The 57,671-nt window shown below is 40.6% G+C and carries 35 protein-coding genes, 11 rRNA genes, 2 pseudogenes and 2 riboswitches (1 of these 50 cut by a window edge); of the genes and pseudogenes, 33 read left to right on the forward strand and 15 right to left on the reverse strand.

Going from position 1 to position 57,671, the window contains the following annotated elements; genetic code table 11:
- Both NSQ69_RS01590 and rrf (NSQ69_RS01595) read left to right on the forward strand, forming a co-directional pair.
- Nucleotides 1-2,447: ribosomal RNA gene (locus tag NSQ69_RS01590) — 23S ribosomal RNA — on the forward strand; it begins 475 nt to the left of the window's first position.
- 49 nt (nucleotides 2,448-2,496) lie between these two features.
- Nucleotides 2,497-2,612: ribosomal RNA gene (rrf, locus tag NSQ69_RS01595) — 5S ribosomal RNA — on the forward strand.
- Nucleotides 2,613-2,727: 115 nt separating this feature from the next.
- Here the strand turns inward: rrf (NSQ69_RS01595) and NSQ69_RS01600 are convergent.
- Nucleotides 2,728-3,279: a recombinase family protein gene (locus NSQ69_RS01600; RefSeq protein WP_002187500.1), complete on the reverse strand. Its 552-nt coding sequence runs from the start codon at nucleotides 3,277-3,279 to the stop codon at nucleotides 2,728-2,730.
- Nucleotides 3,280-5,499: 2,220 nt separating this feature from the next.
- On the opposite strand from NSQ69_RS01600, the gene NSQ69_RS01605 reads away from it, so the two are divergent.
- The 3 genes from NSQ69_RS01605 (at nucleotide 5,500) to rrf (NSQ69_RS01615) (ending at nucleotide 10,284) form a co-directional block, all read left to right on the forward strand.
- Nucleotides 5,500-7,051, forward strand: a 16S ribosomal RNA gene (locus tag NSQ69_RS01605).
- 146 nt (nucleotides 7,052-7,197) lie between these two features.
- Nucleotides 7,198-10,119, forward strand: a 23S ribosomal RNA gene (locus tag NSQ69_RS01610).
- A 49-nt stretch (nucleotides 10,120-10,168) separates the two neighbouring features.
- Nucleotides 10,169-10,284, forward strand: a 5S ribosomal RNA gene (gene rrf, locus NSQ69_RS01615).
- The 16S, 23S and 5S rRNA genes sit together here, the layout of an rRNA operon.
- 151 nt (nucleotides 10,285-10,435) lie before the next feature.
- Here rrf (NSQ69_RS01615) and NSQ69_RS01620 read toward each other — a convergent pair.
- From NSQ69_RS01620 to NSQ69_RS01650, 7 genes and pseudogenes are all read right to left on the reverse strand, one after another.
- Nucleotides 10,436-10,894, reverse strand: a complete 459-nt coding sequence (locus tag NSQ69_RS01620) for an ASCH domain-containing protein (protein ID WP_002124849.1) — start codon at nucleotides 10,892-10,894, stop codon at nucleotides 10,436-10,438.
- Nucleotides 10,895-10,921: 27 nt separating this feature from the next.
- Nucleotides 10,922-11,122: pseudogene (locus NSQ69_RS01625) on the reverse strand (peptidase M20); the annotation flags it as partial.
- Between the two features lie 424 nt (nucleotides 11,123-11,546).
- Nucleotides 11,547-12,344 (reverse strand): undecaprenyl-diphosphate phosphatase, encoded by a 798-nt coding sequence (gene bacA / locus NSQ69_RS01630; RefSeq protein WP_002124850.1) that lies wholly within the window; start codon nucleotides 12,342-12,344, stop codon nucleotides 11,547-11,549.
- A 17-nt stretch (nucleotides 12,345-12,361) separates the two neighbouring features.
- Nucleotides 12,362-13,099, reverse strand: coding sequence for an ABC transporter permease (locus tag NSQ69_RS01635; RefSeq protein WP_341098891.1), 738 nt, complete (start codon nucleotides 13,097-13,099; stop codon nucleotides 12,362-12,364).
- Nucleotides 13,092-14,021, reverse strand: a complete 930-nt coding sequence (locus NSQ69_RS01640; RefSeq protein WP_341098892.1) for an ABC transporter ATP-binding protein — start codon at nucleotides 14,019-14,021, stop codon at nucleotides 13,092-13,094. Before NSQ69_RS01640 ends, NSQ69_RS01635 begins: the two co-directional genes overlap by 8 nt.
- A gap of 68 nt (nucleotides 14,022-14,089) precedes the next feature.
- On the reverse strand, nucleotides 14,090-15,103 hold the full coding sequence (locus NSQ69_RS01645) for a sensor histidine kinase (RefSeq protein ID WP_341058241.1): 1,014 nt from the start codon (nucleotides 15,101-15,103) through the stop codon (nucleotides 14,090-14,092).
- On the reverse strand, nucleotides 15,093-15,806 hold the full coding sequence (locus NSQ69_RS01650; RefSeq protein WP_002170136.1) for a response regulator transcription factor: 714 nt from the start codon (nucleotides 15,804-15,806) through the stop codon (nucleotides 15,093-15,095). Before NSQ69_RS01650 ends, NSQ69_RS01645 begins: the two co-directional genes overlap by 11 nt.
- A gap of 558 nt (nucleotides 15,807-16,364) precedes the next feature.
- On the opposite strand from NSQ69_RS01650, the gene NSQ69_RS01655 reads away from it, so the two are divergent.
- From NSQ69_RS01655 to NSQ69_RS01670, 4 genes are all read left to right on the forward strand, one after another.
- A 16S ribosomal RNA gene (locus tag NSQ69_RS01655) occupies nucleotides 16,365-17,916 on the forward strand.
- A gap of 146 nt (nucleotides 17,917-18,062) precedes the next feature.
- Nucleotides 18,063-20,984 (forward strand): 23S ribosomal RNA (locus NSQ69_RS01660).
- A 49-nt stretch (nucleotides 20,985-21,033) separates the two neighbouring features.
- Nucleotides 21,034-21,149 (forward strand): 5S ribosomal RNA (gene rrf, locus NSQ69_RS01665).
- A 360-nt stretch (nucleotides 21,150-21,509) separates the two neighbouring features.
- On the forward strand, nucleotides 21,510-22,430 hold the full coding sequence (locus NSQ69_RS01670; RefSeq protein ID WP_002124860.1) for a DMT family transporter: 921 nt from the start codon (nucleotides 21,510-21,512) through the stop codon (nucleotides 22,428-22,430).
- 93 nt (nucleotides 22,431-22,523) lie between these two features.
- On the opposite strand, the gene NSQ69_RS01675 is transcribed toward NSQ69_RS01670, so the two are convergent.
- The gene (locus tag NSQ69_RS01675; protein WP_002124863.1) at nucleotides 22,524-23,315 is read right to left on the reverse strand and encodes a sulfotransferase family 2 domain-containing protein; all 792 of its coding nucleotides are present in this window, start codon (nucleotides 23,313-23,315) and stop codon (nucleotides 22,524-22,526) included.
- 318 nt (nucleotides 23,316-23,633) lie between these two features.
- On the opposite strand from NSQ69_RS01675, the gene NSQ69_RS01680 reads away from it, so the two are divergent.
- From NSQ69_RS01680 to rrf (NSQ69_RS01690), 3 genes are all read left to right on the forward strand, one after another.
- A 16S ribosomal RNA gene (locus tag NSQ69_RS01680) occupies nucleotides 23,634-25,185 on the forward strand.
- 146 nt (nucleotides 25,186-25,331) lie between these two features.
- Nucleotides 25,332-28,253: ribosomal RNA gene (locus tag NSQ69_RS01685) — 23S ribosomal RNA — on the forward strand.
- A 49-nt stretch (nucleotides 28,254-28,302) separates the two neighbouring features.
- Nucleotides 28,303-28,418, forward strand: a 5S ribosomal RNA gene (rrf, locus tag NSQ69_RS01690).
- 43 nt (nucleotides 28,419-28,461) lie between these two features.
- On the opposite strand, the pseudogene NSQ69_RS01695 reads toward rrf (NSQ69_RS01690), so the two are convergent.
- Nucleotides 28,462-28,730: pseudogene (locus tag NSQ69_RS01695) on the reverse strand (hypothetical protein).
- A gap of 282 nt (nucleotides 28,731-29,012) precedes the next feature.
- A riboswitch (purine riboswitch) is annotated at nucleotides 29,013-29,114 on the forward strand.
- Nucleotides 29,115-29,224: 110 nt separating this feature from the next.
- Here NSQ69_RS01695 and purE point away from each other — a divergent pair.
- From purE to purD, 12 genes are all read left to right on the forward strand, one after another.
- The gene (purE, locus tag NSQ69_RS01700; RefSeq protein WP_002010008.1) at nucleotides 29,225-29,710 is read left to right on the forward strand and encodes a 5-(carboxyamino)imidazole ribonucleotide mutase; all 486 of its coding nucleotides are present in this window, start codon (nucleotides 29,225-29,227) and stop codon (nucleotides 29,708-29,710) included.
- Nucleotides 29,707-30,858 (forward strand): 5-(carboxyamino)imidazole ribonucleotide synthase, encoded by a 1,152-nt coding sequence (purK, locus tag NSQ69_RS01705; protein ID WP_002124865.1) that lies wholly within the window; start codon nucleotides 29,707-29,709, stop codon nucleotides 30,856-30,858. Before purE ends, purK begins: the two co-directional genes overlap by 4 nt.
- A complete protein-coding gene (gene purB, locus NSQ69_RS01710) occupies nucleotides 30,855-32,162 on the forward strand; it encodes an adenylosuccinate lyase (protein WP_002124866.1) in 1,308 nt (435 codons plus the stop codon). Before purK ends, purB begins: the two co-directional genes overlap by 4 nt.
- Nucleotides 32,163-32,250: 88 nt before the next feature.
- Nucleotides 32,251-32,970 (forward strand): phosphoribosylaminoimidazolesuccinocarboxamide synthase, encoded by a 720-nt coding sequence (purC, locus tag NSQ69_RS01715; protein ID WP_002010014.1) that lies wholly within the window; start codon nucleotides 32,251-32,253, stop codon nucleotides 32,968-32,970.
- Entirely contained in the window at nucleotides 32,963-33,217 is a 255-nt protein-coding gene (purS, locus tag NSQ69_RS01720) for a phosphoribosylformylglycinamidine synthase subunit PurS (protein WP_000278823.1), read from the forward strand. The genes purC and purS overlap by 8 nt, the downstream gene beginning before the upstream one ends.
- Nucleotides 33,214-33,897: a phosphoribosylformylglycinamidine synthase subunit PurQ gene (gene purQ / locus NSQ69_RS01725; protein ID WP_000666771.1), complete on the forward strand. Its 684-nt coding sequence runs from the start codon at nucleotides 33,214-33,216 to the stop codon at nucleotides 33,895-33,897. Before purS ends, purQ begins: the two co-directional genes overlap by 4 nt.
- On the forward strand, nucleotides 33,881-36,100 hold the full coding sequence (purL, locus tag NSQ69_RS01730; protein WP_002124868.1) for a phosphoribosylformylglycinamidine synthase II: 2,220 nt from the start codon (nucleotides 33,881-33,883) through the stop codon (nucleotides 36,098-36,100). The genes purQ and purL overlap by 17 nt, the downstream gene beginning before the upstream one ends.
- Nucleotides 36,085-37,500 (forward strand): amidophosphoribosyltransferase, encoded by a 1,416-nt coding sequence (gene purF, locus NSQ69_RS01735; RefSeq protein WP_002124870.1) that lies wholly within the window; start codon nucleotides 36,085-36,087, stop codon nucleotides 37,498-37,500. Before purL ends, purF begins: the two co-directional genes overlap by 16 nt.
- A gap of 100 nt (nucleotides 37,501-37,600) precedes the next feature.
- Nucleotides 37,601-38,641, forward strand: coding sequence for a phosphoribosylformylglycinamidine cyclo-ligase (gene purM, locus NSQ69_RS01740; RefSeq protein WP_002010019.1), 1,041 nt, complete (start codon nucleotides 37,601-37,603; stop codon nucleotides 38,639-38,641).
- Complete coding sequence (gene purN, locus NSQ69_RS01745) at nucleotides 38,638-39,225, forward strand: phosphoribosylglycinamide formyltransferase (protein WP_002124872.1); 588 nt, start codon at nucleotides 38,638-38,640, stop codon at nucleotides 39,223-39,225. The genes purM and purN overlap by 4 nt, the downstream gene beginning before the upstream one ends.
- Nucleotides 39,226-39,249: 24 nt before the next feature.
- A complete protein-coding gene (gene purH, locus NSQ69_RS01750; RefSeq protein ID WP_002169290.1) occupies nucleotides 39,250-40,785 on the forward strand; it encodes a bifunctional phosphoribosylaminoimidazolecarboxamide formyltransferase/IMP cyclohydrolase in 1,536 nt (511 codons plus the stop codon).
- 378 nt (nucleotides 40,786-41,163) lie between these two features.
- Entirely contained in the window at nucleotides 41,164-42,435 is a 1,272-nt protein-coding gene (gene purD / locus NSQ69_RS01755; RefSeq protein WP_002124874.1) for a phosphoribosylamine--glycine ligase, read from the forward strand.
- 35 nt (nucleotides 42,436-42,470) lie between these two features.
- Here purD and NSQ69_RS01760 read toward each other — a convergent pair whose 3' ends face one another.
- The 3 genes from NSQ69_RS01760 to NSQ69_RS01770 all read right to left on the reverse strand — a co-directional run bounded on the left by NSQ69_RS01760 (nucleotide 42,471) and on the right by NSQ69_RS01770 (nucleotide 44,100).
- Nucleotides 42,471-42,635, reverse strand: a complete 165-nt coding sequence (locus NSQ69_RS01760; protein ID WP_002063556.1) for a toxin-antitoxin system HicB family antitoxin — start codon at nucleotides 42,633-42,635, stop codon at nucleotides 42,471-42,473.
- A 15-nt stretch (nucleotides 42,636-42,650) separates the two neighbouring features.
- Entirely contained in the window at nucleotides 42,651-43,496 is an 846-nt protein-coding gene (locus NSQ69_RS01765; RefSeq protein ID WP_002063557.1) for an SPFH domain-containing protein, read from the reverse strand.
- Between the two features lie 220 nt (nucleotides 43,497-43,716).
- A complete protein-coding gene (locus NSQ69_RS01770) occupies nucleotides 43,717-44,100 on the reverse strand; it encodes a YgaP family membrane protein (protein ID WP_002124877.1) in 384 nt (127 codons plus the stop codon).
- 282 nt (nucleotides 44,101-44,382) lie between these two features.
- On the opposite strand from NSQ69_RS01770, the gene NSQ69_RS01775 reads away from it, so the two are divergent.
- The 6 genes from NSQ69_RS01775 to pruA all read left to right on the forward strand — a co-directional run bounded on the left by NSQ69_RS01775 (nucleotide 44,383) and on the right by pruA (nucleotide 53,120).
- Nucleotides 44,383-45,072, forward strand: coding sequence for a heptaprenylglyceryl phosphate synthase (locus tag NSQ69_RS01775; RefSeq protein ID WP_002124878.1), 690 nt, complete (start codon nucleotides 44,383-44,385; stop codon nucleotides 45,070-45,072).
- A gap of 12 nt (nucleotides 45,073-45,084) precedes the next feature.
- Complete coding sequence (gene pcrA, locus NSQ69_RS01780) at nucleotides 45,085-47,316, forward strand: DNA helicase PcrA (protein ID WP_002169288.1); 2,232 nt, start codon at nucleotides 45,085-45,087, stop codon at nucleotides 47,314-47,316.
- Between the two features lie 15 nt (nucleotides 47,317-47,331).
- Nucleotides 47,332-49,341 (forward strand): NAD-dependent DNA ligase LigA, encoded by a 2,010-nt coding sequence (gene ligA, locus NSQ69_RS01785; protein WP_002010032.1) that lies wholly within the window; start codon nucleotides 47,332-47,334, stop codon nucleotides 49,339-49,341.
- A 16-nt stretch (nucleotides 49,342-49,357) separates the two neighbouring features.
- Nucleotides 49,358-50,554, forward strand: coding sequence for a CamS family sex pheromone protein (locus tag NSQ69_RS01790; protein WP_016121375.1), 1,197 nt, complete (start codon nucleotides 49,358-49,360; stop codon nucleotides 50,552-50,554).
- 94 nt (nucleotides 50,555-50,648) lie between these two features.
- On the forward strand, nucleotides 50,649-51,419 hold the full coding sequence (locus tag NSQ69_RS01795; RefSeq protein ID WP_002029466.1) for a TSUP family transporter: 771 nt from the start codon (nucleotides 50,649-50,651) through the stop codon (nucleotides 51,417-51,419).
- 153 nt (nucleotides 51,420-51,572) lie between these two features.
- Complete coding sequence (gene pruA, locus NSQ69_RS01800) at nucleotides 51,573-53,120, forward strand: L-glutamate gamma-semialdehyde dehydrogenase (RefSeq protein ID WP_002124887.1); 1,548 nt, start codon at nucleotides 51,573-51,575, stop codon at nucleotides 53,118-53,120.
- 312 nt (nucleotides 53,121-53,432) lie between these two features.
- Here the strand turns inward: pruA and NSQ69_RS01805 are convergent, their stop codons facing one another.
- On the reverse strand, nucleotides 53,433-53,978 hold the full coding sequence (locus tag NSQ69_RS01805; RefSeq protein WP_002091344.1) for a cysteine hydrolase family protein: 546 nt from the start codon (nucleotides 53,976-53,978) through the stop codon (nucleotides 53,433-53,435).
- A gap of 241 nt (nucleotides 53,979-54,219) precedes the next feature.
- Nucleotides 54,220-54,325: riboswitch (SAM riboswitch) on the forward strand.
- 125 nt (nucleotides 54,326-54,450) lie between these two features.
- On the opposite strand from NSQ69_RS01805, the gene NSQ69_RS01810 reads away from it, so the two are divergent.
- Genes NSQ69_RS01810 through NSQ69_RS01820 form a run of 3 tightly spaced genes read left to right on the forward strand, consistent with a single transcriptional unit; the run spans nucleotide 54,451 to nucleotide 57,001 of the window.
- On the forward strand, nucleotides 54,451-55,470 hold the full coding sequence (locus tag NSQ69_RS01810; RefSeq protein WP_002010037.1) for a methionine ABC transporter ATP-binding protein: 1,020 nt from the start codon (nucleotides 54,451-54,453) through the stop codon (nucleotides 55,468-55,470).
- On the forward strand, nucleotides 55,460-56,125 hold the full coding sequence (locus tag NSQ69_RS01815) for a methionine ABC transporter permease (protein WP_002091343.1): 666 nt from the start codon (nucleotides 55,460-55,462) through the stop codon (nucleotides 56,123-56,125). The genes NSQ69_RS01810 and NSQ69_RS01815 overlap by 11 nt, the downstream gene beginning before the upstream one ends.
- A 21-nt stretch (nucleotides 56,126-56,146) precedes the next feature.
- The gene (locus NSQ69_RS01820; RefSeq protein WP_002029488.1) at nucleotides 56,147-57,001 is read left to right on the forward strand and encodes a MetQ/NlpA family ABC transporter substrate-binding protein; all 855 of its coding nucleotides are present in this window, start codon (nucleotides 56,147-56,149) and stop codon (nucleotides 56,999-57,001) included.
- Between the two features lie 167 nt (nucleotides 57,002-57,168).
- On the opposite strand, the gene NSQ69_RS01825 is transcribed toward NSQ69_RS01820, so the two are convergent.
- Nucleotides 57,169-57,651 carry an HXXEE domain-containing protein gene (locus tag NSQ69_RS01825; RefSeq protein ID WP_002091337.1) on the reverse strand — a complete coding sequence of 161 codons (483 nt, stop codon included), beginning with the start codon at nucleotides 57,649-57,651 and terminating at the stop codon, nucleotides 57,169-57,171.
- Nucleotides 57,652-57,671: the final 20 nt, after the last annotated feature.

Genomic DNA, 57,671 nt, shown 5'->3' on the forward strand with positions numbered 1-57,671 from the left:
AATACTCCCTAGTGATCGATAGTGAACCAGTACCGTGAGGGAAAGGTGAAAAGCACCCCGGAAGGGGAGTGAAAGAGATCCTGAAACCGTGTGCCTACAAATAGTCAGAGCCCGTTAATGGGTGATGGCGTGCCTTTTGTAGAATGAACCGGCGAGTTACGATCCCGTGCGAGGTTAAGCTGAAGAGGCGGAGCCGCAGCGAAAGCGAGTCTGAATAGGGCGTTTAGTACGTGGTCGTAGACCCGAAACCAGGTGATCTACCCATGTCCAGGGTGAAGTTCAGGTAACACTGAATGGAGGCCCGAACCCACGCACGTTGAAAAGTGCGGGGATGAGGTGTGGGTAGCGGAGAAATTCCAATCGAACCTGGAGATAGCTGGTTCTCCCCGAAATAGCTTTAGGGCTAGCCTTAAGTGTAAGAGTCTTGGAGGTAGAGCACTGATTGAACTAGGGGTCCTCATCGGATTACCGAATTCAGTCAAACTCCGAATGCCAATGACTTATCCTTAGGAGTCAGACTGCGAGTGATAAGATCCGTAGTCAAGAGGGAAACAGCCCAGATCGCCAGCTAAGGTCCCAAAGTGTGTATTAAGTGGAAAAGGATGTGGAGTTGCTTAGACAACTAGGATGTTGGCTCAGAAGCAGCCACCATTTAAAGAGTGCGTAATAGCTCACTAGTCGAGTGACTCTGCGCCGAAAATGTACCGGGGCTAAATACACCACCGAAGCTGCGAATTGATACCAATGGTATCAGTGGTAGGGGAGCGTTCTAAGTGCAGTGAAGTCAGACCGGAAGGACTGGTGGAGCGCTTAGAAGTGAGAATGCCGGTATGAGTAGCGAAAGACGGGTGAGAATCCCGTCCACCGAATGCCTAAGGTTTCCTGAGGAAGGCTCGTCCGCTCAGGGTTAGTCAGGACCTAAGCCGAGGCCGACAGGCGTAGGCGATGGACAACAGGTTGATATTCCTGTACCACCTCTTTATCGTTTGAGCAATGGAGGGACGCAGAAGGATAGAAGAAGCGTGCGATTGGTTGTGCACGTCCAAGCAGTTAGGCTGATAAGTAGGCAAATCCGCTTATCGTGAAGGCTGAGCTGTGATGGGGAAGCTCCTTATGGAGCGAAGTCTTTGATTCCCCGCTGCCAAGAAAAGCTTCTAGCGAGATAAAAGGTGCCTGTACCGCAAACCGACACAGGTAGGCGAGGAGAGAATCCTAAGGTGTGCGAGAGAACTCTGGTTAAGGAACTCGGCAAAATGACCCCGTAACTTCGGGAGAAGGGGTGCTTTCTTAACGGAAAGCCGCAGTGAATAGGCCCAAGCGACTGTTTAGCAAAAACACAGGTCTCTGCGAAGCCGTAAGGCGAAGTATAGGGGCTGACACCTGCCCGGTGCTGGAAGGTTAAGGAGAGGGGTTAGCGTAAGCGAAGCTCTGAACTGAAGCCCCAGTAAACGGCGGCCGTAACTATAACGGTCCTAAGGTAGCGAAATTCCTTGTCGGGTAAGTTCCGACCCGCACGAAAGGTGTAACGATTTGGGCACTGTCTCAACCAGAGACTCGGTGAAATTATAGTACCTGTGAAGATGCAGGTTACCCGCGACAGGACGGAAAGACCCCGTGGAGCTTTACTGTAGCCTGATATTGAATTTTGGTACAGTTTGTACAGGATAGGCGGGAGCCATTGAAACCGGAGCGCTAGCTTCGGTGGAGGCGCTGGTGGGATACCGCCCTGACTGTATTGAAATTCTAACCTACGGGTCTCATCGACCCGGGAGACAGTGTCAGGTGGGCAGTTTGACTGGGGCGGTCGCCTCCTAAAGTGTAACGGAGGCGCCCAAAGGTTCCCTCAGAATGGTTGGAAATCATTCGTAGAGTGCAAAGGCATAAGGGAGCTTGACTGCGAGACCTACAAGTCGAGCAGGGACGAAAGTCGGGCTTAGTGATCCGGTGGTTCCGCATGGAAGGGCCATCGCTCAACGGATAAAAGCTACCCCGGGGATAACAGGCTTATCTCCCCCAAGAGTCCACATCGACGGGGAGGTTTGGCACCTCGATGTCGGCTCATCGCATCCTGGGGCTGTAGTCGGTCCCAAGGGTTGGGCTGTTCGCCCATTAAAGCGGTACGCGAGCTGGGTTCAGAACGTCGTGAGACAGTTCGGTCCCTATCCGTCGTGGGCGCAGGAAATTTGAGAGGAGCTGTCCTTAGTACGAGAGGACCGGGATGGACGCACCGCTGGTGTACCAGTTGTTCTGCCAAGGGCATAGCTGGGTAGCTATGTGCGGAAGGGATAAGTGCTGAAAGCATCTAAGCATGAAGCCCCCCTCAAGATGAGATTTCCCATAGCGTAAGCTAGTAAGATCCCTGAAAGATGATCAGGTTGATAGGTTCGAGGTGGAAGCATGGTGACATGTGGAGCTGACGAATACTAATAGATCGAGGACTTAACCATATAATATGAAGCAATGTTATCTAGTTTTGAAGGAATATACCTTCATCAGTTTGGTGATGATGGCAGAGAGGTCACACCCGTTCCCATACCGAACACGGAAGTTAAGCTCTCTAGCGCCGATGGTAGTTGGGACCTTGTCCCTGTGAGAGTAGGACGTCGCCAAGCAACTTTAAGACGAGTCAGAATGACTCGTCTTTTTTGTGTTTAATGAAATAAGCTTGTTATTAATGGCTCAAGAAATCCATTGATAACAAGCTTATTTGTTTAAAGGTAAGCGTATTTATATAAATGAGGCCCTAGACACATTTGTAATTTCACAAATTTGATTTACAGTCATATCTCCCTCTTTATAAAGCTTTACTGCATAATTCATTCCTGCATGATTTTTATGGTACTTCTTTAACCGACCTTTAAACTTTCCTTCTTTCTTAGCCAGTTCAATTCCTTCACGCTGCCGCATACGGATAAGATCACGTTCTAATTGGTTTACACCCACCATAACCGTAATTAAGAATTGGCTGTAGGGATTATCTTCTGATAAATCTAGCCATGTATCTTTTAAGGATTTTAAATTTGCCTTTTTACTCCGTATGTTATCGATTAATTCAAATAAATCTTGTGTACTACGAGTAATCCGAGTTAAGTCCGTAACATAAATGATGTCACCTTCTTGTATATCCTCTAACATTTTTTGAAGTTGTTCACGATCTTTTGTTGCTCCGGAAACCTTTTCTTCAAAAATAATATCCATTCCGATTTCGTTCAGTTGCTGAAATTGCCTTGAAGGATTCTGGCTTGTTGAACTGACGCGTATATAACCGATTTTTCGCAAAATATCACCTCATTTTTGAGACAAGTCTTATGAGACGCTCTTAACTATGATTTTATCAGTCTCCTACACTCTATTGATATATAATTGAACTAATTAACTGAATAATTATAGAAATGAGATGATACTGTATGATAATGGCTTTAATTCGTGAATAGCAAAGAAGCTACCACATGTTAAATTGAAGTGAACCCGAATAGTGGTACATGAAAAAAGTTCATTGTAACAGGCTATTTGTTTCATTTATCCCGCTATTTGCGGGCAGTAAAACTCCCATCTCAAAATTCAGCTGGAGCAAAGAAGTTAGGTGGGAGCCCTGTTGCCCGTAAACGCCTGATTGGTGAAGGCTAATAATCAGTGGGGGATCAACAATCCCCCCACTGATTAAAGTTTCACTTTATTTGTTTTAAGTAGTTATATGGTGAAAGTGGTGGAGTTAAAAAGATAATAGCGCGTGTTCTTTTTTCTGAATCTGGCTTTTGAAGAGCGGCGATAATTTCAAAATATAGTTCTTGAAAATCTTATGTATTACTTTCGCATATAACATTTTGGATAAAGATGTGTGGATTAATGTTTAGACTCTATAATCTTTTTTATAGTTTGGATAGTTTGTTACACGAAATTCCCAAGAAAATTTTCGAGCAGGAAGATCAGTTATGAGTAGTAATATTGGAACTGCTCTTGTACATAGTGTTCAGCTTCTTTATAAGTTCTACTTGTTTCCTCCAGTAGTTGGATAAGAATCCTTTTTTGTAGCCTTATAAATAAGATAACTAAAGTATAGTTGGCCACTGGTTGCTATTTGAACAGCATATTTGTCTTTATTATCACGTTGATATAAATAAGTTGGAGGAAGAATGGGTTCATCGGGAATAAATGTAGGTAGTTATATACTCTATTTGTAATTTGGTTGGAAATAATGAAACTATATGCTCTTCTAACGGAAAAACTTATAGATATAGGATACAACTCTTTAAATTTTATAATTTTGTAGCTTTTATATAGAAGATAAGTATAAGTGAAAAATTATAGTGTGATTACTTAAATGCAAGGAAGTAGTGGTGTATAACAAGAGAGTAGAACATTTGTTCTCGAATGGTGTAATGGACATACTCAATCAATTGAGGCGCTTATTTTCTATTGGACATATGTGTATAAAGAAGAGCTGCCATACTAGGTTCGGATTTCCAGTATAGCTTGTAACTTTACATGCTTTAGTGAAGTGGTTCTTCAGTAAAGTATATTTCAATTATTAATATTGGATTTATTGACACTCCCACTGCTAAAGGGGCAACCTGATTAACATCAGTGTGATTCTTGCTACCAAAGGCGAAGTCCATTTTTGGTATCGCTGACGTGCAAGATTGTAGTGTGCCATCACCACTCTCACTATAGACCGTATAGGTTCGCGAGCTACGCTGCTATGACCGTTTTGCATGTTCATATGTTTTAGCGTCTTTTTCTTGTCTATAGTTGACGTGTATCAAAACAATAAGTGTTTTCTGTGAAAGTATCGTGAAATCTGTAAACGAACCAATTATTCTATCTCCAACTGGTTTTATGAAATAATCTACGAATGGTCCTTTACTCATCATAATTTTTAATATTAATTGAATCTAGTCTAGTCTATAGTCGGTTCATTCTATTATGAATGGTTCAGGAGAGTGTGTGTACTGTTAGAAAGAGATATTGTAATTAAGATAAGGAGAGTAAATGAAGTTGTTAGAAAAGAATTTCTTGTGGAACCCAGTAATGTACGGGGGATAATCCTCTTGAAATAGAGAGGTTTGTTAGGGGAGATTAGTAGATAGAGGTAGACAATGATTGCTATTTAGTAAAATCTTTGTGGGTTCTTATGTAACCTTTACTAATCGGGAATTTATGATCGTCAGGCTCACTACTAACTTCTTTGCTTCAGCCGAACTTTGAGGTGGGAGTCTTACTGTCCGCAAATAGCGGGATAAAATGGTGTGAACATATTAAATTAAATATCTTTATAAAAAGGTGTTGACGATTAGCTTATAGAGGTGTAATATAGAACAAGTCGCCGATAGCAACAACGCAGAAAGCGACAAAAGAAATAAAAAAACTTGGTTGACATTGGAATATGAAAATGTTAACATAAGGGAGTCGCAAATGAGCGGCAAACAAGTTCTTTGAAAACTGAACGAAACAAACAACGTGAACGTCAATTTTTATTTTTAGATGCTAGACAAACTAACTTTATTGGAGAGTTTGATCCTGGCTCAGGATGAACGCTGGCGGCGTGCCTAATACATGCAAGTCGAGCGAATGGATTAAGAGCTTGCTCTTATGAAGTTAGCGGCGGACGGGTGAGTAACACGTGGGTAACCTACCCATAAGACTGGGATAACTCCGGGAAACCGGGGCTAATACCGGATAATATTTTGAACTGCATAGTTCGAAATTGAAAGGCGGCTTCGGCTGTCACTTATGGATGGACCCGCGTCGCATTAGCTAGTTGGTGAGGTAACGGCTCACCAAGGCGACGATGCGTAGCCGACCTGAGAGGGTGATCGGCCACACTGGGACTGAGACACGGCCCAGACTCCTACGGGAGGCAGCAGTAGGGAATCTTCCGCAATGGACGAAAGTCTGACGGAGCAACGCCGCGTGAGTGATGAAGGCTTTCGGGTCGTAAAACTCTGTTGTTAGGGAAGAACAAGTGCTAGTTGAATAAGCTGGCACCTTGACGGTACCTAACCAGAAAGCCACGGCTAACTACGTGCCAGCAGCCGCGGTAATACGTAGGTGGCAAGCGTTATCCGGAATTATTGGGCGTAAAGCGCGCGCAGGTGGTTTCTTAAGTCTGATGTGAAAGCCCACGGCTCAACCGTGGAGGGTCATTGGAAACTGGGAGACTTGAGTGCAGAAGAGGAAAGTGGAATTCCATGTGTAGCGGTGAAATGCGTAGAGATATGGAGGAACACCAGTGGCGAAGGCGACTTTCTGGTCTGTAACTGACACTGAGGCGCGAAAGCGTGGGGAGCAAACAGGATTAGATACCCTGGTAGTCCACGCCGTAAACGATGAGTGCTAAGTGTTAGAGGGTTTCCGCCCTTTAGTGCTGAAGTTAACGCATTAAGCACTCCGCCTGGGGAGTACGGCCGCAAGGCTGAAACTCAAAGGAATTGACGGGGGCCCGCACAAGCGGTGGAGCATGTGGTTTAATTCGAAGCAACGCGAAGAACCTTACCAGGTCTTGACATCCTCTGAAAACTCTAGAGATAGAGCTTCTCCTTCGGGAGCAGAGTGACAGGTGGTGCATGGTTGTCGTCAGCTCGTGTCGTGAGATGTTGGGTTAAGTCCCGCAACGAGCGCAACCCTTGATCTTAGTTGCCATCATTAAGTTGGGCACTCTAAGGTGACTGCCGGTGACAAACCGGAGGAAGGTGGGGATGACGTCAAATCATCATGCCCCTTATGACCTGGGCTACACACGTGCTACAATGGACGGTACAAAGAGCTGCAAGACCGCGAGGTGGAGCTAATCTCATAAAACCGTTCTCAGTTCGGATTGTAGGCTGCAACTCGCCTACATGAAGCTGGAATCGCTAGTAATCGCGGATCAGCATGCCGCGGTGAATACGTTCCCGGGCCTTGTACACACCGCCCGTCACACCACGAGAGTTTGTAACACCCGAAGTCGGTGGGGTAACCTTTATGGAGCCAGCCGCCTAAGGTGGGACAGATGATTGGGGTGAAGTCGTAACAAGGTAGCCGTATCGGAAGGTGCGGCTGGATCACCTCCTTTCTATGGAGAATTGATGAACGCAGTTCATCAATAAACGTTGACTTGTTTTGTTTCGTTCAGTTTTGAGAGAACTATCTCTCAAGTTTAAATGTATGTTCTTTGAAAACTAGATAACAGTGTAGCTCATATTTTTTTAATTTTAGTTTGGTTAAGTTAGAAAGGGCGCACGGTGGATGCCTTGACACTAGGAGTCGATGAAGGACGGGACTAACGCCGATATGCTTCGGGGAGCTGTAAGTAAGCTTTGATCCGAAGATTTCCGAATGGGGAAACCCACTATACGTAATGGTATGGTATCCTTACCTGAATACATAGGGTATGGAAGACAGACCCAGGGAACTGAAACATCTAAGTACCTGGAGGAAGAGAAAGCAAATGCGATTTCCTGAGTAGCGGCGAGCGAAACGGAATCTAGCCCAAACCAAGAGGCTTGCCTCTTGGGGTTGTAGGACATTCTATACGGAGTTACAAAGGAACGAGGTAGACGAAGCGACCTGGAAAGGTCCGTCACAGAGGGTAACAACCCCGTAGTCGAAACTTCGTTCTCTCTTGAATGTATCCTGAGTACGGCGGAACACGTGAAATTCCGTCGGAATCTGGGAGGACCATCTCCCAAGGCTAAATACTCCCTAGTGATCGATAGTGAACCAGTACCGTGAGGGAAAGGTGAAAAGCACCCCGGAAGGGGAGTGAAAGAGATCCTGAAACCGTGTGCCTACAAATAGTCAGAGCCCGTTAATGGGTGATGGCGTGCCTTTTGTAGAATGAACCGGCGAGTTACGATCCCGTGCGAGGTTAAGCTGAAGAGGCGGAGCCGCAGCGAAAGCGAGTCTGAATAGGGCGTTTAGTACGTGGTCGTAGACCCGAAACCAGGTGATCTACCCATGTCCAGGGTGAAGTTCAGGTAACACTGAATGGAGGCCCGAACCCACGCACGTTGAAAAGTGCGGGGATGAGGTGTGGGTAGCGGAGAAATTCCAATCGAACCTGGAGATAGCTGGTTCTCCCCGAAATAGCTTTAGGGCTAGCCTTAAGTGTAAGAGTCTTGGAGGTAGAGCACTGATTGAACTAGGGGTCCTCATCGGATTACCGAATTCAGTCAAACTCCGAATGCCAATGACTTATCCTTAGGAGTCAGACTGCGAGTGATAAGATCCGTAGTCAAGAGGGAAACAGCCCAGATCGCCAGCTAAGGTCCCAAAGTGTGTATTAAGTGGAAAAGGATGTGGAGTTGCTTAGACAACTAGGATGTTGGCTCAGAAGCAGCCACCATTTAAAGAGTGCGTAATAGCTCACTAGTCGAGTGACTCTGCGCCGAAAATGTACCGGGGCTAAATACACCACCGAAGCTGCGAATTGATACCAATGGTATCAGTGGTAGGGGAGCGTTCTAAGTGCAGTGAAGTCAGACCGGAAGGACTGGTGGAGCGCTTAGAAGTGAGAATGCCGGTATGAGTAGCGAAAGACGGGTGAGAATCCCGTCCACCGAATGCCTAAGGTTTCCTGAGGAAGGCTCGTCCGCTCAGGGTTAGTCAGGACCTAAGCCGAGGCCGACAGGCGTAGGCGATGGACAACAGGTTGATATTCCTGTACCACCTCTTTATCGTTTGAGCAATGGAGGGACGCAGAAGGATAGAAGAAGCGTGCGATTGGTTGTGCACGTCCAAGCAGTTAGGCTGATAAGTAGGCAAATCCGCTTATCGTGAAGGCTGAGCTGTGATGGGGAAGCTCCTTATGGAGCGAAGTCTTTGATTCCCCGCTGCCAAGAAAAGCTTCTAGCGAGATAAAAGGTGCCTGTACCGCAAACCGACACAGGTAGGCGAGGAGAGAATCCTAAGGTGTGCGAGAGAACTCTGGTTAAGGAACTCGGCAAAATGACCCCGTAACTTCGGGAGAAGGGGTGCTTTCTTAACGGAAAGCCGCAGTGAATAGGCCCAAGCGACTGTTTAGCAAAAACACAGGTCTCTGCGAAGCCGTAAGGCGAAGTATAGGGGCTGACACCTGCCCGGTGCTGGAAGGTTAAGGAGAGGGGTTAGCGTAAGCGAAGCTCTGAACTGAAGCCCCAGTAAACGGCGGCCGTAACTATAACGGTCCTAAGGTAGCGAAATTCCTTGTCGGGTAAGTTCCGACCCGCACGAAAGGTGTAACGATTTGGGCACTGTCTCAACCAGAGACTCGGTGAAATTATAGTACCTGTGAAGATGCAGGTTACCCGCGACAGGACGGAAAGACCCCGTGGAGCTTTACTGTAGCCTGATATTGAATTTTGGTACAGTTTGTACAGGATAGGCGGGAGCCATTGAAACCGGAGCGCTAGCTTCGGTGGAGGCGCTGGTGGGATACCGCCCTGACTGTATTGAAATTCTAACCTACGGGTCTTATCGACCCGGGAGACAGTGTCAGGTGGGCAGTTTGACTGGGGCGGTCGCCTCCTAAAGTGTAACGGAGGCGCCCAAAGGTTCCCTCAGAATGGTTGGAAATCATTCGTAGAGTGCAAAGGCATAAGGGAGCTTGACTGCGAGACCTACAAGTCGAGCAGGGACGAAAGTCGGGCTTAGTGATCCGGTGGTTCCGCATGGAAGGGCCATCGCTCAACGGATAAAAGCTACCCCGGGGATAACAGGCTTATCTCCCCCAAGAGTCCACATCGACGGGGAGGTTTGGCACCTCGATGTCGGCTCATCGCATCCTGGGGCTGTAGTCGGTCCCAAGGGTTGGGCTGTTCGCCCATTAAAGCGGTACGCGAGCTGGGTTCAGAACGTCGTGAGACAGTTCGGTCCCTATCCGTCGTGGGCGCAGGAAATTTGAGAGGAGCTGTCCTTAGTACGAGAGGACCGGGATGGACGCACCGCTGGTGTACCAGTTGTTCTGCCAAGGGCATAGCTGGGTAGCTATGTGCGGAAGGGATAAGTGCTGAAAGCATCTAAGCATGAAGCCCCCCTCAAGATGAGATTTCCCATAGCGTAAGCTAGTAAGATCCCTGAAAGATGATCAGGTTGATAGGTTCGAGGTGGAAGCATGGTGACATGTGGAGCTGACGAATACTAATAGATCGAGGACTTAACCATATAATATGAAGCAATGTTATCTAGTTTTGAAGGAATATACCTTCATCAGTTTGGTGATGATGGCAGAGAGGTCACACCCGTTCCCATACCGAACACGGAAGTTAAGCTCTCTAGCGCCGATGGTAGTTGGGACCTTGTCCCTGTGAGAGTAGGACGTCGCCAAGCAACTTTAAGACGAGTCAGAATGACTCGTCTTTTTTGTGTTTAATGAAATAAGCTTGTTATTAATGGCTCAAGAAATCCATTGATAACAAGCTTATTTGTTTAAAAATAAATGTATTTATCTAGTATGGACTTCCGGTAAAATCGTTATTTATCATAGCTTCACTTTGTTTTTTACATCGATAAGCTTAAAACGTTCGCAAACGAGCAGCATATCTTCAGAAAAACTAAGACCAAGTTCGCTTAGTTCCTTTGTAAAGAACTGTATATGGGTGTCTCTCCAGTAATTATAAGTAAGATCGCCTTCACCCTCAGCTACAGCAAATTCTTCAGTCACTTCATTCATTGGCATTATAGTTACTTCTATTGTCTTAATAATAGCTACAGGTTCATCCTGACTATTGAGTACAATACTATAATCGTTAGTTGTTGGTAGTGGTTCATTTTCTAATTCGTAAAAAATATGGCCCGAGCATGTTGCGGTTTTCACACCATCAATGACTAATTGAGCGAGATAATCAGGAGAATCACCAAATTGCCAAGCTGTAACAGATTCTGGTTTTTTATTGTTTCCCCAATAAGTATCCCAATATGATTGTGCTAATGGATTCATTTGTATATTTACCTCGCTTTAATTTTTTTATAAGCCTTGAGCAACTTGCTTATTTGTAATAGTTTTGTAGTCATATAAAATCTGGGTTGTTGTATTACGGATTAATACAAGTAATACGCTGAAGGAATATGGTTTATAAACTTGTTCTGTCCATTTATGACCATTTTCCCCGTAGACGCCCATATTAATAGACGGGATGTTCAATTTTCGAATTGTTTCGTATGGTAATGGATATAGTTGTTATGTAGTCTATTTGTGATTTGGGCTGCAATAAAGTTAGGGTCAATGCCCGATCACCTACACGTACTTCGCTTCCATAAATATAGAAACAAGGAAGAAGTGATGTATAGCAAAGGAGTGAGAACATTAGTTCTATCGTGGTGTAATGGGTAGACTCAATCAATTGAGGTGCTTATTTTTACTTCAGCATATGTGTATAAAGAAGAAATGCTATTACTAGGTTCGGATTTCAAATATAGCTTTTAACGTTACATATTTTAATGAAGTGTTATTTAAAGGTAAAGAATATTCTGGTTATTAATATTGATCTATTATCCACTATGCCATATTGAAGTGAGTAATACTAGAGGTGAAATAGATAAAAACCGATATTCCTTGAATATCGGTTTAATAATATGTGACTTATATGAAGCTATAGCAATACGAAAAGTGTAAATACAATGGCTAACAAAATACGATAATATGCAAAAGGTTTTAAACCTATCTTTTCTAAAAGCTTCAGGAAGGTTACTACCGCTAGCATTGCTACAAGAAAAGAGGTAATGAATCCTACCGCAAACATAGGAATATCATCTACACTTAAATACTTCCAACTTTTTAATAAGTCTAACCCTGTAGCTCCGGCCATTACAGGAATGGCAATGAGAAAAGAGAACTCAGATGCAGCCTTATAATTTACTTTTGCTAATAGCCCTCCAGAAATAGTAGAGCCCGCTCTAGAGAAGCCAGGATATACTGCTAAGCATTGAAATAATCCAATTGTTAATGCTTGACGGTATGTTAAATCATCTAGTGAAAAGGCGGTTGCCTCTGCTTTTTTTGCTTCTGCAAAAATCATAAGAATTGCTCCTGCTACAAGTCCGATTACGACAGTATACGGCTGAAATAAGTATGTTTTAATAACATCATGTAATAATAGGCCAACAACTACTGCTGGGAATACACCGAGAAAAACATGTAATGCATTGAATTTTTTCTCTTTCCGTAGAAGGGGTTTAATATTACATAAAGAAACAAGGCGTTTATGATATAAAATCGCGATAGCTAAAATTGCCCCTAACTGTATGACAATTTCAAACGTTTTTGCCCTTTCTCCTTCAAAACCTAATAAATGTCCGACTAATATAAGATGGCCAGTAGAAGAGATGGGTAAAAATTCAGCTAACCCTTCTACAATACCAAGTATGAAGGCAATGATAAGATCGCTCATAGTTTCACTCCTATAAATTAATGAATATCCACCCTTTTAAAATAGAATAGTGTTGTAATAAATCCGAAAATCGCTGTTACTGCAATGATGATATAAGAATACTCTGATGGATAAGTCGGTTGTAATTCGTTATTTGCTATATCTAGAGTAGCGGTCCATGGGAATAGGTCTTTATGTTTTGAATTTACGATCATAAGGTTAGTCATTGTAATAATGATTGTTAATATAATAGGCGGTACATAGGTCTTCATTACAAGAGTTAGTAGTACAATAGGTGAAGACAAAAGAAAGAGAAGTCCACCACATATTAAAAATTTTATGAGAGAGCCTAAAAGTAAGGTGATACTAAACCCAGGGAAGCTACCTATTAGCCCTAATAATAAAGTTAGCGCCCAAGCAACTAAAGTTAGCATCATGATCCAAAGGAATAGAAGGATAAACTTACTTATAATAAAGCTAATACGTGATACTGGGATAGTTAGCAAATTTTTTAATGTATCTTCCGTGTATTCACGGGTAAATAGATAAGCAATCACAACTCCATATAAGGGGAATCCTATAATTAAAGTAGTGTATAGGTTAACTTCAGTGAACAGTTGACCAAATAAAATAGTTGGAGTAGGTTGCTTTGTCTTCATGTGTATATAAGAAGCTACAACCACTAAAAATGGCGCGACACCTGCTCCGATAATACTAATCAAAAACATATTGGATCGTTTCAATTTTAATAGTTCTGTATAAAGAAGATTAACCAATTGCGCCACCCCCAACTAGTTTGGTGAAATAATCTTCTAGTCTATCTTCGCTCATCACAATTTTTAATACTTCAACATTATTACGAACTAACGTTCTATTAATGTGTCCTTGCTGTCCAAAGTGAGAATAAACGCGAATATTTCCTTCATCATGTACCTCATAATCAAAAATTTGAAAATGCTTTTCTAATAGCATCGCAGCTTTATTATCATTATTTACCTGGAATTCTATGTACTTACGATTGGCTTTACGCAGTGTATCAAGAGAAACTTCTTCTAATAACCTTCCTTCATGAATAATTCCCATACGATCGACTAGTTGTTCCACCTCAGCTAATATATGACTAGAAATGAGTATCGTTATATTTCTGTCTTGAGCTAAAGATTTAATGAGTTTTCGCATTTCTTTAATACCGATTGGATCTAGTCCGTTAGTTGGTTCATCTAGTATGAGTAGTTCAGGATAATGGAGAAGAGCACGTGCAATTCCTAAGCGTTGCTTCATTCCTAAAGAGTATTTTCCTACTAATTTTTTTGTTTCGTGCTGCAAGCCTACAATTTCTAATGCTTCTTCAATTGCATTCCTTTTGTGAACTCCAATTATCTTTGCATTAATTAATAAGTTCTCTCTTGCAGTTAAGTTTTCATAAAATCCTGGGACTTCAACGATAGAACCAATTCTTCTTAAAATTTCTTTTGGATTCCGAAGTAAATCCTCACCGAATATTTCTATATTTCCACTTGTAGGTTTTATAAGACTAAGCAGCATACGGATTGTAGTTGTTTTACCAGCACCGTTACGCCCTATGAATCCATAAATCTCTCCTTGCTGTACATTTATATTTAGATTATCTACTGACTTTTGGTTCCCATAAACTTTAGTAAGGTTTGTCGTTTTTATAATTGTATTTATAGGGGGCACCTACTTTCTATAAGTTCTTAATTACATAATAAAAAGGAAGGTTTAACTGCATATTAATCATTTCTTAACTATTTCTTAAAAGTAGTGTGTTTTGGGATGGAAAAACCAAAAGTAGTTCGTTCCCAGGGAATACTGTCAACCCATATGCGCCCACCATTTTTTTCAACGAGGGCTTTAGAAATAGAAAGTCCGAGGCCACTACCACCGTAAGAAGGATTTCTTGATTGTTCGCTGCGGTACATCCGCTTAAATACGTTTTGTAAATCATGTTTTGGAATACCGGGTCCCTTGTCCCAAATAAGAAGCTCATATTCTGTATTGGTTTCTAGTAGTTCGACTCCTACTATTTTCCCAGCTTTTCCGTGATGGATAGCGTTTTTTATTAGATTACCTATAATTCGTATAAGGCTAAGGTGATCTGCAATAATAGGGGAAGTAGATTCTGGTATGAGAACTTGTAGTTCAATGTTATGTTTTGATAGCTCGGGTAAAAATTCGATTAATACTTCTCTAGTAACTTCAGAAAAATCGAGTTCTTCTTCTTTTAATGGAAATTCATCAGCATCTAGCTTGGCCATATTAAAGATTTCATCGACCAGATGTTTTAAGTCATTCGATTTCTTATAAAGTATTTCAAGATATTCTTGCTTTTCTACTTCAGAAGCAGCGACATCATCTTTTAAAGCATCAATATATCCAATAATAGAAGTAAGTGGTGTTCGGATATCATGTGAGATATTAGATAAAAGTTGTTTTCTAGCTTCTTGGGATTTCCTTGCTTCGATCTGACCCTTTTCTAATGCAGTTATTAAGTCGTTTATTGAAAACACGATACTATTTAGTGAACGGTCGTTATTTGTGAATAGCCTCGTTTGTAAATTCCCTTTAAGTGCAAGGCCTAATTTAGTAACCATCGATTCGTTGCTTTGAATACAGTGAACTCTTGAAAAGAAAAGATATATTGTGATTATGATAAGAGCAATAAATAAAGATATTTTTACATGGTATCCCATATCTATATTTAAAAGTCCGCAAATGATAAGTTGTAATGAAATAAGAATGAGGATCTTATCATTTTTCAACCTTTTCACCTACAAACTTATAACCGATTCCCCATACAGTCTGAATGAATTTTGGATTGGAAGAATCGATTTCTATTTTCTTTCTAAGCTTTCTAATATGCACCATAACTGTATTATCATCTTCTATATAATTATCGTCCCATACATTCCGAAAGAGTTGTGTTTTCGTAAATACTTGCTCTGGGTTTGAAGCGAAGAATTTTAATAGTTCAAGTTCTTTTCCAGTTAAGTTGATTTCTTTTCCGTTCGTATGGACTGTGTATTTTTTAAAATCGATAGTTAGTCCTTTAAATGTTAAAGCTGTTTTCTCTTGTACGTTAGTGTTACTTCCAAGAACTAAAAAACGTCGCATAAGAGCTTTTACTCTTGCAACCACTTCGTGAATACTGAAAGGTTTCGTAATATAATCATCAGCACCTATGCTTAAGCCCAAAATTTTATCAACTTCGTGATCTTTAGCAGTTAGCATTAATATAGGAATGTTGGTTGTATCTCTAAGTTTTCTACACACTTCGATACCATCTACTTTCGGCATCATAAGATCTAATATAACGAGGTTGTAGTTATTTTTGTTAAATAAGCACAACGCTTCTTCGCCATTAATTGCAGTATCTACCATATATAATTCTCGTTCTAAATATCTTTTTAATAAGTCTCGAATTTCTTTATCGTCATCTGCTATAAGAATACGTATATCTTTCATATCGTCACCTGTTTCTAATAGAATGTTATTGATATTACAACTTGATAAACAAAGGGGAATAGGGAGCGGTAATAAAAAATAAAGCAACTTTCTAATTATATACTATTAATTGTTAAAATAAGGTTGCTAGTTTAGCTGAAAAGAATCAATTGTATGAGTTCGGTAAGATGGGGGAAGCGAGTCCTTTGAAATAGAGAAGTGCCTAAATTGAATAGTATTTAGAAGAATAGATTGGTAAAGAAAAGTAGACGATGGTTTCTATTTTAATGAGATCTTTGTAGGTCCTTATCTAGAGTTAAAAGAGTGCAAAGGTACTAAATTAAATTTCTTTGTAAAAAGGTATTGACGATTAGTATATAGAGGTGTAGTATAGGACAAGTCGCCGATAGCAACAACGCAGAAAGCGACAAAAGAAATAAAAAAACTTGGTTGACATTGAAATATGAAAATGTTAACATAAGGGAGTCGCAAATGAGCGGCAAACAAGTTCTTTGAAAACTGAACGAAACAAACAACGTGAACGTCAATTTTTATTTTTAGATGCTAGACAAACTAACTTTATTGGAGAGTTTGATCCTGGCTCAGGATGAACGCTGGCGGCGTGCCTAATACATGCAAGTCGAGCGAATGGATTAAGAGCTTGCTCTTATGAAGTTAGCGGCGGACGGGTGAGTAACACGTGGGTAACCTACCCATAAGACTGGGATAACTCCGGGAAACCGGGGCTAATACCGGATAATATTTTGAACTGCATAGTTCGAAATTGAAAGGCGGCTTCGGCTGTCACTTATGGATGGACCCGCGTCGCATTAGCTAGTTGGTGAGGTAACGGCTCACCAAGGCGACGATGCGTAGCCGACCTGAGAGGGTGATCGGCCACACTGGGACTGAGACACGGCCCAGACTCCTACGGGAGGCAGCAGTAGGGAATCTTCCGCAATGGACGAAAGTCTGACGGAGCAACGCCGCGTGAGTGATGAAGGCTTTCGGGTCGTAAAACTCTGTTGTTAGGGAAGAACAAGTGCTAGTTGAATAAGCTGGCACCTTGACGGTACCTAACCAGAAAGCCACGGCTAACTACGTGCCAGCAGCCGCGGTAATACGTAGGTGGCAAGCGTTATCCGGAATTATTGGGCGTAAAGCGCGCGCAGGTGGTTTCTTAAGTCTGATGTGAAAGCCCACGGCTCAACCGTGGAGGGTCATTGGAAACTGGGAGACTTGAGTGCAGAAGAGGAAAGTGGAATTCCATGTGTAGCGGTGAAATGCGTAGAGATATGGAGGAACACCAGTGGCGAAGGCGACTTTCTGGTCTGTAACTGACACTGAGGCGCGAAAGCGTGGGGAGCAAACAGGATTAGATACCCTGGTAGTCCACGCCGTAAACGATGAGTGCTAAGTGTTAGAGGGTTTCCGCCCTTTAGTGCTGAAGTTAACGCATTAAGCACTCCGCCTGGGGAGTACGGCCGCAAGGCTGAAACTCAAAGGAATTGACGGGGGCCCGCACAAGCGGTGGAGCATGTGGTTTAATTCGAAGCAACGCGAAGAACCTTACCAGGTCTTGACATCCTCTGAAAACTCTAGAGATAGAGCTTCTCCTTCGGGAGCAGAGTGACAGGTGGTGCATGGTTGTCGTCAGCTCGTGTCGTGAGATGTTGGGTTAAGTCCCGCAACGAGCGCAACCCTTGATCTTAGTTGCCATCATTAAGTTGGGCACTCTAAGGTGACTGCCGGTGACAAACCGGAGGAAGGTGGGGATGACGTCAAATCATCATGCCCCTTATGACCTGGGCTACACACGTGCTACAATGGACGGTACAAAGAGCTGCAAGACCGCGAGGTGGAGCTAATCTCATAAAACCGTTCTCAGTTCGGATTGTAGGCTGCAACTCGCCTACATGAAGCTGGAATCGCTAGTAATCGCGGATCAGCATGCCGCGGTGAATACGTTCCCGGGCCTTGTACACACCGCCCGTCACACCACGAGAGTTTGTAACACCCGAAGTCGGTGGGGTAACCTTTATGGAGCCAGCCGCCTAAGGTGGGACAGATGATTGGGGTGAAGTCGTAACAAGGTAGCCGTATCGGAAGGTGCGGCTGGATCACCTCCTTTCTATGGAGAATTGATGAACGCAGTTCATCAATAAACGTTGACTTGTTTTGTTTCGTTCAGTTTTGAGAGAACTATCTCTCAAGTTTAAATGTATGTTCTTTGAAAACTAGATAACAGTGTAGCTCATATTTTTTTAATTTTAGTTTGGTTAAGTTAGAAAGGGCGCACGGTGGATGCCTTGACACTAGGAGTCGATGAAGGACGGGACTAACGCCGATATGCTTCGGGGAGCTGTAAGTAAGCTTTGATCCGAAGATTTCCGAATGGGGAAACCCACTATACGTAATGGTATGGTATCCTTACCTGAATACATAGGGTATGGAAGACAGACCCAGGGAACTGAAACATCTAAGTACCTGGAGGAAGAGAAAGCAAATGCGATTTCCTGAGTAGCGGCGAGCGAAACGGAATCTAGCCCAAACCAAGAGGCTTGCCTCTTGGGGTTGTAGGACATTCTATACGGAGTTACAAAGGAACGAGGTAGACGAAGCGACCTGGAAAGGTCCGTCACAGAGGGTAACAACCCCGTAGTCGAAACTTCGTTCTCTCTTGAATGTATCCTGAGTACGGCGGAACACGTGAAATTCCGTCGGAATCTGGGAGGACCATCTCCCAAGGCTAAATACTCCCTAGTGATCGATAGTGAACCAGTACCGTGAGGGAAAGGTGAAAAGCACCCCGGAAGGGGAGTGAAAGAGATCCTGAAACCGTGTGCCTACAAATAGTCAGAGCCCGTTAATGGGTGATGGCGTGCCTTTTGTAGAATGAACCGGCGAGTTACGATCCCGTGCGAGGTTAAGCTGAAGAGGCGGAGCCGCAGCGAAAGCGAGTCTGAATAGGGCGTTTAGTACGTGGTCGTAGACCCGAAACCAGGTGATCTACCCATGTCCAGGGTGAAGTTCAGGTAACACTGAATGGAGGCCCGAACCCACGCACGTTGAAAAGTGCGGGGATGAGGTGTGGGTAGCGGAGAAATTCCAATCGAACCTGGAGATAGCTGGTTCTCCCCGAAATAGCTTTAGGGCTAGCCTTAAGTGTAAGAGTCTTGGAGGTAGAGCACTGATTGAACTAGGGGTCCTCATCGGATTACCGAATTCAGTCAAACTCCGAATGCCAATGACTTATCCTTAGGAGTCAGACTGCGAGTGATAAGATCCGTAGTCAAGAGGGAAACAGCCCAGATCGCCAGCTAAGGTCCCAAAGTGTGTATTAAGTGGAAAAGGATGTGGAGTTGCTTAGACAACTAGGATGTTGGCTCAGAAGCAGCCACCATTTAAAGAGTGCGTAATAGCTCACTAGTCGAGTGACTCTGCGCCGAAAATGTACCGGGGCTAAATACACCACCGAAGCTGCGAATTGATACCAATGGTATCAGTGGTAGGGGAGCGTTCTAAGTGCAGTGAAGTCAGACCGGAAGGACTGGTGGAGCGCTTAGAAGTGAGAATGCCGGTATGAGTAGCGAAAGACGGGTGAGAATCCCGTCCACCGAATGCCTAAGGTTTCCTGAGGAAGGCTCGTCCGCTCAGGGTTAGTCAGGACCTAAGCCGAGGCCGACAGGCGTAGGCGATGGACAACAGGTTGATATTCCTGTACCACCTCTTTATCGTTTGAGCAATGGAGGGACGCAGAAGGATAGAAGAAGCGTGCGATTGGTTGTGCACGTCCAAGCAGTTAGGCTGATAAGTAGGCAAATCCGCTTATCGTGAAGGCTGAGCTGTGATGGGGAAGCTCCTTATGGAGCGAAGTCTTTGATTCCCCGCTGCCAAGAAAAGCTTCTAGCGAGATAAAAGGTGCCTGTACCGCAAACCGACACAGGTAGGCGAGGAGAGAATCCTAAGGTGTGCGAGAGAACTCTGGTTAAGGAACTCGGCAAAATGACCCCGTAACTTCGGGAGAAGGGGTGCTTTCTTAACGGAAAGCCGCAGTGAATAGGCCCAAGCGACTGTTTAGCAAAAACACAGGTCTCTGCGAAGCCGTAAGGCGAAGTATAGGGGCTGACACCTGCCCGGTGCTGGAAGGTTAAGGAGAGGGGTTAGCGTAAGCGAAGCTCTGAACTGAAGCCCCAGTAAACGGCGGCCGTAACTATAACGGTCCTAAGGTAGCGAAATTCCTTGTCGGGTAAGTTCCGACCCGCACGAAAGGTGTAACGATTTGGGCACTGTCTCAACCAGAGACTCGGTGAAATTATAGTACCTGTGAAGATGCAGGTTACCCGCGACAGGACGGAAAGACCCCGTGGAGCTTTACTGTAGCCTGATATTGAATTTTGGTACAGTTTGTACAGGATAGGCGGGAGCCATTGAAACCGGAGCGCTAGCTTCGGTGGAGGCGCTGGTGGGATACCGCCCTGACTGTATTGAAATTCTAACCTACGGGTCTCATCGACCCGGGAGACAGTGTCAGGTGGGCAGTTTGACTGGGGCGGTCGCCTCCTAAAGTGTAACGGAGGCGCCCAAAGGTTCCCTCAGAATGGTTGGAAATCATTCGTAGAGTGCAAAGGCATAAGGGAGCTTGACTGCGAGACCTACAAGTCGAGCAGGGACGAAAGTCGGGCTTAGTGATCCGGTGGTTCCGCATGGAAGGGCCATCGCTCAACGGATAAAAGCTACCCCGGGGATAACAGGCTTATCTCCCCCAAGAGTCCACATCGACGGGGAGGTTTGGCACCTCGATGTCGGCTCATCGCATCCTGGGGCTGTAGTCGGTCCCAAGGGTTGGGCTGTTCGCCCATTAAAGCGGTACGCGAGCTGGGTTCAGAACGTCGTGAGACAGTTCGGTCCCTATCCGTCGTGGGCGCAGGAAATTTGAGAGGAGCTGTCCTTAGTACGAGAGGACCGGGATGGACGCACCGCTGGTGTACCAGTTGTTCTGCCAAGGGCATAGCTGGGTAGCTATGTGCGGAAGGGATAAGTGCTGAAAGCATCTAAGCATGAAGCCCCCCTCAAGATGAGATTTCCCATAGCGTAAGCTAGTAAGATCCCTGAAAGATGATCAGGTTGATAGGTTCGAGGTGGAAGCATGGTGACATGTGGAGCTGACGAATACTAATAGATCGAGGACTTAACCATATAATATGAAGCAATGTTATCTAGTTTTGAAGGAATATACCTTCATCAGTTTGGTGATGATGGCAGAGAGGTCACACCCGTTCCCATACCGAACACGGAAGTTAAGCTCTCTAGCGCCGATGGTAGTTGGGACCTTGTCCCTGTGAGAGTAGGACGTCGCCAAGCAAAAACCTAAGTCGTTTCGACTTAGGTTTTTTTGTGTTTATTTTTATTTACCGAAGGTTAAAATCCATAAATTTAATAACCCTGAAGATGAAAAAAAGAATGAAATAGAAACGGTATAAAATAAAATTCGGATGATAAAGTAATACGTTTAAATATAAATTGAAGGTAAGGATTGCCTTTTTATGTTAATTTAGTTGTCGAATGAACAATAATGTTTTGATTTAATATGAAAAGGTTATGTAAAAAAGAGCTGGATGGCTATTTTTCGCATAACCTTTTTGTGGTTTTAAAGGATTTTACCTAAGAAAAAATCTATAATTAAGGTAGTTAACATATATTTTTTGATGGGGGTGGGGGATTATGAAAGAAATATGCATGTTATTAGTGGCTGTTATATTATGGGGAACAGCCATTGCACCAACGAAATGGGCATTAGAATCCATTCAACCGTTTACTTTGTTATTTATTCGTCTTTTCTTTGCGGGTGGGATTTGTATGCTTTTCTCATTTAACGAACTACAAAAAGTAGTTATACATAAACATATTCCGTGGAAAAGAATGAGTTTACTGTCTTTTACTGGTGTAGCTGGGTACTTTATGTTCACATCCTATGGTATTTCTTTAACAAGTGGATTACATGTTAGTATTATTGATGCTGCATTGCCATTAGTTACAATTCTTTTTTCAGCGTTCTTTCTGAAAGAGAAAATTCAGATGGATTATTGGATCGGAATTATGTTGGGCGCTATAGGAGTGCTCTTTATTACAATTCCATCTAGCGATACTAATCAAGAGGTGTCTTTAATAGGAGATATACTTATTTTATTAAGTACCTTTTTATTTGCGTTCTACACAGTTTTGTTAAAACGGCCAAAACAAGAACGACGTTTATCTAATAAAGTTTTCACTACAGTAACACTAATGATAGGTGCAGCTATTGTGTTGCCATTTGCAATGATAGAAATTTTTTACTACGGTTTCCCAAAAATCGAAACATGGAAGATTGGATTTAGTGTAGTATACCTTGTTATTGGGGCAACAATTTTAGCATATTGGTTCTGGAATAAAGCGCTAGAGACGGTCTCAGCATCAATAAGTGGACTGTACTTAAATGGATTGCCGTTAATAAGTATCATTACTTCAATTATCCTATTAAATGAATCTCTGACATGGAAGATAATAATGGGAGGGAGTCTAGTTTTAATTGGAGTAGGATGGGCGGATAAGCAAAAGTTACGTAATCTATTAAAGGGTAATAAAATGGATAGTAGGGACTGTTAAATTGTATATTTTATATAGTTTAAATGTTAAAAAGATACCTCATATATATGTATAAGGTATCTTTTTATATTTAGCGAAGATAATGGACTTAAATTAGTAGGGATATTCTTTGTTATATCTATATGTATCGAAATCTTTTTGAAATATTGTTTTGACGAGCTGTATACATTCATCATCATAAAAGCTTTCAAAAGTCGGGTGACGAGGGAATAAAGGATCAGTAATATCGGCATCGCTGAAATTCCCTTTATAAATCATGGCAGGGGTTTGATGATGCCATGATGTTGAAAACTCATTTATCGGTGCAGGTTTTAATTCGAAACGTTTTTCTAATTCTTTCATTTCCTGATCGAAATTTTCTAAGTATATATAATTGGTTACATACTCTTCTTCACCTGCTATATATTGTTGTGTAAAGTGAGCGTTAATATCATTTGCATGAGCACCTTTAGTAAATAGGTAGTATAAAAATTGTTTGAATGAGATTCCTTTAGGAGAATTTTCATTTTGATATAAAAACTTTCGAATGGGTTTCCATTCTTCATTTTCTACATAAGGAGGTGCAATTAAGGACACGAAAGAACTGACTGCTCTTTTAAACGGATTGCGAACCAGTTTGAAAGTTTCCTTTTGTTTATCTCGTAGTGCTACACTCAGCCGTATATTATAGGCCGGTGTACTTTTGTATATTTCATATTCGAAATTATGGATGAAGGGGTGATAGTTTAAAGCTGTTTGTAATAAATCAATCTGGTAAAAAAACCACTTAGCAAGGGAAGTACAACCACTTTTTTGACTCCAAAATAGAATGAGAGGAAAGTTTCTATGATAGTGTGGGCTTCTTGCATTAGTACTAATGATGTGTAATAAGGAAGGATCCAACAATTGATGCACTCCTTTCATGTATCTTGATTATATATACATATGTAAAATAAAGATGAGGTATGAGTGTGTGGAATTTTTTTTGTAGAAAATGAAAAAGAAATGTTGACTATTATTATATAGGGGTGTAATATAGAACAAGTCGCCGATAGCAACAACGCAGAAAGCGACAAAAGAAATAAAAAAACTTGGTTGACATTGAAATATGGAAATGTTAACATAAGGGAGTCGCAAATGAGCGGCAAACAAGTTCTTTGAAAACTGAACGAAACAAACAACGTGAACGTCAATTTTTATTTTTAGATGCTAGACAAACTAACTTTATTGGAGAGTTTGATCCTGGCTCAGGATGAACGCTGGCGGCGTGCCTAATACATGCAAGTCGAGCGAATGGATTAAGAGCTTGCTCTTATGAAGTTAGCGGCGGACGGGTGAGTAACACGTGGGTAACCTACCCATAAGACTGGGATAACTCCGGGAAACCGGGGCTAATACCGGATAATATTTTGAACTGCATAGTTCGAAATTGAAAGGCGGCTTCGGCTGTCACTTATGGATGGACCCGCGTCGCATTAGCTAGTTGGTGAGGTAACGGCTCACCAAGGCGACGATGCGTAGCCGACCTGAGAGGGTGATCGGCCACACTGGGACTGAGACACGGCCCAGACTCCTACGGGAGGCAGCAGTAGGGAATCTTCCGCAATGGACGAAAGTCTGACGGAGCAACGCCGCGTGAGTGATGAAGGCTTTCGGGTCGTAAAACTCTGTTGTTAGGGAAGAACAAGTGCTAGTTGAATAAGCTGGCACCTTGACGGTACCTAACCAGAAAGCCACGGCTAACTACGTGCCAGCAGCCGCGGTAATACGTAGGTGGCAAGCGTTATCCGGAATTATTGGGCGTAAAGCGCGCGCAGGTGGTTTCTTAAGTCTGATGTGAAAGCCCACGGCTCAACCGTGGAGGGTCATTGGAAACTGGGAGACTTGAGTGCAGAAGAGGAAAGTGGAATTCCATGTGTAGCGGTGAAATGCGTAGAGATATGGAGGAACACCAGTGGCGAAGGCGACTTTCTGGTCTGTAACTGACACTGAGGCGCGAAAGCGTGGGGAGCAAACAGGATTAGATACCCTGGTAGTCCACGCCGTAAACGATGAGTGCTAAGTGTTAGAGGGTTTCCGCCCTTTAGTGCTGAAGTTAACGCATTAAGCACTCCGCCTGGGGAGTACGGCCGCAAGGCTGAAACTCAAAGGAATTGACGGGGGCCCGCACAAGCGGTGGAGCATGTGGTTTAATTCGAAGCAACGCGAAGAACCTTACCAGGTCTTGACATCCTCTGAAAACTCTAGAGATAGAGCTTCTCCTTCGGGAGCAGAGTGACAGGTGGTGCATGGTTGTCGTCAGCTCGTGTCGTGAGATGTTGGGTTAAGTCCCGCAACGAGCGCAACCCTTGATCTTAGTTGCCATCATTAAGTTGGGCACTCTAAGGTGACTGCCGGTGACAAACCGGAGGAAGGTGGGGATGACGTCAAATCATCATGCCCCTTATGACCTGGGCTACACACGTGCTACAATGGACGGTACAAAGAGCTGCAAGACCGCGAGGTGGAGCTAATCTCATAAAACCGTTCTCAGTTCGGATTGTAGGCTGCAACTCGCCTACATGAAGCTGGAATCGCTAGTAATCGCGGATCAGCATGCCGCGGTGAATACGTTCCCGGGCCTTGTACACACCGCCCGTCACACCACGAGAGTTTGTAACACCCGAAGTCGGTGGGGTAACCTTTATGGAGCCAGCCGCCTAAGGTGGGACAGATGATTGGGGTGAAGTCGTAACAAGGTAGCCGTATCGGAAGGTGCGGCTGGATCACCTCCTTTCTATGGAGAATTGATGAACGCAGTTCATCAATAAACGTTGACTTGTTTTGTTTCGTTCAGTTTTGAGAGAACTATCTCTCAAGTTTAAATGTATGTTCTTTGAAAACTAGATAACAGTGTAGCTCATATTTTTTTAATTTTAGTTTGGTTAAGTTAGAAAGGGCGCACGGTGGATGCCTTGACACTAGGAGTCGATGAAGGACGGGACTAACGCCGATATGCTTCGGGGAGCTGTAAGTAAGCTTTGATCCGAAGATTTCCGAATGGGGAAACCCACTATACGTAATGGTATGGTATCCTTACCTGAATACATAGGGTATGGAAGACAGACCCAGGGAACTGAAACATCTAAGTACCTGGAGGAAGAGAAAGCAAATGCGATTTCCTGAGTAGCGGCGAGCGAAACGGAATCTAGCCCAAACCAAGAGGCTTGCCTCTTGGGGTTGTAGGACATTCTATACGGAGTTACAAAGGAACGAGGTAGACGAAGCGACCTGGAAAGGTCCGTCACAGAGGGTAACAACCCCGTAGTCGAAACTTCGTTCTCTCTTGAATGTATCCTGAGTACGGCGGAACACGTGAAATTCCGTCGGAATCTGGGAGGACCATCTCCCAAGGCTAAATACTCCCTAGTGATCGATAGTGAACCAGTACCGTGAGGGAAAGGTGAAAAGCACCCCGGAAGGGGAGTGAAAGAGATCCTGAAACCGTGTGCCTACAAATAGTCAGAGCCCGTTAATGGGTGATGGCGTGCCTTTTGTAGAATGAACCGGCGAGTTACGATCCCGTGCGAGGTTAAGCTGAAGAGGCGGAGCCGCAGCGAAAGCGAGTCTGAATAGGGCGTTTAGTACGTGGTCGTAGACCCGAAACCAGGTGATCTACCCATGTCCAGGGTGAAGTTCAGGTAACACTGAATGGAGGCCCGAACCCACGCACGTTGAAAAGTGCGGGGATGAGGTGTGGGTAGCGGAGAAATTCCAATCGAACCTGGAGATAGCTGGTTCTCCCCGAAATAGCTTTAGGGCTAGCCTTAAGTGTAAGAGTCTTGGAGGTAGAGCACTGATTGAACTAGGGGTCCTCATCGGATTACCGAATTCAGTCAAACTCCGAATGCCAATGACTTATCCTTAGGAGTCAGACTGCGAGTGATAAGATCCGTAGTCAAGAGGGAAACAGCCCAGATCGCCAGCTAAGGTCCCAAAGTGTGTATTAAGTGGAAAAGGATGTGGAGTTGCTTAGACAACTAGGATGTTGGCTCAGAAGCAGCCACCATTTAAAGAGTGCGTAATAGCTCACTAGTCGAGTGACTCTGCGCCGAAAATGTACCGGGGCTAAATACACCACCGAAGCTGCGAATTGATACCAATGGTATCAGTGGTAGGGGAGCGTTCTAAGTGCAGTGAAGTCAGACCGGAAGGACTGGTGGAGCGCTTAGAAGTGAGAATGCCGGTATGAGTAGCGAAAGACGGGTGAGAATCCCGTCCACCGAATGCCTAAGGTTTCCTGAGGAAGGCTCGTCCGCTCAGGGTTAGTCAGGACCTAAGCCGAGGCCGACAGGCGTAGGCGATGGACAACAGGTTGATATTCCTGTACCACCTCTTTATCGTTTGAGCAATGGAGGGACGCAGAAGGATAGAAGAAGCGTGCGATTGGTTGTGCACGTCCAAGCAGTTAGGCTGATAAGTAGGCAAATCCGCTTATCGTGAAGGCTGAGCTGTGATGGGGAAGCTCCTTATGGAGCGAAGTCTTTGATTCCCCGCTGCCAAGAAAAGCTTCTAGCGAGATAAAAGGTGCCTGTACCGCAAACCGACACAGGTAGGCGAGGAGAGAATCCTAAGGTGTGCGAGAGAACTCTGGTTAAGGAACTCGGCAAAATGACCCCGTAACTTCGGGAGAAGGGGTGCTTTCTTAACGGAAAGCCGCAGTGAATAGGCCCAAGCGACTGTTTAGCAAAAACACAGGTCTCTGCGAAGCCGTAAGGCGAAGTATAGGGGCTGACACCTGCCCGGTGCTGGAAGGTTAAGGAGAGGGGTTAGCGTAAGCGAAGCTCTGAACTGAAGCCCCAGTAAACGGCGGCCGTAACTATAACGGTCCTAAGGTAGCGAAATTCCTTGTCGGGTAAGTTCCGACCCGCACGAAAGGTGTAACGATTTGGGCACTGTCTCAACCAGAGACTCGGTGAAATTATAGTACCTGTGAAGATGCAGGTTACCCGCGACAGGACGGAAAGACCCCGTGGAGCTTTACTGTAGCCTGATATTGAATTTTGGTACAGTTTGTACAGGATAGGCGGGAGCCATTGAAACCGGAGCGCTAGCTTCGGTGGAGGCGCTGGTGGGATACCGCCCTGACTGTATTGAAATTCTAACCTACGGGTCTCATCGACCCGGGAGACAGTGTCAGGTGGGCAGTTTGACTGGGGCGGTCGCCTCCTAAAGTGTAACGGAGGCGCCCAAAGGTTCCCTCAGAATGGTTGGAAATCATTCGTAGAGTGCAAAGGCATAAGGGAGCTTGACTGCGAGACCTACAAGTCGAGCAGGGACGAAAGTCGGGCTTAGTGATCCGGTGGTTCCGCATGGAAGGGCCATCGCTCAACGGATAAAAGCTACCCCGGGGATAACAGGCTTATCTCCCCCAAGAGTCCACATCGACGGGGAGGTTTGGCACCTCGATGTCGGCTCATCGCATCCTGGGGCTGTAGTCGGTCCCAAGGGTTGGGCTGTTCGCCCATTAAAGCGGTACGCGAGCTGGGTTCAGAACGTCGTGAGACAGTTCGGTCCCTATCCGTCGTGGGCGCAGGAAATTTGAGAGGAGCTGTCCTTAGTACGAGAGGACCGGGATGGACGCACCGCTGGTGTACCAGTTGTTCTGCCAAGGGCATAGCTGGGTAGCTATGTGCGGAAGGGATAAGTGCTGAAAGCATCTAAGCATGAAGCCCCCCTCAAGATGAGATTTCCCATAGCGTAAGCTAGTAAGATCCCTGAAAGATGATCAGGTTGATAGGTTCGAGGTGGAAGCATGGTGACATGTGGAGCTGACGAATACTAATAGATCGAGGACTTAACCATATAATATGAAGCAATGTTATCTAGTTTTGAAGGAATATACCTTCATCAGTTTGGTGATGATGGCAGAGAGGTCACACCCGTTCCCATACCGAACACGGAAGTTAAGCTCTCTAGCGCCGATGGTAGTTGGGACCTTGTCCCTGTGAGAGTAGGACGTCGCCAAGCAAAAACCTAAGTCGTTTCGACTTAGGTTTTTTTGTGTTTATTTTTATTTACCGAAGGTTAAAATCCATAAATTTAATAACCCTAAAGAAGAAAAAAGAATGAAATAGAGGCAGTTTAAAATAATGGTAATGATTTTTTGTGCTCCGGATTTTTCGAATGCTCCTAAAATAATCCCTAAGAATAGGAAAGATTATTTCTATCATAATAATGAGAGTAGAAAAAATGGGGTGATATAAATAAGCATTCAATAATTACAGCAATTACTGTGATAGAGAAAAATAAATAGGATAATAGCACAGTAATTTTTTTCACGGTTATTCCTCCTTTGAAATTAAATCGTTATAATATAGGTTCTATCGATGTATAGAACACAAGAGAGTATATATATTGATTAAAACATACTGAAGTATTATATAAATAGTTATACATAAAATAGATCTCTAGAAATATATATTCTAATTCCCTTTCCTTCTTGCATATAGTTGCAATTCTTCTTTTGAATATAACTAAAACACGAACGTTATCGATGACTAATAAAAAAACATTCGATTATTTATTGACATTGTTTATGAAATATTGTTAATATAGCCATAGAAACAATAATATATAAGACCTCATATAATCGCGGGGATATGGCCTGCAAGTCTCTACCTAACGACCGTTATTCGTTAGACTATGAGGGAAAGTCACTCGGTATTTTTCTATTCACAAGGGATATGTATGCCTGAGTAGAGCACTTTCTCTCATAGTAAAAGAGAAACTGTTCTATTTCAGGCTTTTTTTATTTGAATCGGGGGGATTCTAATATGAAATCACTAGTTGGAGTCATAATGGGAAGCACGTCAGACTGGGAAACAATGAAATATGCTTGTGACATTTTAGATGAATTAAATATACCGTATGAGAAAAAAGTTGTATCCGCTCATCGGACTCCGGATTATATGTTTGAATATGCAGAAACAGCTCGTGAACGTGGATTAAAAGTTATTATTGCTGGAGCCGGTGGAGCAGCGCATTTACCAGGAATGGTTGCAGCGAAGACAAATCTTCCTGTAATTGGTGTTCCAGTTCAATCAAAGGCGTTAAACGGCCTAGATTCGTTATTATCCATTGTCCAAATGCCAGGAGGGGTTCCAGTTGCAACTGTTGCAATTGGTAAGGCTGGTTCAACGAATGCTGGATTACTTGCTGCACAAATACTTGGATCATTTCATGATGATATACATGATGCATTAGAGTTGAGACGAGAAGCTATTGAGAAAACTGTGCGTGAAGGTAGTGAGCTAGTATGACGAGAATCATTTTACCTGGAAAAACAATCGGCATTATTGGAGGCGGCCAGCTTGGAAGAATGATGGCGTTGGCAGCTAAGGAAATGGGTTATAAAATTGCTGTTTTAGATCCTACAAAGCATTCACCATGTGCACAAGTTGCTGATGTTGAAGTCGTTGCACCATATGACGATCTAAAAGCAATTCAGCATTTAGCAGAGATAAGCGACGTTGTCACATATGAATTTGAGAATATTGATTATAGATGTTTACAATGGCTTGAAAAACATGCTTACTTACCACAAGGTAGTCAGTTGTTAAATAAAACGCAAAATCGTTTTACAGAAAAGAATGCAATTGAAAAAGCTGGGTTACCAGTAGCAGCGTATAGATTGGTTCAAAATCAAGATCAACTTACAGAAGCAATTAAAGAGTTATCTTTCCCTTCTGTCTTAAAAACAACGACAGGTGGATACGATGGTAAAGGGCAAGTGGTTTTAAAGAGTGAAGCTGATGTTGTGAGAGCAAAAGAACTTACTAATAAAGCAGAGTGCATTCTAGAAAAATGGGTGCCTTTTGAAAAAGAAGTATCAGTTATTGTAATTCGTAGTGTAAGTGGTGAAACTAAAGTATTTCCGGTAGCGGAAAATATTCATGTAAATAATATTTTGCATGAATCTATCGTTCCAGCCCGCATTACAGAAGAACTTTCTCAAAAAGCAATTGCTTACGCAAAGGTACTTGCGGATGAACTAGAACTTGTGGGAACACTAGCGGTAGAGATGTTTGCTACAGCTGACGGTGAGATTTACATTAATGAATTAGCACCAAGACCTCACAATTCAGGACACTATACACAGGATGCATGTGAAACGAGTCAATTTGGTCAACATATTCGAGCAATCTGTAATTTACCTCTTGGAGAAACAAATTTGTTAAAACCAGTTGTCATGGTAAACATTTTAGGCGAACATATAGAAGGGGTCCTAGGACAAGTGAATAGACTAACCGGGTGCTATTTACACTTGTATGGAAAAGAAGAAGCAAAAGCGCAGCGAAAAATGGGGCATGTTAATATTTTAAATGATAATATTGAAGTCGCTCTAGAAAAAGCGAAGAGTTTGCATATTTGGGACCATCAAGAACAACTGTTGGAGGGAAAAAGATGATTAATCGTTATACACGCCCTGAAATGGGTGCGATTTGGACGGAAGAGAACAAATTTAAAGCGTGGTTAGAAGTTGAGATTTTAGCGTGTGAAGCATGGGCTGAGCTTGGCGATATTCCAAAAGAAGATGTGAAAAAAATTCGTGAACATGCAACATTTGATATTGATCGTATTTATGAAATTGAAAAAGAAACACGTCATGACGTAGTTGCTTTCACTCGTGCTGTATCAGAAACACCAACATTAGGCGAGGAACGTAAATGGGTTCATTACGGTTTAACATCTACAGACGTAGTAGATACAGCGTTATCTTATATCTTAAAACAAGCAAATGAAATCTTGTTAAAAGACTTAGAAAACTTTGTTAGCATTTTAGCTAATAAAGCGAAAGAGCATAAATACACGATTATGATGGGAAGAACACACGGTGTACATGCAGAGCCAACAACATTTGGTTTAAAACTTGGTCTTTGGTATGAAGAAATGAAACGTAACGTAGAGCGTTTCAAACAAGCTGCTGATACAGTTCGCGTTGGTAAGTTATCTGGTGCGGTTGGTACATATGCAAATATTGATCCATTCGTAGAAAAGTATGTTTGTGAAAACTTAGGATTAGAAGCAGCACCAATTTCAACACAAACATTGCAACGTGATCGTCATGCACATTACATGTCAACACTTGCACTAATCGCAACATCTGTTGAAAAGATGGCAGTTGAGATTCGTGGTTTACAAAAGAGTGAAACACGTGAAGTTGAAGAGGCTTTCGCAAAAGGTCAAAAAGGTTCTTCTGCAATGCCGCATAAACGTAATCCAATTGGATCTGAAAATATGACTGGTTTAGCTCGTGTTATCCGCGGTTATATGATGACAGCTTACGAGAATGTTCCGTTATGGCATGAGCGTGATATCTCTCACTCTTCTGCAGAACGCGTAATTTTACCAGATGCTACAATCGCGTTAAATTACATGTTAAATCGCTTTGGTAATATCGTTAAAAACTTAACTGTATTCCCAGAGAATATGAAACGCAATATGACAAGAACATACGGCTTAATTTACTCTCAACGCGTAATGCTTACACTAATTGACAAAGGTCTGGTACGTGAAGAAGCTTATGATATCGTACAGCCTAAAGCAATGGAAGCTTGGGAAACACAAGTACAATTTAAAGAGCTTGTAGAATCTGACGAGCGTATTACAAGTAAGTTAACGCAAGAAGAAATTAACGAATGTTTCAATTATGAACATCATATGCAACACGTTGATACAATCTTTGAACGCCTTGGATTAAACGAAGCGTAAAATTTCATATGGCACAGAATAGAGTCATTCTGTGCCATTCTTTATAAAAATATTATTCACATTTTTCAAACTACAGGGGGCTTGCGAAATGCAAAAGCTAGAATTGCTGTATGAAGGTAAGGCAAAAAGAATTTATCGTACAGAAGCAGCAGATATGGTTTGGGTAGAGTACAAAGATAGTGCGACTGCTTTCAATGGGGAGAAAAAAGCGACAATTACAGGAAAAGGTCGTTTGAACAATGAGATTACAACTTTATTGTTCAGAAAGTTACAAGAAGTTGGAATTAAAACACACTTTGTGGAGAAGTTATCTGATACAGAACAACTTGTCAAAAAGGTGAGTATTATTCCATTAGAAGTTGTCACAAGAAACGTAATTGCAGGCAGTCTTTCAAAAAGACTAGGAATGGAAGAAGGAACTGCTCTTACAACACCAATCGTAGAATTTTACTACAAAGATGATGATTTAGGAGATCCACTTGTAACGGAAGATCATATTCGTTTGTTAAATGTTGCAACACCAGAGCAAGTAAGCGTATTACGAGATGCAGCTCTACAAATCAATCAAGTGTTGATTGAGCACTTCGCAAGCTGTCGTGTAAGATTAGTAGATTTTAAATTAGAGTTTGGCGTAACAGAAGAAGGGGAAATCATATTAGCAGATGAAATTTCACCAGATACTTGCCGTTTATGGGATGAAACGAGCAATGAAAAATTTGATAAAGATGTATTCCGTCGTGATCTTGGGAATTTAACAGAAGCATATGAAGAAATTTTAAAACGTTTAGGGGGAGCTTCACATGTATAAAGTTAAGGTATATGTAACGTTAAGAGAAAGTGTATTAGATCCACAAGGAACTGCGGTAAAGGGAGCACTTCATAGTCTTTCATTTACAGAAGTACAAGACGTTCGAATCGGAAAATATATGGAATTAACAATTGATAAATCAGTATCTGATCTGGATAGCAAGGTAAAAGAAATGTGTGAAAAATTATTAGCAAACGTTGTAATGGAAGACTTCCGTTATGAAGTTGAGGAGGTTGTCGCACAGTGAAATTTGCAGTCATAGTATTCCCAGGTTCGAACTGTGATGTCGATATGTTCCATGCAATTAAAGATGAGCTTGGTGAAGAAGTAGATTACGTTTGGCACGATAGAGAGAATTTAGATGAATATGATGCAATTTTACTACCAGGTGGATTCTCTTACGGTGACTATTTACGTTGTGGTGCTATTTCTCGCTTTGCTAACGCAATGAAAGCAGTGCAAAAAGCTGCTGAGCAAGGAAAGCCAATTTTAGGTGTATGTAATGGATTCCAGATTCTTGTTGAATCAGGATTACTACCAGGAGCATTAATGAGAAACGAAAACTTGAAATTTATGTGCCGTACGGTTCAGTTACGTGTTGAAAATAATGAAACGATGTTTACATCACAATATGAAAAAGATGAAGTAATTAATATTCCAATTGCACATGGCGAAGGAAATTACTATTGTGATGAAGCGACTCTTAAACAATTAGAAGAGAATAATCAAATCGCATTCCGTTACGTAGAAAATCCGAATGGAAGCGTTTCAGATATTGCGGGTATTGTAAATGAAAAAGGAAATGTTCTTGGTATGATGCCACACCCAGAGCGTGCTGTAGATGAATTACTTGGCGGTGCTGAAGGTTTAAAAGTCTTTCAATCTATCTTAAAACAGTGGAGGGAAACATATGTCGTTAATGCTTGAGCCAAATCCAACACAAATTAAAGAAGAGCGTATATATGCGGAAATGGGGCTAACAGACGAAGAGTTTGCCATGGTTGAAAAGATTTTAGGCCGTTTGCCGAATTATACAGAAACGGGACTATTCTCTGTTATGTGGTCTGAACATTGTAGTTATAAAAATTCAAAGCCAGTTCTTCGTAAGTTTCCAACGACAGGTGAGCGTGTCTTACAAGGACCTGGAGAAGGCGCTGGAATTGTAGATATCGGTGATAATCAAGCGGTGGTATTTAAAATGGAAAGTCATAACCATCCTTCTGCAATTGAGCCATATCAAGGGGCAGCAACAGGTGTCGGTGGTATTATTCGCGATGTATTCTCTATGGGCGCACGTCCGGTAGCTCTATTAAACTCACTTCGTTTCGGTGAATTACAATCACCACGTGTGAAATATTTATTCGAAGAAGTAGTAGCAGGAATCGCAGGATACGGTAACTGCATCGGTATTCCTACTGTTGGTGGAGAAGTACAGTTTGATCCATGTTATGAAGGAAATCCACTTGTAAATGCAATGTGTGTAGGCCTAATTAATCATGAAGATATAAAAAAAGGGCAAGCACATGGTGCTGGTAATACAGTAATGTACGTAGGAGCATCAACTGGTCGTGATGGTATTCACGGTGCAACATTCGCATCTGAAGAGTTATCTGAAAGCTCAGAAGCGAAGCGTCCGGCAGTTCAAGTAGGGGATCCATTTATGGAGAAACTTCTTATTGAAGCATGTTTAGAACTTATTCAGTCTGATGCACTTGTTGGAATTCAAGATATGGGAGCTGCTGGTTTAACATCATCTTCTGCAGAAATGGCAAGTAAAGCAGGTATGGGTATTGAAATGTACTTAGATGATGTACCGCAGCGTGAAACTGGAATGACTCCATATGAAATGATGTTATCTGAATCACAAGAGCGTATGTTAATCGTTGTGAAAAAAGGTAGAGAGCAAGAAATAGTAGATTTATTTGAAAAGTATGGTCTTGCAGCAGTTACGATGGGGAAAGTAACTGAAGATAAAATGCTTCGCCTATTCCATAAAGACGAAATGGTAGCTGAAGTACCGGCGGATGCTCTTGCAGAAGAAGCACCAATTTATCATAAACCGTCAAAAGAAGCAGCATACTTTGCTGAGTTCCAGCAGATGAAAATGGAAACACCAAAAGTAGAAGATTATAAAGAAACGTTATTATCTTTATTACAACAACCAACGATTGCAAGTAAAGAGTGGGTATATGATCAATATGATTATCAAGTGCGCACTAGCACAATCGTTACACCAGGTTCAGATGCAGCGGTTATACGCGTACGCGGCACAGAAAAAGGATTAGCAATGACGACAGATTGTAACTCTCGCTACATTTATTTAGATCCAGAAGTGGGCGGTAAAATTGCAGTAGCAGAGGCAGCACGTAATATCGTATGTTCTGGCGGGGAGCCACTTGCAATTACAGATTGCTTAAACTTCGGTAACCCAGAAAAACCAGAGATCTTCTGGCAAATTGAGAAATCAGTAGACGGTATGAGTGAAGCTTGCCGCAAGTTACAAACACCAGTTATCGGCGGGAATGTATCAATGTATAACGAGCGTAGTGGTGAAGCTGTATATCCAACACCAACTGTTGGGATGGTTGGACTTGTACACGATTTAAAACACGTAACAACACAAGAATTTAAACAAGCTGGCGATTTAGTTTATGTAATTGGAGAGACGAAAGCTGAGTTTGGTGGAAGTGAATTACAGAAAATGATCTACGGAAAAATTTTCGGTCAATCACCAAGCATCGATCTAGATGTAGAATTAAAACGCCAAAAGCAAGTACTAGCAGCAATTCAAGCTGGCCTTGTTCAATCTGCACATGATGTTGCAGAAGGTGGTTTAGCAGTTGCAATTACTGAAAGTGCAATTGGTGCTAACGGTTTAGGTGCTACTGTGAAATTAGACGGAGAAGCAACAGCAGTATTATTTGCAGAATCACAATCGCGCTTCGTTATAACCGTAAAACGTGAAAATAAAGAAGCATTTGAGAAAGTGGTTGAAGCAATTCAAGTTGGAGAAGTGACAAATACAAATGAAGTAACAATTCATAATGAAGAAAATGAAGTATTACTTACAGCAAATGTAGATGAAATGAGAAAGGCTTGGAAAGGGGCAATCCCATGCTTGCTGAAATAAAGGGGTTAAATGAAGAATGTGGCGTTTTTGGAATTTGGGGGCATGAAAATGCAGCACAAGTTTCGTACTACGGATTGCACAGTTTGCAGCACCGTGGGCAAGAGGGCGCAGGCATTGTTGTAAATAATGGGGAAAAAATCATCGGTCACAAAGGGTTAGGTTTAATATCAGAAGTGTTTTCAAGAGGTGAGCTAGAGGGATTAAACGGGAAATCAGCAATTGGACACGTACGATATGCAACAGCTGGTGGAAGTGAAGTTGCTAACGTTCAACCATTATTATTCCGTTTTTCCGATCATAGCATGGCGTTAGCTCATAACGGAAATTTAATTAATGCAAAAATGCTTCGTCGTGAATTAGAGGCAGAGGGAAGTATTTTTCAAACAAGTTCAGATACAGAAGTACTTTTACACCTCATTAAGCGTAGTACAAAAGATTCTTTAATTGATAGTGTAAAAGAGGCTCTAAATAAAGTGAAAGGTGCGTTTGCATATCTTTTACTAACTGGAAATGAAATGATCGTTGCGCTAGATCCAAATGGATTCCGTCCTCTTTCAATTGGAAAGATGGGGGATGCTTACGTTGTAGCATCGGAAACATGTGCTTTCGATGTAGTTGGGGCAACATACATTCGTGATGTAGAACCTGGTGAATTGCTTATTATCAATGATGAAGGAATTCACGTAGATCGTTTTACAAATGAAGTAGACCATGCGATTTGCAGTATGGAATACATTTACTTTGCACGTCCAGATTCTAATATAGCTGGTATTAATGTTCATGCAGCACGTAAAAACATGGGGAAACGTTTAGCGGCGGAAGCTCCTATTGAAGCTGATGTTGTTACTGGTGTACCAGACTCTAGTATTTCAGCAGCAATTGGTTATGCGGAGGCGACAGGAATTCCGTATGAGTTAGGGTTAATTAAAAATCGTTACGTTGGACGTACGTTTATTCAACCTTCTCAAGAACTGCGTGAGCAAGGGGTTAAGATGAAGCTTTCAGCAGTAAGAGGCGTAGTTGAAGGAAAACGAGTTGTTATGATTGACGATTCTATCGTAAGAGGAACGACAAGTAAACGAATTGTTCGTATGCTTCGCGAGGCTGGAGCGACAGAAGTCCATGTAAGAATTGCTTCACCACCTCTTAAGTATCCATGCTTCTATGGCATTGATATTCAAACGAGAAAAGAATTAATCGCAGCAAATAATTCAATAGAAGAAATCCGTCAAATCATCGGAGCAGATTCACTAACATTTTTAAGTGAAGATGGATTAGTAGATGCAATTGGACGCCCATATGAAGGAAAATACGGTGGTCTATGTATGGCTTACTTCAATGGAGACTATCCAACTGCTCTTTATGATTATGAGCAAGAGCTTTTAGAAAGTATGAAATAAGAAGAAAAAAGCTTCTACTTCTTTTGATGTAGAAGCTAGCTTCTTTCTTAAAACGGCCGCCCTGGATGGGGAGAAATTAAAAGACGAGGTGTAAAAAACGATGGCGAATGCATATAAGCAAGCAGGAGTAGATATTGAAGCTGGATATGAAGCGGTATCTCGCATGAAAAAACACGTACAAACAACTATGAGAAAAGAAGTGCTAGGCGGTTTAGGCGGTTTTGGAGGTATGTTTGATCTATCAAAATTTGCATTAGAAGAACCTGTATTAGTATCTGGAACAGATGGCGTGGGAACGAAATTGATGCTCGCTTTTATGGCAGATAAACATGACACAATTGGTATTGATGCAGTAGCAATGTGTGTAAATGATATTGTTGTCCAAGGAGCAGAGCCGCTTTTCTTCCTTGATTATATTGCTTGTGGTAAAGCTGAACCTAGTAAAATTGAAAACATCGTCAAAGGTATATCAGAGGGCTGTCGCCAAGCTGGTTGTGCATTAATTGGTGGAGAAACAGCTGAAATGCCAGGAATGTATTCTACGGAAGAATACGATTTAGCTGGTTTTACAGTTGGAATTGTTGATAAAAAGAAAATTGTAACAGGTGAAAAAATTGAAGCTGGTCACGTATTAATTGGCTTAGCATCTAGCGGTATTCATAGTAACGGTTATTCTTTAGTACGAAAAGTATTACTAGAAGATGGAGAACTATCTTTAGACCGTATTTACGGCCGCCTAGAACTACCTCTTGGTGAAGAATTATTAAAACCAACGAAAATTTATGTCAAACCTATTTTAGAACTATTGAAGAAACATGAAGTATACGGTATGGCGCATATTACAGGTGGCGGGTTCATTGAAAATATTCCACGTATGTTGCCAGAAGGAATCGGTGCGGAAATTGAATTAGGATCTTGGCAAGTTCAACCGATCTTCAGTTTACTTCAAGAAGTCGGAAAACTAGAAGAGAAAGAAATGTTCAATATTTTTAACATGGGTATTGGTATGGTAGTAGCAGTAAAGGAAGAAGAGGCAAAAGATATTGTTCGTCTTCTTGAGGAACAAGGCGAGAAAGCTCATATTATTGGACACACTGTACAAGGGTCTGGTGTTACCTTTATTGAGGGAACAGAAGTATGAGTAGATTAGCAGTTTTTGCTTCTGGGAGCGGCTCTAACTTTCAATCTCTCATTAATGCGGTAGAAGACAAAATATTGGATGCAGATATTAGTTTATTAGTATGTGATAAACCAGAGGCACGCGCTATTGGACGGGCACACTATCACCATATTCCGTGTTTTTCCTTTTCAGCGAAAGCATATGAGTCAAAAGAAGCATTTGAAAAAGAGATATTAAAAAAGCTAGAAGAGTATGAAATTGATTATGTTATTTTAGCTGGATATATGCGTTTAATTGGAACGACTTTACTAGAAGCGTACGGCGGGAAAATTATTAATATTCATCCATCACTACTACCGAGTTTTCCAGGGAAAGATGCTGTTGGTCAAGCGTTAGAAGCGGGTGTGAAAGTAACCGGAGTAACGATTCACTATGTAGATGCAGGTATGGATACAGGTCCAATTATTGCGCAAGAAGCAGTAGTTGTTTCTGAAGGGGATACGAGAGAAAGCTTACAAAAGAAAATTCAACAAGTTGAACATAAATTATACGTAAATACAGTGAATCAAATTGTTCAGTCTGTGAAAAAACCAACTGTTAACTAACATACAACCAGGGGTGAAGGATAAATGAAAAAGCGTGCATTAGTAAGTGTTTCAGATAAAACAGGAGTAGTAGAATTTGTTAAAGGTTTACTTGAACAAGGGATTGAAGTTATTTCAACAGGTGGTACGAAAAAATTATTAGAAGAAAACGGCTTGCAAGTAATTGGTATTTCTGAAGTAACTGGTTTCCCAGAAATTATGGATGGTCGTGTAAAAACATTACATCCAAATATTCATGGTGGTCTATTAGCAGTTCGTGATAATGAAATGCATGTAGCGCAAATGAATGAATTAGGTATTCAACCAATTGACTTTGTTGTTGTTAACTTATACCCATTTAAAGAAACAATCGCTAAGCCTGATGTAACATTTGCTGATGCAATTGAAAATATTGATATCGGTGGCCCAACAATGATTCGCTCTGCTGCGAAAAATCATAAATTTGTATCGGTAATTGTAGATCCAGTAGATTATGATGTTGTATTAGCAGAACTGAAAGAGAACGGTGAAGTAACAGAGGAAACGAAACGTAAATTAGCAGCGAAAGTATTCCGTCATACAGCGGCATATGATGCATTAATTTCTAACTACTTAACAAAGCAAATGGGCGAAGAAAGCCCTGAAACAGTAACGGTGACATTTGAGAAAAAACAAGATTTACGCTATGGCGAAAATCCACATCAAAAAGCGACATTCTATAAAGCGCCATTCGCAGCAACGTCTTCTGTTGCATACGCAGAACAATTACATGGTAAAGAATTATCTTATAACAATATCAACGATGCGGATGCGGCACTTAGCATCGTGAAAGAATTTACAGAACCAGCAGTAGTAGCGGTAAAACATATGAATCCATGTGGTGTTGGAGTAGGAACTGATATTCACGAAGCATATACTCGTGCTTATGAAGCGGATCCAGTATCAATCTTCGGCGGTATTATTGCAGCAAATCGTGAAATTGATAAAGCTACAGCAGAAAAGTTACACGAAATTTTCTTAGAAATTGTTATCGCTCCTTCGTTCTCGCAAGAAGCTTTAGAAGTGTTGCAAAGTAAGAAGAACTTACGCTTACTAACTGTAAATATTGAAAAAGCGACAAGTGCAAGCAAAAAACTAACTTCTGTACAAGGTGGTCTTCTTATTCAAGAAGAAGATACGTTATCATTAGATGAGGACGCAATTTCAATTCCAACGAAACGTGAACCATCAGAGCAAGAATGGAAAGATTTAAAACTAGCTTGGAAAGTTGTAAAGCATGTGAAATCAAATGCAATTGTTTTAGCGAATGATAACATGACAGTTGGTGTAGGCGCGGGACAGATGAACCGTGTAGGTTCTGCAAAAATCGCAATTACACAAGCTGGCGAAAAAGCACAAGGTAGCGCACTTGCATCTGATGCTTTCTTCCCAATGCCAGATACAGTAGAAGAAGCAGCAAAAGCTGGAATTACAGCAATCATCCAACCAGGCGGATCGATTCGTGATGAAGATTCTATTAAAATGGCAGATGCGTATGGGATTACTATGGTGTTCACTGGCGTACGTCATTTCAAACACTAATAGAGGATGTTAAAAAAGTCCGGTCAAGATAACTGTCGCATGTCGTCGTTGCATAGCCCGTGCGGTACTCATGTAGGAAAGCTACACTCCGTGTCCTCCTGGCGAATGCGCCTTGACCTGCTCGGTTCTCTTGATCCTCCTTTTTAACTTTCTATTGATACGGTTGTTTAAAAAGTCCGGTCAAGATAACTGTCGCATGTCGTCGTTGCAATGCCAGTGCGGTACTCATGTAGGAAAGCTACACTCCGTGTCCTCCTGGCAAATGCGCCTCGACCTGCTCGGTTCTCTTGATCCTCCTTTTTAAACTTTTATTGATATGAAAACAAACTAGGAGCATAGCTTCTAGTTTGTACTTATTTAATTATTGGGGGATGAAATATGAATGTTTTAGTAATTGGCCGTGGTGGACGTGAGCATGCTTTAGCTTGGAAGTTTGCACAATCTGAAAAGGTAGAAAAAATATATGTAGCGCCAGGTAATGAAGGTATGCGAGACGTTGCAACACCAGTTGATATTGATGAGAATGATTTTGATGCATTAGTCTTATTCGCAAAAGAAAACAATGTAGGCTTAACTTTCGTTGGACCAGAAATTCCACTTATGAATGGAATCGTTGATCGCTTTAAGGAAGAGGGACTTCGTGTATTTGGACCTAATAAAGCGGCTGCTGTTATTGAAGGTAGTAAAGCTTTTACGAAAGAATTGATGAAAAAGTATGATATTCCAACTGCGGCATATGAAACTTTTACAGACTATGAAGAGGCAGTAAAGTACATTCAGAAAGTTGGTGCACCGATCGTAATTAAGGCAGATGGGTTAGCTGCTGGTAAAGGTGTAACGGTAGCAATGACGCTTGAAGAGGCATTACAAGCTGTGAAAGAAATGCTACAAGATGTGAAATTCGGCGCAGCAAGCAAGAAGGTCGTTATTGAAGAGTTTTTAGATGGACAAGAATTTTCATTAATGGCATTTGTAAATGGAACAACTGTGTATCCAATGGTAATTGCTCAAGATCATAAACGAGCTTTTGATGGTGATAAAGGTCCTAATACAGGCGGAATGGGTGCATATTCCCCAGTACCACAAATTCCGGAATCAGCGGTTCAAGAAGCGATTCAAACAGTATTACATCCAACTGCTAAAGCGATGATCCAAGAAAATCGTTCGTTTACAGGAATTTTATATGCGGGGCTTATTTTAACGAATGATGGTCCAAAGGTAATTGAGTTCAATGCACGCTTTGGCGATCCTGAAACGGAAGTTGTATTACCACGCTTAGAAAATGATTTAGTTGATGTATGTAACGCTGTATTAGATGAAAGTGAATTAACGTTACAATGGTCAAAGGAAGCAGTTATTGGTGTCGTACTTGCTTCGAAAGGATATCCAGAAGCATATAAAAAAGGTGAAATTATTAACGGATTAGATGCACTGCAAGATGTAATAGTTTTCCATGCGGGTACAGCGATGAAACATGGTGACTTTGTAACAAACGGTGGCCGTGTATTATTTGTTGCTTGTAAGGCGAATAGTTTACAAGAAGCGAAAGATAAGGTCTATAAAGAAATCGGTAAAATTGAGAGTGATGGTTTATTTTACCGAAGTGATATAGGATATCGTGCAATTGGGCATGAGATGACGAAAAGCTAATATATAAAAATCCCGCTGATTTCTCAGCGGGATTTTTATGCATCTTTATTTTTTTTTAATTTTCCTTTTTGCTTTGCCATTTCTCGAAGTAAATACTCGATGTGTGCATTGACGCTACGAAACTCATCATTCGCCCATTTTTCGATGACTGCGTGTAATTCAGGATCAATACGTAATGGAAAGCTTTTCTTTTTGGCCATAATCACTTACAACCTTTAGTATAGGCTTCCTGTATTAATAACTGGTTGCGCACCTTTATCTGAAACGATGGCAACTAATAAATTGTTCACCATATTTGCTTTACGCTCGTCATCGAGTTCCAGTACGCCTTCTTCATCTAACATATGGATTGAATCTTTCGCCATCTTCACAGCACCTTCAACAATCTCTTTTCTAGCAGCTAATACTGCTTTTGCTTGTTGACGTTGGAGCATTGCATGGGCAATTTCTGTTGCGTAAGCTAAATGCGTTAAACGAGTTTCTAATACTTCTACGCCAGCGATTTCAAGGCGTGCTTCTAACTCACGCTTTAATTCTTCAGAGATTTCTTCAGTATTTCCTCGTAACGTGATACAAGTTTCATCTTGGAAATTATCATAAGGATATTTTGTAGCAACGTGGCGGATTGCTGTTTCGCTTTGAATTTCTACGAATCGATCGTAATGCTCAACACCAAACATTGCTTTTGCGGAATCAACAACTTTATATACGATAACGGCTGCAATTTCAATTGGATTGCCCTCAACATCGTTTACTTTTAATTTCTTACTGTTAAAGTTTTCAACACGTAAAGATACAGTTTGACGAAACGCGAATGGAATTGTTAAAAATAAACCATTTTGACGAATTGTTCCTAAATAACTACCGAAGAACGTAATAACTTTCGCTTGATTCGGTTGAACGATACCGATACCTGTAGCTAAAACAGATGCTAATATGAGAGCTAAAATAGCTATTACAAACATTTCTTGTACAAGGCAAAATACACCGATAGCGGCTAAAACTAAAATTCCAATAACGCCGAGAAATCCATTAACATAAAATACTTGTTTTTCTTTCATATGATCGCCTCCTTGATATAAAAATGATATCACTTTTATATCATTACATGCAAGAGGGTTACACCTAATTTTCTGAATTTTATTGTTTGATATCTTTTATGTACGTTTTAAGGGTGAAAACAAGAATGTACGTTCTGTTTCGTGGTAAAATAAAGAAGACTTAGCTGCCCACTGCAGCAGCTAAGTCCCTTTGAGAGCATCTTGCATCGTGACAAATGATTCAAAGCGGTTTTGCCAGGATTAATTCTTCAATCGCTGACTCAATCTCTTTGTCAGAAGTGTCATAACTTCCATCTGACTTTGACTTTGGCTTGTCATGACTGGAAGCTGAATTAACTTCTTCTTTATTATGTCCTTTTTCAGTGAAATTCATGCTAGGCATTTTAAATGCGCTCATATTCATATATTTTCCAAACTTACAGGCTTCAACAATAGGGCAGAAACGAACGATTCCCTCCGCAATTTTCATGGCACCAATCCATAGCAAAACTTTAGACCAAGTGCACCAAGGTTTACGTACGAGTTTAGCTGTACTACAACCGAAGAGGATGAGTCCGAGTGTAATTCGAATTAGAGCACTAATTGTGCCGATGTTTTGCTTCATTAGAAAAACACTCCTTTTTAATTAACTTCGAAATAGAAAATACTATTTCATTTGTTAGTATTCCGTATAAGTTTTTTGATATGTAATCCAACATTTGACGTTGAAAAAGATGTTGGATTGGGCGTGTGTGTAGGTAGCTTTTTTTGTTATAATGAAAGAATGCGTAAAAGGAAGTTCAAAAAGTCTGGTAAAGATATAGCAAGGAATGTAAAAAATCTTGATAAAAATTAACTGTTATTTTGAACAGAAATTATATAACTAGAGAAAAGAAAGGGTGTTTTCATGTACGATATTTCCAAATGGAAACATGTATTTAAGCTTGATCCAAATAAGGAGTTAAGTGACGAACATTTAGAAATGATTTGTGAATCTGGAACGGATGCTGTTATTGTAGGCGGAAGTGATGGAGTGACAATTGATAACGTATTACACATGCTAGTTAGCATTCGTAGATATGCAGTGCCTTGTGTGTTAGAGGTTTCTGATGTGGAGGCAATTACACCAGGATTTGATTTTTATTACATCCCAAGTGTTTTAAATAGCCGAAAAGTAGAATGGGTAACAGGTGTTCATCATGAGGCATTGAAAGAATTTGGAGATATTATGGACTGGGACGAAATTTACATGGAAGGGTATTGTGTTTTAAACCCAGAAGCGAAAGTAGCCCAGCTTACAGATGCAAAATGTGATTTAACAGAAGATGATGTTATTGCATATGCGCGTTTAGCAGACAAGCTATTACATTTACCGATATTCTATTTAGAATATAGCGGGACGTATGGAGACATTGAGCTTGTTAAAAATGTAAAAGCAGAATTGAAACAAGCTAAGCTATATTATGGCGGTGGTATTTCTAATGCAGAACAAGCGAAAGAAATGGCGCAGTATGCTGATACAGTAGTTGTTGGAAATATTATTTATGATGATATAAAATCGGCATTAAAAACAGTTAAAGCAGTAAAAGGAGAGTAGGTGCAGGCGCATATGAGTACGACAGATAAGTTATTAAATGGTTTAAATCCGCAGCAACAAAAAGCAGTACAAACAACAAATGGACCACTTCTATTAATGGCAGGCGCAGGTAGTGGGAAAACACGTGTGTTAACACACCGTATTGCATATTTACTTGGTGAAAAAGGTGTGGCGCCATGGAATGTACTAGCAATTACCTTTACAAATAAAGCTGCTCGTGAAATGCGTGAGCGTATTGATAAACTTGTTGGACCAGAAGCAGAAGATATTTGGATTTCTACGTTCCACTCTATGTGTGTACGTATTTTACGACGTGATATCGATCGTATTGGTATTAATCGTAACTTTACAATCTTAGATTCAGGCGATCAGTTAACTGTAGTCAAAAAAATTATGAAAGAGCGCAATATTGATCCGAAGAAATTTGAGCCGCGCTCTATTTTAGCCGGTATTAGTAATGCGAAAAATGAACTGTTATCTGCAGATAAATATGCAAAAAAAATTACAATCGCTGACCCATATGAAAAATTAACGAGCGATGTATATACAGAATATCAAAAACGTCTTTTGAAAAATAACTCATTAGACTTTGATGATTTAATTATGACAACGATTCAGCTATTTGAACGTGTTCCAGAAGTACTAGAGTTTTATCAGCGTAAGTTCCAATATATTCACGTTGATGAGTATCAAGATACGAACAAAGCTCAGTACCTTCTTGTTAAACATTTAGCAGCACGTTTTAAAAATCTTTGCGTTGTAGGTGATTCTGATCAGTCTATTTACCGCTGGCGCGGGGCTGACATTTCTAACATTTTGTCATTCGAAAAAGACTATGAGAATGCGCAAGTTATCTTGTTAGAACAAAATTATCGTTCGTCACAAAATATTTTAAATGCAGCGAATGCTGTAATTGAAAAAAATTCAAACCGTAAACCGAAGAAATTATGGACAGACAATCAAATTGGAAGCAAAATCTCGTATTATCGTGCTGCAACTGAAAAGGACGAAGCGTATTTTGTTGCGAAAAAAATTCGTGATGATATTCAAATGGGGAAACGAAAATATACTGATTTTGCAGTGTTATATCGTACAAATGCCCAGTCTCGTATGGTCGAGGAGATTTTCCTGAAATCTAATATCCCTTACAAAATCGTCGGAGGTACTAAGTTCTACGACCGTAAAGAGATTAAAGACATTTTGGCGTACTTACGTTTAATTGGGAATCCAGATGATGAGATTAGTTTTGCACGTATTATAAACATGCCAAAGCGCGGGATTGGTGCGACTTCTATAGATAAAATTATTAATTATGGTGTGCAAAACGGAATCTCATTAACTGCTGTATTCGATGAGATTGAGCATGTTGGTGTAAGTGCAAAAATAACAAAAGCAGTAAAAGAATTCGCAAGTTTATTACACAACTGGGTAAATATGCAAGAGTATTTATCTGTTACAGAATTAGTAGAAGAAGTTATTGAGAAGACAGGCTATCGCGATATGTTGAAAAATGAGCGTTCTTTAGAAGCAGAAGGTCGTTTAGAAAACTTAGACGAGTTTTTATCTGTTACACAAACATTTGAATCCCAAAGCGAAGATAAGAGCCTTGTTGCATTCTTAACAGACTTAGCTCTTGTTGCGGATATTGATCGTGTAGATGAAGATCCAACTGCTGGTGAAGAAGTTATTTTAATGACGATGCACTCAGCAAAAGGATTAGAGTTCCCAGTTGTCTTTATTGTTGGCTTAGAGGAAGGGATATTCCCGCATACTCGTTCTCTTATGGAAGAGGATGAAATGCAAGAAGAGCGTCGTCTTGCCTATGTAGGTATTACTCGTGCAGAAGAAGAGCTATACTTATCTAATGCTCAAATGCGTACTTTATTTGGTAGAACAAGTATGAATGCAGCATCTCGATTTATTACAGAAATTCCGGCAGAATTAGTAGAACCATTAAACGAAACAGCACCGAAGCGTGAAACTTCGTTTGGTGCAAAAGGAAGAACGACAAGCGCAACTACAACACGCTCTCGTTCAGCTTTCGCGCGTCCGGCTGTTAAGACGACAGGTGGCGAGCAAATTGGCTGGGGAATAGGCGATAAAGCTGCTCACCAGAAGTGGGGAGTCGGTACAGTTGTAAGTGTAAAGGGTGAAGGAGATTCAAAAGAATTAGATATTGCGTTCCCAAGCCCAATTGGTATTAAACGTTTATTAGCAAAATTTGCACCTGTGACGAAACAATAGGAAAGGACTGAGGATATGTCAAAAGAGATAGCCAAAAAACGTATAGAAGAACTGCGTGATTTGTTAAATACATTTAACTATCAATATCACGTATTAGACAATCCTTCTGTTTCTGATGCGGAATATGACCGTGATATGCAGGAGCTTATAAAATTAGAAGCAGAGAACCCAGAGTTTATGAGTGAAGACTCTCCCTCCATTCGCGTTGGGGGGACTGTTCTTGATATATTTGAAAAGGTAACGCATAAATCACCAATGTTAAGTTTAGGAAACGCGTTTAATGAAGGAGATTTGCGTGATTTTGATCGAAGAGTACATCAGGGAATTGATGATGCGAATGTAAGATATATATGCGAATTAAAAATTGACGGACTTGCTGTTTCACTTCATTATGAAAAAGGACGCTTCATTCAAGGAGCAACACGTGGTGATGGTATAACGGGTGAAGATATTACCCAAAACTTAAAAACGATTAAAGCTATCCCGCTGCGTTTAAATGAAGAAGTAACGTTAGAAGCACGAGGCGAGGCTTATATGCCGAAGCGTTCATTCGTTAAATTAAATGAAGAAAAAGAGCAAAATGGTGAAGATGTATTTGCGAATCCACGTAATGCGGCAGCAGGATCGATACGCCAACTTGATCCGAAAATTGCAGCGAAGCGTAACTTATCTATGTTTGTGTATGGTCTTGCTAATGTAGAAGAAAAAACAATTCCATCCCACAGTGAATCACTGGATTTCTTAGGTGAGCTTGGATTTAAGACGAATCCAAATCGTCGTACATGTGAAACAATTGAAGACGTAATAGCCTATGTAGAAGAGTGGCAAGAAAAACGCCCGCATCTTGATTATGAGATTGACGGAATCGTTATAAAAGTAGACGATGTTGCTATTCAAGAAAGCTTAGGAACTACAGCAAAGAGTCCAAGATGGGCAATAGCTTATAAATTCCCAGCTGAAGAAGTTGTGACGAGATTAACAGGGATTGAATTAAGTGTCGGCCGCACAGGAGTTGTAACACCAACTGCAGAGCTGGAGCCAGTGCGAGTAGCCGGAACTATTGTCCGTCGTGCTTCTTTACATAACGAAGATTTAATTCGTGAAAAGGATATTCGAATTGGTGACTACGTTGTTGTGAAAAAGGCTGGAGATATTATTCCTGAAGTTGTGAACGTTATTTTTGATAAGCGTACTGGTGAGGAAGAAGAATATCATATGCCAACGCATTGTCCAGCATGTGAGAGTGAACTTGTTCGTTTAGAAGAAGAAGTAGCACTTCGATGTATAAATCCGACTTGCCCAGCTCAAATTCGTGAAGGATTAATCCATTTCGTTTCAAGAAATGCAATGAATATTGATGGACTTGGAGAACGTGTAATTACACAACTCTTTGATGCGGATTATATTCGTACGTTTGCTGATTTATATTCATTGACGAAAGAGCAATTATTAGAACTAGAACGTTTCGGTGAAAAATCAGCAACAAATTTAGTCCAAGCAATTGAGAATTCTAAGGAAAACTCATTAGAGCGATTATTATTCGGTCTTGGTATTCGTCATGTCGGTGCGAAAGCGGCACGTACATTTGCTGAGCATTTCGAAACGATGGATGAGCTTGTGAAAGCGACGGAAGAAGAATTAAAAACAATTAATGAGATTGGTGAAAAAATGGCTCAATCCGTTGTAACGTATTTCGATAATGAAGACGTATTAGAGCTATTACAACAATTTAAAGAGTATGGCGTGAACATGGCATACAAAGGTATAAAAATTGCTGATTTACAAAATGTTGAATCGTACTTCGCAGGAAAAACTGTCGTCTTAACAGGGAAATTAGAAGTTATGGGCCGCAGTGAAGCGAAGAAGAAAATTGAGGCATTAGGTGGAAAAGTAACAGGAAGTGTTAGTAAAAGTACGGATTTACTTGTTGCTGGTGAAGCTGCAGGCTCGAAATTAGCGCAAGCAGAGAAGCACAATGTTGAAGTTTGGAATGAAGAGAGGTTCTTACAAGAGCTGAATAAGTAAGAGGTGCAAACTTACGATGAAAAAAATAGCGTTAGCGGTATTAAGTCTTAGCCTACTTGTAAGTGGGTGTAGTATGGGTTCCAATAAAGATGAAAAAGCAGTTGAGAAATCGGGGAAAGCGAAAGAACAAGCAGTTATCCCGAAATACTCCATTTCGGATGAATATTATAAGACAACGGTTCAATTTGATCCAGGTAAGGCACGTGGTTTAGTTGTACAAGGTTTAAATAGTCGTCTAGATGTAGATGAATTTGAAACAGGATTAATGCGCATTGCCAAAGAATCGTTTAGTACGAAAGATTATTTCTTTAAAGGCGGAAAGTTTCTAGAGGCTCAAGATATACAAATGCTTGTAAAAAGAAAGCGTACAGATGCTGAACAAAAAGAGCTAGAGGATAAGTTGAAAAAAGATGCAGTTAAATTTCCAAATATCGGACTGAATCCAGCCTTAAGTGAAGGTTCGGAGTCACTAGAAGTGAAAAATAAAAAACATCCAATGTATATCTCAAACATTTTAGAGCATGATTACTACGTGCAAAAAGGTGGGAACGATAATGAACCTGATGGCATTGTAGTTGGATTAGCGATGAATTCTGTTCAATATTATGAGGAAGAGCATGGTTATCCGCGTGAGGCTGCAATTCCAGATGTGAAAATGTTAGCTGAAGGGAAAAGGATGGCCCAAGAAATCTTGAAAGTAATGCAGCAAAAAAAGCCTGAAATAAAAAATATTCCGGTTACATTTGCGATTTATCGTCAAGGTCCAAAGTCTTCGCTTGTACCAGGGAATTTTGTTTCTTATGCTAAGGTAGAAAAAGGCAGTGAAACGGTTGAGGATTGGAAGCCGATCAATGAGAAATACTATTTATTCCCATCTGAACAAGCGAAAGCGGATAATAAACGTGAAGATCTTGCGAGGGTGTCAAACTTTAAAGCAAAATTAAGTGAGTATTTCCAAGGAGATTATACAGCTGTTATCGGTACTGGAATGTATAGAGATGATGAATTAAGAGAAATGAAGCTCGATATTCCTGTCCAATTCAATGGGAAAGCTGAAGTGATTGGTTTTACACAATATGTAGCTGGACTTGTTATGGAATACTTCCCGAATTATATGAAAGTACAAGTAACAATTAAATCTGTAGAACGCCCAGAAGCAATTATTATACGTGAAGCGAAGCAAGATGAACCGTTTGTGAAAATTTTAGATTAAAGATGAGAGCTGTTCCATAAAGGAGCAGCTTTTTTTCTTGAAAAATTTTGTTATAATTTTAAATGTTACAAATAAAGGGGTAAGGGGCAAAGTCATGGAAGAACTAAGCTTTCAAGTCATTATTTTATTAATTGCATTCGGGTTTTTAGCAGCTTTTATTGATTCGGTTGTTGGAGGGGGAGGATTAATTTCGCTTCCTGCACTTATGTTTGTTGGTTTATCACCAGCTTCGGCAATCGCAACGAATAAATTAGCTGCAACGATGGGGACGCTTACGAGCACAATTTATTTTATTCGATCAGGTAAGGTGAATTTTCGGATTGTAGGAAAGTTAATCCCGTTAACTATTATTGGAGCAGTCGCAGGGGCTTTAGTAGTAAAGTTTATTCCGCCTGATATTTTGCGTCCACTAGTACTCGTAATGTTGGTTTTTATTGCCATTTATATTATTGCGAAAAAAGATTGGGGAAGTGCATCTACCTATAAAAAGATGACAAAAGGAAAAACATTAATGTTTTTCTTTGTTATTTTAATGATAGGATTTTATGATGGATTTTTTGGACCAGGGACAGGATCCTTTTTAATTTTTGCATTTTTATTAATTGGTTTGGATTTTATTCAAGCGGCAGCATCTGGAAAACTTTTGAACTTCGTTAGTAATATCGTATCTTTAATTACTTTTTTATTTTTAGATGTGATTCATTTTGAATACGGTATAATTATGGGCTTATCAATGATTTTAGGTGCTTATTTTGGATCGAAGTTTGCGGTTCAAAAAGGTGTTGGATATGTAAGGACTTTATTTTTATTAGTTACTATTTTATTAATCGGGAAAAATGTTTTGGAATATACTCATATTTTGTAGATTCATACGTATGTATGAATCTCTTTTTTTTATTATATTTTAAAAATTTATTAATTTTTAAAATATAAGTCTAGGAATATTTGAATAAATCTAAATTATCGTGTAGAATAATGTTGTAAAATGTAAACGTTTTTCTAAGGGGAGGCTAAAAAGATGGTAGTAGCATACAAACATGAGCCATTTACAGATTTTTCAGTAGAGGCTAACAAATTAGCGTTTGAAGAGGGTTTAAAGAAAGTAGAATCTTATCTTGGACAAGACTATCCATTAATTATCGGGGGAGAAAAAATCACTACAGAAGATAAAATTGTTTCTGTAAACCCTGCAAATAAAGAGGAACTTGTTGGTCGTGTTTCAAAAGCAAGCCGTGAATTAGCTGAAAAAGCAATGCAAGTAGCGGATGCAACATTCCAAACTTGGAGAAAGTCAAAACCAGAAATGCGTGCAGATATTTTATTCCGTGCTGCAGCAATCGTTCGTCGTAGAAAACATGAGTTCTCTGCTATTCTTGTAAAAGAAGCAGGTAAACCATGGAATGAGGCAGATGCTGATACAGCAGAAGCAATCGATTTTATGGAATATTATGCTCGTCAAATGTTGAAATTAAAAGACGGTATTCCAGTAGAAAGCCGTCCAATTGAATATAATCGTTTCTCTTACATTCCATTAGGAGTAGGTGTTATCATTTCTCCTTGGAATTTCCCATTCGCAATTATGGCAGGTATGACAACAGCTGCCGTAGTTTCTGGTAACACAGTATTACTAAAACCAGCTAGTACAACTCCTGTAGTAGCAGCGAAATTTATGGAAGTATTAGAAGAAGCTGGTTTACCAGCTGGCGTAGTAAACTTCGTTCCAGGTAATGGTTCTGAAGTTGGTGACTATTTAGTAGATCACCCTCGTACACGTTTCGTTAGCTTCACTGGATCTCGCGATGTAGGTATTCGTATTTACGAACGTGCAGCAAAAGTAAACCCAGGACAAATTTGGTTAAAACGTGTTATCGCTGAAATGGGCGGTAAAGATACAATCGTTGTTGATAAAGAGGCAGATCTTGAATTAGCAGCTAAATCTATCGTTGCATCAGCATTCGGATTCTCAGGACAAAAATGTTCTGCATGTTCTCGTGCAGTAATCCATGAAGATGTATACGATCATGTATTAAATCGTGCTGTTGAATTAACAAAAGAATTAACAGTAGGTAACCCAGATGCAAAAGATATTAACATGGGACCTGTTAATGACCAAGCTGCATTCGATAAAGTAATGAGCTATGTTGCAATTGGTAAAGAAGAAGGTAAAATCGTATCAGGTGGCGAAGGAGACGATTCTAAAGGCTGGTTCATCCAACCAACAATCGTTGCTGATGTTGCAGAAGATGCTCGCTTAATGAAAGAAGAAATCTTCGGACCAGTAGTAGCATTCTGTAAAGCAAAAGACTTTGATCATGCACTTGCAATTGCAAACAATACAGAATACGGTTTAACAGGAGCAGTTGTTACTAACAACCGTGACCATATTGAAAAAGCACGTGAAGACTTCCACGTTGGTAACTTATACTTCAACCGTGGATGTACTGGTGCAATCGTAGGTTACCAACCATTCGGTGGCTTTAACATGTCTGGTACAGACTCTAAAGCTGGTGGCCCTGATTACTTAGCGCTTCACATGCAAGCAAAAACTACTTCTGAAACTTTATAAGAAATAGTAGAAAAGATCTTCACAGACTGTGAAGATCTTTTCTTTTTGAGAAACTCTCTATAATAGAAGCTAGTTAATTTCAATCAAGAAAGGTTTCTAAATATTACTATTTTTTCTTTTGGATTAGTTAAACCTTGTTAATATCGGGATAAACATGAAAATAGAAACAAAACAGCGAGAAAAATTGACTTATTAGTCATATTTTTTAGTATTCATTTTGAGGATTTCCTGTATAATACAATTTGAAAGAAAATCTATGGTTAGACAAGAGAACACTCCTTTCGGCTTTGCTAACTGAAAGGAGTGTTTTTTTTAGGTCGCTAAAAACTCTTCTGTACTCATTATATTTGCGTATACTCCATTTAAACTCGCCAAAATTGTATTATGAATATAAACAGCTGGTATAGTAGCATTCTTAAATGAAAGATCTTTTGTAGCACAAGCATCGTGTATTACGGTACAGTGAAGACCAAAATCAAAAGCAGCTCTTACTGTAGCATCAATACACATATGGGTCATCATCCCGCATATTACGACGTGCTCAATTCCTGAACGTTGTAATTGTTCTAGAAGATCAGTTTCTCGGAAGCTATTTGGATAATGTTTAAGGATAACGGTTTCCTCTCTAAGTGGACGGACATTTTCGTGAATATGGACACCTTCTGTATTGGGTAGGAAAAAAGTAGCGCTATCTTTTATAGCTACATGTTGGATATGAAAAATAGGTTCGTTTCTTATTCTAAAATGTTGTAGTAGCTGACTAGCATATTCACTTGCTTCTACTGGATTACGTAATTCCATCATTCCGCTTGGAAAATAATCATTTTGAATGTCGACGAGCAAAAGAGCTGTTTTCATATATCTATCTTCCTCCGATTTCATATTCAAATAATGTTATTCAATGAATAGAGAAGATTCTCCTTTTTAAAAGTATGAGTGAGAAGGATTTTACATAACTTTAAAAATCACTATTGTATTGTTACTTCTTATTTAAAAATTTAAATAGAGAAATAATTAATATTTTTCCGAAAAATGTATTGACTCTCATTATTCTGAGTTCTATAATAAGACTTAATTAAACGACAATTAAATCGATACACTCTTATCCAGAGAGGTGGAGGGACTGGCCCTACGATACCTCAGCAACGGGTTTTTTTAATACCGTGCTAACTCCAGCAAGCCTATAAAGGCTTGGAAGATGAGAAGATGTGAATGAGTACATATAAAAGTGCTCTCCTTCTTATCTTTTATTACTGATAAGGAGGAGAGCACTTTTTATTTTACCTCGAAAGCTCTACTTCAAGTTTTACAGCATATAGGAGGGAAGAAAATGATTTCTTTTAACAATGTAAGTAAAGTATATGAATCAGGTGGGCAATCTGTTCATGCGGTTGAGGATGTAACGCTGTCAGTTGAAAAGGGCGAAATTTTTGGCATTATCGGATTTAGTGGTGCTGGAAAGAGTACGCTATTACGTTTAGTAAATATGTTAGAAAGACCAACTGCAGGAACAATTTCAATAGATGATAAAGATATTACATCATTATCGGCGAAAGAATTGCGGACACTAAGACAAAGAATTGGGATGATTTTCCAAAGTTTCAATCTATTTAATTCAAGAACGGTGTTTGGGAACATTGCTTATCCATTAAGGTTAGCGAAATTGCCAAAGAATGAGATAAAAGAAAGAGTGAATGAACTACTAAAATTTGTTGGTTTAGAAGATAAAGCGAACTATTATCCAGAACAGTTATCAGGTGGGCAAAAGCAGCGTGTTGGGATTGCAAGAGCACTTGCGACATCACCCGATATTCTCATATGTGATGAGGCAACATCAGCTTTAGATCCGGAAACAACAACAGAAATCTTAAATTTATTAAAGAAAGTAAATAGAGAGTACAATTTAACGATTCTACTTATTACACATGAAATGCACGTTGTGAAAGAAATTTGTCACCGTGTAGCCGTTATGGAAAAAGGAAAAGTAATTGAAGAAGGAAAACTGTTTGACGTTTTCACACAACCAAAAACAAAGACAACTCAAAATTTTGTACGCTCTGTTATTAATGATCACTTACCAGAAAGTGTTCTAGCGAAAATTCAAAACGGAGGTCAGATTTATCGCCTGACTTTTACTGGGGAAGAGACAGGGCAGCCTGTACTATCATATATTGCGAAAAACTATAACGTCGATGTAAATGTTCTTTATGGAAATATTATTGAACTCCAAAATGTGCTATTTGGAAATCTTCTTGTAGAACTACAAGGTGAACAGAAAGAAATTCAAAAAGCATTACAACATCTAAGACTGCAAGTGCAGCTGAAGGAGGTAGAAGCTCATGCGAGTTGATTGGAGTATATTTTGGCCTCGCATATTAGATGCGACGGGGGATACCCTCTTAATGGTAATTGTAACCCTTATATTTGCTACAATTCTCGGTATACCTCTAGGTTTACTGTTGTATGTAACGAGAAAAGGAAATTTTTTAGAAAATAAATGGGTCTTTTCTATTCTTAATATCATAATTAATACAATTCGTCCGGTTCCATTCATTATCTTTTTAGTAGCTTTAAGCCCACTAACAAGAAGTGTTATTGGAACGACGATTGGAACGGCTGCAGCAATCTTCCCAATGACGTTAGTTGCATCAATTGGTATTGCTAGAATGGTTGAAACCAATCTTGTTTCTGTTCCGAAAGGAGTAATTGAAGCAGCACAAGCAATGGGCGCTTCACCACTTAGAATTGTTTTTGAAATCCTCGTACCAGAAGCTTTAGCACCATTGATCCTAGGTGTCACGTTTATGACGGTCGGTTTAATTGAATTTTCTGCAGTCGCAGGACTTGTCGGTGGTGGCGGTCTTGGTGACTTAGCAATGACATATGGTTATCAACGCTTTGATACGTCAGTTATGTTTGTAACGGTCGTTTTACTTATTATTCTTGTACAGGTGGCTCAAAATTTAGGGAACTACTTTGCGAAAGTCTTTTTACGCAGATCATAAAAAGGAAGAGGGGAAAAGAAAATGAAGAAAATTTTAGCATTTGCATTATCAGCGATCGTAGGAATTACAGCATTAAGCGGCTGCTCAGGTGGAGACACAGGTGCAGGAGCGAAAGAGAAAGTAGTTCGCGTCGGTGTAACTGGAACAGATGGAGACGTTTGGGAAATTTTAAAGAAAAAAGCTGAAAAAGAAGGGATTAAAATTAAACTGGTTGAGTTCTCTGATTACACAACACCCAACAAAGCGTTAGCTGATGGAGATATTGAACTAAACTCATTCCAGCACATTGCTTTCTTAGAGCAATTTAAAAAGGAGCATAAGTTAGATATTACAGCTGTTGGTACAACGCAAATTGCACCGATGGGCTTATACTCTGAAAAATATAAGAAAGCAAATGAAATCCCAGATGGTTCGGAAATTGCTATTCCGAATGATCCAACGAACCAAGCACGTGCATTAAAACTTCTTGATGCAGCTGGATTATTAAAGCTTAAGAAAGATTTTGGTCTATTTGGGGATCCAAGTGGTATCGCTGAAAATCCAAAGAAGCTAAAAGTTACACCGGTTATCGCACAGCAAACACCTCGTGTGTTAAAAGATGTAGCGGCTTCAGTTATTAATAACGGTGTTGCTGGTCAAGCTGGATTAGACCCAGCGAAGGATCCAATTTTCTTAGAAGATCCAAATAATGAAAATGCAAAGGCCTATATTAATATTTTCGCAGCTCGTACGAAAGATAAAAATGATCCAACACTGAAAAAAGTAATTGAGTTATACCATTCAAAAGAAGTAACAGATGCAATTAAGAAAGAAACAAATGATGGTTCAATTTCAGTAGATCTTTCACTTGATGAGCTTGAAAAAATCGTAAAATAATTATTGAGTTTAACGACTAACAGTAGGAACCCCTCCGCTGTTAGCTCGTTCAACATATAATCTACTTAACAAACAAAACCCTAATTCTGTACCTTCTAATTTTGTATAACATAGAATCCAATGTTTGTTAAGTAGAGTGATGGACCAGGAGTTTTCCTGGTCTTTTTTTAATTAAAGCAGCTGGCTAATAATAAGGAAATCCAAATTATGATTGGGTAAGAGATTAAACTAAAAATGAGTGTACTTGCTAATTTCTTTTTAGGGATTAATAGTTTCTTTGATGAAAATAAGAAAAGAGAAAATAGGATAATGATAGATGCTGAGATTACTCCTGGATTATAAGAACGATAAATGAAATACAAGATAATATGCTGAACGGCGTTAAAGAAGATACAGCCCTGTATAAAAATGATCAAATAAATAGAAGATATGATGCTTAATTGATATAGAATGACTATGAGTAAGACGAAGGTTGTTAATATGGAAATTGCAATGAAAAATTGTTTGTTAGTTATAAAATGGATCGAAAATCGATTAGCGATATATTGTGGCATTTGGAAAGCTTCTTCAAGGTTATGAAAAAAGAATAGAAGGGGGATTAGCCAGATTGTATTAGTGGTGAAATGTCTTGTTGAAGATGTTTTTATCAACTTATATCAGCTCCAATAAA

Source organism: Bacillus sp. FSL R10-2201 (assembly GCF_038008665.1).
GTDB lineage: Bacteria > Bacillota > Bacilli > Bacillales > Bacillaceae_G > Bacillus_A > Bacillus_A mycoides.

Bases quoted from the DNA above. Each gene is read 5' to 3' on its own strand.
- NSQ69_RS01620 (WP_002124849.1), bottom strand. From the start codon at position 10,894: ATGAATCCATTAGCACAATCATATTGGGATACTTATTGGGGAAACAAT.
- bacA (WP_002124850.1), bottom strand. From the start codon at position 12,344: ATGAGCGATCTTATCATTGCCTTCATACTTGGTATTGTAGAAGGGTTA.
- NSQ69_RS01650 (WP_002170136.1), bottom strand. From the start codon at position 15,806: ATGAAAGATATACGTATTCTTATAGCAGATGACGATAAAGAAATTCGA.
- NSQ69_RS01670 (WP_002124860.1), top strand. From the start codon at position 21,510: ATGAAAGAAATATGCATGTTATTAGTGGCTGTTATATTATGGGGAACA.
- purE (WP_002010008.1), top strand. From the start codon at position 29,225: ATGAAATCACTAGTTGGAGTCATAATGGGAAGCACGTCAGACTGGGAA.
- purK (WP_002124865.1), top strand. From the start codon at position 29,707: ATGACGAGAATCATTTTACCTGGAAAAACAATCGGCATTATTGGAGGC.
- purB (WP_002124866.1), top strand. From the start codon at position 30,855: ATGATTAATCGTTATACACGCCCTGAAATGGGTGCGATTTGGACGGAA.
- purC (WP_002010014.1), top strand. From the start codon at position 32,251: ATGCAAAAGCTAGAATTGCTGTATGAAGGTAAGGCAAAAAGAATTTAT.
- purS (WP_000278823.1), top strand. From the start codon at position 32,963: ATGTATAAAGTTAAGGTATATGTAACGTTAAGAGAAAGTGTATTAGAT.
- purL (WP_002124868.1), top strand. From the start codon at position 33,881: ATGTCGTTAATGCTTGAGCCAAATCCAACACAAATTAAAGAAGAGCGT.
- purF (WP_002124870.1), top strand. From the start codon at position 36,085: ATGCTTGCTGAAATAAAGGGGTTAAATGAAGAATGTGGCGTTTTTGGA.
- purM (WP_002010019.1), top strand. From the start codon at position 37,601: ATGGCGAATGCATATAAGCAAGCAGGAGTAGATATTGAAGCTGGATAT.
- purN (WP_002124872.1), top strand. From the start codon at position 38,638: ATGAGTAGATTAGCAGTTTTTGCTTCTGGGAGCGGCTCTAACTTTCAA.
- purH (WP_002169290.1), top strand. From the start codon at position 39,250: ATGAAAAAGCGTGCATTAGTAAGTGTTTCAGATAAAACAGGAGTAGTA.
- purD (WP_002124874.1), top strand. From the start codon at position 41,164: ATGAATGTTTTAGTAATTGGCCGTGGTGGACGTGAGCATGCTTTAGCT.
- NSQ69_RS01760 (WP_002063556.1), bottom strand. From the start codon at position 42,635: ATGGCCAAAAAGAAAAGCTTTCCATTACGTATTGATCCTGAATTACAC.
- NSQ69_RS01765 (WP_002063557.1), bottom strand. From the start codon at position 43,496: ATGAAAGAAAAACAAGTATTTTATGTTAATGGATTTCTCGGCGTTATT.
- NSQ69_RS01770 (WP_002124877.1), bottom strand. From the start codon at position 44,100: ATGAAGCAAAACATCGGCACAATTAGTGCTCTAATTCGAATTACACTC.
- NSQ69_RS01775 (WP_002124878.1), top strand. From the start codon at position 44,383: ATGTACGATATTTCCAAATGGAAACATGTATTTAAGCTTGATCCAAAT.
- pcrA (WP_002169288.1), top strand. From the start codon at position 45,085: ATGAGTACGACAGATAAGTTATTAAATGGTTTAAATCCGCAGCAACAA.
- ligA (WP_002010032.1), top strand. From the start codon at position 47,332: ATGTCAAAAGAGATAGCCAAAAAACGTATAGAAGAACTGCGTGATTTG.
- NSQ69_RS01790 (WP_016121375.1), top strand. From the start codon at position 49,358: ATGAAAAAAATAGCGTTAGCGGTATTAAGTCTTAGCCTACTTGTAAGT.
- NSQ69_RS01795 (WP_002029466.1), top strand. From the start codon at position 50,649: ATGGAAGAACTAAGCTTTCAAGTCATTATTTTATTAATTGCATTCGGG.
- pruA (WP_002124887.1), top strand. From the start codon at position 51,573: ATGGTAGTAGCATACAAACATGAGCCATTTACAGATTTTTCAGTAGAG.
- NSQ69_RS01805 (WP_002091344.1), bottom strand. From the start codon at position 53,978: ATGAAAACAGCTCTTTTGCTCGTCGACATTCAAAATGATTATTTTCCA.
- NSQ69_RS01810 (WP_002010037.1), top strand. From the start codon at position 54,451: ATGATTTCTTTTAACAATGTAAGTAAAGTATATGAATCAGGTGGGCAA.
- NSQ69_RS01815 (WP_002091343.1), top strand. From the start codon at position 55,460: ATGCGAGTTGATTGGAGTATATTTTGGCCTCGCATATTAGATGCGACG.
- NSQ69_RS01820 (WP_002029488.1), top strand. From the start codon at position 56,147: ATGAAGAAAATTTTAGCATTTGCATTATCAGCGATCGTAGGAATTACA.